Origin of the sequence: Aureimonas sp. Leaf324 (assembly GCF_001423245.1) — a bacterium.
In the GTDB taxonomy this organism is placed as follows: domain Bacteria; phylum Pseudomonadota; class Alphaproteobacteria; order Rhizobiales; family Rhizobiaceae; genus Aureimonas.
The window spans coordinates 225,805-280,775 of the sequence record NZ_LMOH01000026.1 but is presented as its reverse complement, the minus strand read 5'-3'; the positions used below and the strand labels follow the sequence as shown (position 1 = coordinate 280,775).

General features: G+C 70.0%; 55 protein-coding genes, 3 tRNA genes and 2 pseudogenes (2 of these 60 only partly in view). 31 read left to right on the top strand and 29 right to left on the bottom strand.

The features are described from left to right. A protein-coding gene (locus ASF65_RS16460) for a DUF3772 domain-containing protein (protein WP_055891448.1) crosses the window boundary here: on the bottom strand, positions 1-437 show its 5' portion. Its footprint begins 1,906 nt before the window's first position; 437 of the gene's 2,343 nt are visible here — the first part of the coding sequence; it begins with the start codon at positions 435-437; the stop codon falls past the left edge of the window. A gap of 196 nt (positions 438-633) precedes the next feature. Here ASF65_RS16460 and ASF65_RS21710 point away from each other — a divergent pair, with 196 nt between their 5' ends. Then, complete coding sequence (locus ASF65_RS21710; RefSeq protein WP_055891445.1) at positions 634-867, top strand: hypothetical protein; 234 nt, start codon at positions 634-636, stop codon at positions 865-867. A 12-nt stretch (positions 868-879) separates the two neighbouring features. Here the strand turns inward: ASF65_RS21710 and nikR are convergent, their stop codons facing one another. Next, the gene (nikR, locus tag ASF65_RS16450) at positions 880-1,323 is read right to left on the bottom strand and encodes a nickel-responsive transcriptional regulator NikR (RefSeq protein WP_055891442.1); all 444 of its coding nucleotides are present in this window, start codon (positions 1,321-1,323) and stop codon (positions 880-882) included. A 159-nt stretch (positions 1,324-1,482) separates the two neighbouring features. On the opposite strand from nikR, the gene ASF65_RS16445 reads away from it, so the two are divergent. Genes ASF65_RS16445 through ASF65_RS16425 form a run of 5 tightly spaced genes read left to right on the top strand, consistent with a single transcriptional unit; the run spans position 1,483 to position 6,223 of the window. Beyond that, positions 1,483-3,048: an ABC transporter substrate-binding protein gene (locus ASF65_RS16445; protein WP_244486757.1), complete on the top strand. Its 1,566-nt coding sequence runs from the start codon at positions 1,483-1,485 to the stop codon at positions 3,046-3,048. Continuing rightward, positions 3,039-4,016, top strand: a complete 978-nt coding sequence (locus ASF65_RS16440; protein ID WP_244486755.1) for an ABC transporter permease — start codon at positions 3,039-3,041, stop codon at positions 4,014-4,016. The genes ASF65_RS16445 and ASF65_RS16440 overlap by 10 nt, the downstream gene beginning before the upstream one ends. A 38-nt stretch (positions 4,017-4,054) precedes the next feature. Then, positions 4,055-4,861, top strand: coding sequence for an ABC transporter permease (locus ASF65_RS16435; protein ID WP_055891725.1), 807 nt, complete (start codon positions 4,055-4,057; stop codon positions 4,859-4,861). Beyond that, positions 4,858-5,634 (top strand): ATP-binding cassette domain-containing protein, encoded by a 777-nt coding sequence (locus ASF65_RS16430; protein WP_156369349.1) that lies wholly within the window; start codon positions 4,858-4,860, stop codon positions 5,632-5,634. Before ASF65_RS16435 ends, ASF65_RS16430 begins: the two co-directional genes overlap by 4 nt. After that, positions 5,627-6,223, top strand: a complete 597-nt coding sequence (locus ASF65_RS16425) for an ATP-binding cassette domain-containing protein (RefSeq protein ID WP_055891439.1) — start codon at positions 5,627-5,629, stop codon at positions 6,221-6,223. Before ASF65_RS16430 ends, ASF65_RS16425 begins: the two co-directional genes overlap by 8 nt. A 5-nt stretch (positions 6,224-6,228) precedes the next feature. On the opposite strand, the gene ASF65_RS16420 is transcribed toward ASF65_RS16425, so the two are convergent. Beyond that, positions 6,229-7,845, bottom strand: coding sequence for a DUF882 domain-containing protein (locus ASF65_RS16420; protein WP_055891434.1), 1,617 nt, complete (start codon positions 7,843-7,845; stop codon positions 6,229-6,231). A gap of 360 nt (positions 7,846-8,205) precedes the next feature. Further along, on the bottom strand, positions 8,206-8,733 hold the full coding sequence (locus ASF65_RS16415) for a hypothetical protein (protein ID WP_156369348.1): 528 nt from the start codon (positions 8,731-8,733) through the stop codon (positions 8,206-8,208). Positions 8,734-8,859: 126 nt separating this feature from the next. Between ASF65_RS16415 and ASF65_RS16410 the strand changes: the two genes are divergently transcribed. Then, positions 8,860-9,090 carry a hypothetical protein gene (locus tag ASF65_RS16410; RefSeq protein WP_055891428.1) on the top strand — a complete coding sequence of 77 codons (231 nt, stop codon included), beginning with the start codon at positions 8,860-8,862 and terminating at the stop codon, positions 9,088-9,090. A 45-nt stretch (positions 9,091-9,135) separates the two neighbouring features. Here ASF65_RS16410 and ASF65_RS16405 read toward each other — a convergent pair whose 3' ends face one another. The 8 genes from ASF65_RS16405 to ASF65_RS16370 all read right to left on the bottom strand — a co-directional run bounded on the left by ASF65_RS16405 (position 9,136) and on the right by ASF65_RS16370 (position 14,379). Further along, on the bottom strand, positions 9,136-9,423 hold the full coding sequence (locus ASF65_RS16405) for a hypothetical protein (protein WP_055891426.1): 288 nt from the start codon (positions 9,421-9,423) through the stop codon (positions 9,136-9,138). 126 nt (positions 9,424-9,549) lie between these two features. Then, on the bottom strand, positions 9,550-10,431 hold the full coding sequence (locus ASF65_RS16400) for a manganese catalase family protein (RefSeq protein WP_055891419.1): 882 nt from the start codon (positions 10,429-10,431) through the stop codon (positions 9,550-9,552). Between the two features lie 35 nt (positions 10,432-10,466). Beyond that, positions 10,467-10,964, bottom strand: a complete 498-nt coding sequence (locus ASF65_RS16395) for a DUF892 family protein (protein WP_055891416.1) — start codon at positions 10,962-10,964, stop codon at positions 10,467-10,469. A gap of 79 nt (positions 10,965-11,043) precedes the next feature. Then, entirely contained in the window at positions 11,044-11,538 is a 495-nt protein-coding gene (locus ASF65_RS16390) for a DUF4142 domain-containing protein (protein ID WP_162239504.1), read from the bottom strand. A gap of 257 nt (positions 11,539-11,795) precedes the next feature. Then, entirely contained in the window at positions 11,796-12,005 is a 210-nt protein-coding gene (locus tag ASF65_RS16385; RefSeq protein ID WP_055891410.1) for a cold-shock protein, read from the bottom strand. A 302-nt stretch (positions 12,006-12,307) separates the two neighbouring features. Next, the gene (locus ASF65_RS16380) at positions 12,308-13,519 is read right to left on the bottom strand and encodes an acyltransferase (RefSeq protein WP_055891406.1); all 1,212 of its coding nucleotides are present in this window, start codon (positions 13,517-13,519) and stop codon (positions 12,308-12,310) included. Between the two features lie 196 nt (positions 13,520-13,715). Beyond that, a tRNA-Ala gene (locus ASF65_RS16375) sits at positions 13,716-13,791 on the bottom strand. Between the two features lie 159 nt (positions 13,792-13,950). Further along, complete coding sequence (locus ASF65_RS16370) at positions 13,951-14,379, bottom strand: TIGR02300 family protein (RefSeq protein WP_055891402.1); 429 nt, start codon at positions 14,377-14,379, stop codon at positions 13,951-13,953. Between the two features lie 264 nt (positions 14,380-14,643). Between ASF65_RS16370 and aroA the strand changes: the two genes are divergently transcribed. From aroA to ASF65_RS16350, 4 genes are all read left to right on the top strand, one after another. Further along, positions 14,644-15,999, top strand: a complete 1,356-nt coding sequence (gene aroA / locus ASF65_RS16365; protein ID WP_055891398.1) for a 3-phosphoshikimate 1-carboxyvinyltransferase — start codon at positions 14,644-14,646, stop codon at positions 15,997-15,999. A 440-nt stretch (positions 16,000-16,439) separates the two neighbouring features. Further along, complete coding sequence (gene cmk, locus ASF65_RS16360) at positions 16,440-17,084, top strand: (d)CMP kinase (RefSeq protein WP_055891719.1); 645 nt, start codon at positions 16,440-16,442, stop codon at positions 17,082-17,084. Positions 17,085-17,349: 265 nt separating this feature from the next. Beyond that, complete coding sequence (rpsA, locus tag ASF65_RS16355; protein WP_055891395.1) at positions 17,350-19,050, top strand: 30S ribosomal protein S1; 1,701 nt, start codon at positions 17,350-17,352, stop codon at positions 19,048-19,050. A 156-nt stretch (positions 19,051-19,206) separates the two neighbouring features. Beyond that, on the top strand, positions 19,207-19,806 hold the full coding sequence (locus tag ASF65_RS16350; protein WP_055891393.1) for a GNAT family N-acetyltransferase: 600 nt from the start codon (positions 19,207-19,209) through the stop codon (positions 19,804-19,806). A 6-nt stretch (positions 19,807-19,812) separates the two neighbouring features. Here the strand turns inward: ASF65_RS16350 and ASF65_RS16345 are convergent, their stop codons facing one another. Further along, positions 19,813-20,829 carry an LLM class flavin-dependent oxidoreductase gene (locus tag ASF65_RS16345; protein ID WP_055891390.1) on the bottom strand — a complete coding sequence of 339 codons (1,017 nt, stop codon included), beginning with the start codon at positions 20,827-20,829 and terminating at the stop codon, positions 19,813-19,815. 219 nt (positions 20,830-21,048) lie between these two features. Between ASF65_RS16345 and ASF65_RS16340 the strand changes: the two genes are divergently transcribed. The 3 genes from ASF65_RS16340 (at position 21,049) to ASF65_RS16330 (ending at position 22,927) form a co-directional block, all read left to right on the top strand. Further along, on the top strand, positions 21,049-21,252 hold the full coding sequence (locus ASF65_RS16340) for a hypothetical protein (protein WP_055891387.1): 204 nt from the start codon (positions 21,049-21,051) through the stop codon (positions 21,250-21,252). Next, entirely contained in the window at positions 21,249-21,428 is a 180-nt protein-coding gene (locus ASF65_RS16335) for a hypothetical protein (protein ID WP_055891384.1), read from the top strand. The genes ASF65_RS16340 and ASF65_RS16335 overlap by 4 nt, the downstream gene beginning before the upstream one ends. 110 nt (positions 21,429-21,538) lie before the next feature. After that, positions 21,539-22,927, top strand: coding sequence for a diguanylate cyclase (locus tag ASF65_RS16330; RefSeq protein ID WP_055891381.1), 1,389 nt, complete (start codon positions 21,539-21,541; stop codon positions 22,925-22,927). A 34-nt stretch (positions 22,928-22,961) separates the two neighbouring features. Here ASF65_RS16330 and ASF65_RS16325 read toward each other — a convergent pair whose 3' ends face one another. Both ASF65_RS16325 and ASF65_RS16320 read right to left on the bottom strand, forming a co-directional pair. Next, positions 22,962-24,683 carry a methyl-accepting chemotaxis protein gene (locus ASF65_RS16325; RefSeq protein ID WP_055891379.1) on the bottom strand — a complete coding sequence of 574 codons (1,722 nt, stop codon included), beginning with the start codon at positions 24,681-24,683 and terminating at the stop codon, positions 22,962-22,964. 134 nt (positions 24,684-24,817) lie between these two features. Beyond that, positions 24,818-25,654: a lytic transglycosylase domain-containing protein gene (locus ASF65_RS16320; protein WP_055891376.1), complete on the bottom strand. Its 837-nt coding sequence runs from the start codon at positions 25,652-25,654 to the stop codon at positions 24,818-24,820. A 486-nt stretch (positions 25,655-26,140) separates the two neighbouring features. Here ASF65_RS16320 and ASF65_RS16310 point away from each other — a divergent pair, with 486 nt between their 5' ends. Together ASF65_RS16310 and ASF65_RS16305 are read left to right on the top strand one after the other, a co-directional pair. Next, on the top strand, positions 26,141-26,578 hold the full coding sequence (locus tag ASF65_RS16310; RefSeq protein ID WP_055891370.1) for a DUF2231 domain-containing protein: 438 nt from the start codon (positions 26,141-26,143) through the stop codon (positions 26,576-26,578). After that, positions 26,575-27,900 carry a sorbosone dehydrogenase family protein gene (locus tag ASF65_RS16305; RefSeq protein ID WP_055891367.1) on the top strand — a complete coding sequence of 442 codons (1,326 nt, stop codon included), beginning with the start codon at positions 26,575-26,577 and terminating at the stop codon, positions 27,898-27,900. The genes ASF65_RS16310 and ASF65_RS16305 overlap by 4 nt, the downstream gene beginning before the upstream one ends. Positions 27,901-27,915: 15 nt before the next feature. Here ASF65_RS16305 and ASF65_RS16300 read toward each other — a convergent pair whose 3' ends face one another. After that, positions 27,916-28,794 (bottom strand): aldose 1-epimerase family protein, encoded by an 879-nt coding sequence (locus ASF65_RS16300; protein WP_055891364.1) that lies wholly within the window; start codon positions 28,792-28,794, stop codon positions 27,916-27,918. A gap of 138 nt (positions 28,795-28,932) precedes the next feature. Here ASF65_RS16300 and ASF65_RS16295 point away from each other — a divergent pair, with 138 nt between their 5' ends. From ASF65_RS16295 to ASF65_RS16255, 10 genes and pseudogenes are all read left to right on the top strand, one after another. Continuing rightward, positions 28,933-29,976 (top strand): tartrate dehydrogenase, encoded by a 1,044-nt coding sequence (locus ASF65_RS16295; RefSeq protein ID WP_055891362.1) that lies wholly within the window; start codon positions 28,933-28,935, stop codon positions 29,974-29,976. Between the two features lie 176 nt (positions 29,977-30,152). Next, positions 30,153-32,486, top strand: coding sequence for a penicillin acylase family protein (locus ASF65_RS16290; RefSeq protein ID WP_244486787.1), 2,334 nt, complete (start codon positions 30,153-30,155; stop codon positions 32,484-32,486). 103 nt (positions 32,487-32,589) lie between these two features. Further along, on the top strand, positions 32,590-34,095 hold the full coding sequence (locus ASF65_RS16285; RefSeq protein ID WP_055891355.1) for an argininosuccinate lyase: 1,506 nt from the start codon (positions 32,590-32,592) through the stop codon (positions 34,093-34,095). Between the two features lie 75 nt (positions 34,096-34,170). Continuing rightward, positions 34,171-34,923 (top strand): annotated as a pseudogene (locus ASF65_RS16280) (SDR family oxidoreductase); the annotation flags it as partial. A gap of 37 nt (positions 34,924-34,960) precedes the next feature. Further along, positions 34,961-35,080, top strand: a 120-nt coding sequence (locus tag ASF65_RS21535; protein ID WP_156369359.1) for an SDR family oxidoreductase, incomplete at its 5' end; no start/stop codon positions are given. Positions 35,081-35,211: 131 nt separating this feature from the next. Further along, positions 35,212-35,973: a transporter substrate-binding domain-containing protein gene (locus tag ASF65_RS16275; RefSeq protein ID WP_244486782.1), complete on the top strand. Its 762-nt coding sequence runs from the start codon at positions 35,212-35,214 to the stop codon at positions 35,971-35,973. Between the two features lie 60 nt (positions 35,974-36,033). Next, positions 36,034-36,738 (top strand): amino acid ABC transporter permease, encoded by a 705-nt coding sequence (locus tag ASF65_RS16270; protein ID WP_055891347.1) that lies wholly within the window; start codon positions 36,034-36,036, stop codon positions 36,736-36,738. Then, complete coding sequence (locus ASF65_RS16265; protein ID WP_055891344.1) at positions 36,735-37,382, top strand: amino acid ABC transporter permease; 648 nt, start codon at positions 36,735-36,737, stop codon at positions 37,380-37,382. Before ASF65_RS16270 ends, ASF65_RS16265 begins: the two co-directional genes overlap by 4 nt. Then, positions 37,375-38,106, top strand: coding sequence for an amino acid ABC transporter ATP-binding protein (locus ASF65_RS16260; RefSeq protein WP_055891342.1), 732 nt, complete (start codon positions 37,375-37,377; stop codon positions 38,104-38,106). Before ASF65_RS16265 ends, ASF65_RS16260 begins: the two co-directional genes overlap by 8 nt. A 6-nt stretch (positions 38,107-38,112) precedes the next feature. Continuing rightward, on the top strand, positions 38,113-39,048 hold the full coding sequence (locus ASF65_RS16255) for a 2-hydroxyacid dehydrogenase (RefSeq protein WP_055891340.1): 936 nt from the start codon (positions 38,113-38,115) through the stop codon (positions 39,046-39,048). Between the two features lie 1,204 nt (positions 39,049-40,252). Here the strand turns inward: ASF65_RS16255 and ASF65_RS22145 are convergent. Next, positions 40,253-40,375, bottom strand: a pseudogene (locus ASF65_RS22145) (IS5/IS1182 family transposase); the annotation flags it as partial. Between the two features lie 301 nt (positions 40,376-40,676). Between ASF65_RS22145 and ASF65_RS21530 the strand changes: the two are divergent. After that, on the top strand, positions 40,677-40,955 hold the full coding sequence (locus ASF65_RS21530) for a hypothetical protein (RefSeq protein WP_156369346.1): 279 nt from the start codon (positions 40,677-40,679) through the stop codon (positions 40,953-40,955). 246 nt (positions 40,956-41,201) lie between these two features. Here ASF65_RS21530 and ASF65_RS16250 read toward each other — a convergent pair. The 5 genes from ASF65_RS16250 to ASF65_RS16230 all read right to left on the bottom strand — a co-directional run bounded on the left by ASF65_RS16250 (position 41,202) and on the right by ASF65_RS16230 (position 45,018). Further along, positions 41,202-41,278: transfer RNA gene (locus tag ASF65_RS16250), tRNA-Arg, on the bottom strand. A gap of 165 nt (positions 41,279-41,443) precedes the next feature. Next, positions 41,444-41,830 (bottom strand): septal ring lytic transglycosylase RlpA family protein, encoded by a 387-nt coding sequence (locus ASF65_RS16245; RefSeq protein WP_055891336.1) that lies wholly within the window; start codon positions 41,828-41,830, stop codon positions 41,444-41,446. Positions 41,831-41,989: 159 nt separating this feature from the next. Beyond that, positions 41,990-42,907, bottom strand: coding sequence for an SDR family oxidoreductase (locus ASF65_RS16240; protein ID WP_055891333.1), 918 nt, complete (start codon positions 42,905-42,907; stop codon positions 41,990-41,992). 168 nt (positions 42,908-43,075) lie between these two features. Beyond that, positions 43,076-44,248: a tRNA epoxyqueuosine(34) reductase QueG gene (gene queG / locus ASF65_RS16235; RefSeq protein WP_055891329.1), complete on the bottom strand. Its 1,173-nt coding sequence runs from the start codon at positions 44,246-44,248 to the stop codon at positions 43,076-43,078. A gap of 77 nt (positions 44,249-44,325) precedes the next feature. Next, on the bottom strand, positions 44,326-45,018 hold the full coding sequence (locus ASF65_RS16230) for a glutathione S-transferase family protein (protein ID WP_055891326.1): 693 nt from the start codon (positions 45,016-45,018) through the stop codon (positions 44,326-44,328). Between the two features lie 290 nt (positions 45,019-45,308). Here ASF65_RS16230 and ASF65_RS16225 point away from each other — a divergent pair, with 290 nt between their 5' ends. After that, positions 45,309-46,115, top strand: coding sequence for an undecaprenyl-diphosphate phosphatase (locus ASF65_RS16225; RefSeq protein WP_055891322.1), 807 nt, complete (start codon positions 45,309-45,311; stop codon positions 46,113-46,115). Positions 46,116-46,208: 93 nt separating this feature from the next. Here the strand turns inward: ASF65_RS16225 and ASF65_RS16220 are convergent, their stop codons facing one another. Further along, positions 46,209-47,234, bottom strand: coding sequence for a complex I NDUFA9 subunit family protein (locus ASF65_RS16220; protein WP_055891319.1), 1,026 nt, complete (start codon positions 47,232-47,234; stop codon positions 46,209-46,211). 195 nt (positions 47,235-47,429) lie between these two features. Here ASF65_RS16220 and ASF65_RS16215 point away from each other — a divergent pair. Beyond that, positions 47,430-47,514 (top strand) — tRNA-Leu (locus ASF65_RS16215). Positions 47,515-47,957: 443 nt separating this feature from the next. Beyond that, the gene (locus ASF65_RS16210) at positions 47,958-48,242 is read left to right on the top strand and encodes a hypothetical protein (protein ID WP_055891314.1); all 285 of its coding nucleotides are present in this window, start codon (positions 47,958-47,960) and stop codon (positions 48,240-48,242) included. Between the two features lie 386 nt (positions 48,243-48,628). On the opposite strand, the gene ASF65_RS16205 is transcribed toward ASF65_RS16210, so the two are convergent. The 6 genes from ASF65_RS16205 to ASF65_RS16180 all read right to left on the bottom strand — a co-directional run bounded on the left by ASF65_RS16205 (position 48,629) and on the right by ASF65_RS16180 (position 54,183). Next, positions 48,629-50,083 (bottom strand): GDSL-type esterase/lipase family protein, encoded by a 1,455-nt coding sequence (locus ASF65_RS16205; protein ID WP_055891311.1) that lies wholly within the window; start codon positions 50,081-50,083, stop codon positions 48,629-48,631. Further along, complete coding sequence (locus ASF65_RS16200; protein ID WP_055891308.1) at positions 50,083-50,355, bottom strand: hypothetical protein; 273 nt, start codon at positions 50,353-50,355, stop codon at positions 50,083-50,085. Before ASF65_RS16200 ends, ASF65_RS16205 begins: the two co-directional genes overlap by 1 nt. A gap of 155 nt (positions 50,356-50,510) precedes the next feature. Further along, positions 50,511-51,374 (bottom strand): glycosyltransferase family A protein, encoded by an 864-nt coding sequence (locus ASF65_RS16195; protein WP_055891303.1) that lies wholly within the window; start codon positions 51,372-51,374, stop codon positions 50,511-50,513. 99 nt (positions 51,375-51,473) lie between these two features. Further along, positions 51,474-52,151, bottom strand: coding sequence for an SGNH/GDSL hydrolase family protein (locus ASF65_RS16190; protein WP_055891300.1), 678 nt, complete (start codon positions 52,149-52,151; stop codon positions 51,474-51,476). Between the two features lie 65 nt (positions 52,152-52,216). Further along, positions 52,217-53,599: a UDP-glucose/GDP-mannose dehydrogenase family protein gene (locus ASF65_RS16185; protein WP_082505745.1), complete on the bottom strand. Its 1,383-nt coding sequence runs from the start codon at positions 53,597-53,599 to the stop codon at positions 52,217-52,219. A 230-nt stretch (positions 53,600-53,829) separates the two neighbouring features. Then, positions 53,830-54,183, bottom strand: coding sequence for a hypothetical protein (locus ASF65_RS16180; RefSeq protein ID WP_156369344.1), 354 nt, complete (start codon positions 54,181-54,183; stop codon positions 53,830-53,832). A gap of 185 nt (positions 54,184-54,368) precedes the next feature. Between ASF65_RS16180 and ASF65_RS16175 the strand changes: the two genes are divergently transcribed. Further along, on the top strand, positions 54,369-54,971 hold the 5' portion of the coding sequence (locus tag ASF65_RS16175; RefSeq protein ID WP_055891297.1) for an NAD(P)-dependent oxidoreductase. It continues 369 nt past the right edge of the window; 603 of the gene's 972 nt are visible here — the first part of the coding sequence; it begins with the start codon at positions 54,369-54,371; its stop codon lies beyond the right edge, outside the window.

Genomic DNA, 54,971 nt, shown 5'->3' with positions numbered 1-54,971 from the left:
ATCATCCGGTCGATCGTTTCCTTGGCGTCGGCGCCGACGAGGCGTCCGCGCTTGATCGCCGAATCGATGTCGCCGCGCTGGGCGGCCAGCTGGTCGCGCTGCGCCTTGACGTCGGGCGCCTCGGTCTCGTTCGCCTCGCCGAGCTCCGCGATCCGTGCGTCGATCGCGGCGAGCTGCGGCTCGAGCAGGCCGACCGCCTCGTTGGCCGCCGAGCCCACCGCCATGGCGCGGTCGCGAAGCTCCGCCTTCTGGTCGACCGTGGTGTCGCCGTCGGCCGCCTGGCGGATCGCGGCGAGATCGTTCGCTTGGCTGTCGACGGCGGCGATCGTCTCCTGCGCGGCGCCCGCGTCCTGCGCGAGGGCGACCGGCATGCCGGCGCCGGCGAGCCAGAACAGAAGGGCAAGGCCGGCCAGGAGCCTCTGGGTCGATCGGATCATGGTCGTGTCGCATCGGCGCAAGGCGCGCCGTCCCCTCGAAGTCCGGTTCACGGGCGGCCGCTCCATCCCCTTGGCGCCGCCGCTCGGCAAGAGGCGGGTTCTGATCCGATCCGATGGGCTGAAATGTGGCTGCCTTCGATGATTTGGCCGTGCGCGGCCGCTCGACAAACCTCCGCCTCGCGCCACTTGGCCCCTCATGAACCGCGACAAGGACATTCTTTTGCTGCGCGACGAACTGACCCGCCGCTTCGATCTGGTTCTTCGGCCCTCCGCCGAAGAGATCGAGCGCTTTCGCGAGGAGGTTGCGCGTCTGGCCGCCGTCGTCGGTGACCGCGAGGTCGCCGAGAGCGCGGCTGCGCGCCGGGTCTTCCTGATGCAGGTCGGCAGCGCCGACATGCAGCCGGCCGAGGGCCTTCGCAGCGCCGCCTGAGGCGGCCTTCGTTCAGTCGTGATCGTGGGGGTGCGGGGCGCCCTTCGCCGTCGAACCGCCGGCATCGGGGATCAGCACCAGCTCGCCGTGCCGGACCGAGCGCTCGGCGATCACGTGGTCCGCAAAGTGCCGCACCGCGCCGATCTCGCCTTTCAGCACCGACACCTCCATGCAGGTTCCCTGATCGAGATGGACGTGGAGGCTGGAGACTGACAGGTCGTGATGGTCGTGATGGGCGTGGGTGAGGCGGCGCGACAGGTCGCGTGCGGCGTGGTCGTAGACATAGACCAGCGCCGCGACGCAGCCGCCTTCGCCGGTGTCCGCGCGCGCGCGAGACAGTCCGGCACGGGCCAGGTCCCGGATCGCCTCCGAGCGGTTGGCATAGCCCCGCTCGGCCATCACCGCGTCGATGTCGGCCATGAGTTCGTCGTCCAGCGTCACCGTCACGCGCTGCATGAGAGGGCTCCCGTTCCGTCCATCGCTCGACGCGGCTTCTAGCGGGAACCGCGGCCGGATGCGACCGCCCACCTGCGAGTATGATGATTCCCGATAGACTGCATACCGGTGCTCCCCTAGTGTCGCGGCGATTCGAAGATCGCCTGTCCCGGAGTTCCCGTGTTCCCAATCGTCCTGCGCGCCGGCCTCGTGCTCCTGTACCTCGGGGCGCCCGCCCTTGGTGCGCCGAAGACCGACCTCGTGCTGGCGATCGGCGGCGAACCGGAGACCGGCTTCGACCCGCTGCTCGGCTGGGGCGCCTACGGCCATCCCCTGTTCCAGTCGACGCTTCTGACACGCGGTCCGGACCTTGAGACGCAAGCCGATCTCGCGACGGCGTGGACGCTCTCGGACGATCGCCGGACCTGGACCGTCACGATCCGGCCCGACGCGGTCTTCTCCGACGGCACGAAGCTCACCGCCCGCGACGTCGCCTTCACCTACCTGAAGGGCCGCGACACGGCCGGCGCGCTCGACCTTTCGGTGCTAGACGGGGCCGAGGCGCTGGACGATACGACCGTCCGCCTGCGCCTCAAGAAGCCCTGGATCACCTTCACCGAGACCTTCTTCTCGCTCGGCATCGTGCCCGCCGCCTCCTATGGATCAGACTACGGGCGCCGCCCCGTCGGCTCGGGTCCCTACCGCTTCCTGTCCTGGCAGCCGGGCGAGCAGCTGATCGTCGAGCGCAACCCGAACTACTACGGCCGAGCGCCCGCCTTCGGGCGCGTCACCTTCCTGTTCACCGGCGACGACGCGGGGCTGGCGGCCGCGCGCGGCGGCGCGGTCGACATGGTGTCGGTGCCCGCGCCGCTCGCCGATGCGCTGCCGGAAGGCTTTCGCGCCCTTCCCGTTCGCACCGTCGACAATCGCGGCCTCAGCCTGCCCTTCCCGCCGGACGAGGGGCGCACCGCGCCGGACGGCGGTCGGATCGGCAACGCGGTCACCGCCGACCCCGCGATCCGCCATGCGATCAATCTCGGGCTCGACCGGCAGGCGGTGGTGGACGTCGCCCTGAACGGCCACGGCACGCCGGCCTTCGGCCCGGCCGACGGGCTGCCCTGGGCGGGCGAGGACGAGACCGTCGCCACCGATCTCGACGGCGCGCGGCGCCTACTCGATGCGGCGGGCTGGGTGCCCGGCGCGGACGGCATCCGCGCGAAGAACGGCGTGCGCGCCGCGTTCCCGATCAACTACCCGGCCGCCGACGCGACGCGGCAGGCGCTGGCCGAGACGGTGGCCGCGCTGCTCAGTCCGCTCGGGATCGAGGCGACTCCGAAGGGCTCGTCCTGGGACGCGATCGGGCGCGTGATGCATGCCGAGCCGGTGATCTTCGGCTTCGGCAGCCATTCGCCCTACCAGCTCTACAGCCTCTACCAGTCGACGCTGGCGGGTGTGGAGTACCAGAACCCGACCTTCTACGGGAACGCCCGCGTCGATGCCCTGTTTGCCGAGGCGCAGGGCGCGCCGAGCCTCGAGGCCTCCTATCCCTTCTGGTCGAAGGCCGCCTTCGACGGGCAGACGGGCTACGGCACCCGAGGCGACGCGGCCTGGGCCTGGCTCGTCAATCTCGACCACGTCTACTTCGTGAACCGCTGCCTCGACGTCGGCCGTCCACAGATCGAGCCGCACGGCCACGGCTGGCCGATCACCGCCTCGATCGCGAGCTGGACCTGGACGTGCGACTGATCCTCCCGGCGACCCTGCGGCTCGCGGCGCTGCTCCTCCTCGTCGCATGTATCGCCTTCGCGCTCGTGCGCCTGTCGCCGGTGGACCCGGTCGCCGCCTATCTCGGCCCCGGCATCGCGCGCCTCCAGCCGGAGCAGCGCGAGAGGATCGAGGCGGCGTGGGGCCTCGACCAGCCGGCGCCCGTGCAGTTCGGCCGGTGGCTCGGGCACGTGCTTGCGGGCGATCTCGGCTGGAGCACCAGCCACAACGCGCCGGTCGCCGCGGTGATCGCCGAGCGTGGCGCGGCGACCCTGCGCCTCGCCCTGCCGGCGCTCTTGGCTTCCGGCGTCCTCGGCTTCGCGCTCGGCACCCTCGCCGGCACGCGCGAAGGCTCGCGGCTGGATCGCGCGGTGCGCCTCTACGCCTATCTCCTGGCGGCGACGCCGACCTTCTGGCTGGCGATCGTGGCGTTGACCGTCTTCTCCGTCCAGCTCGGCTGGGCGCCACTCTGCTGTTCCGGCCCGATCGGCGTGACGCCGGACCGGGTGACGCTGGCCGAGACGCTCGCCCACCTCGCCCTGCCGCTCGGTGTCCTCACGCTCTTCGGCGTCGCGCCGGTGGCGCTCCACACCCGCGAGGCGGTCGCCGCCGCCATGCGCTCCGACCACGCGCTCTTTGCGTTTGCGCAAGGGGCGAGCCGCCGCGACGTCGCCTGGCGCCATGCGGCGCGCGCAGCGCTCCTGCCGGCGCTCACCATCGTCTGCGCCTCGCTTGGCGAAATCCTCGGCGGGGCGGTGCTCGCCGAACAGGTCTTCGCCTATCCCGGCCTCGGCCGCGCCACCGTCCAGGCCGGCACGCAGGGCGACGTGCCGCTGCTTCTCGCGCTGACGCTTATGGCCGCCGCGCTGGTCGCCACCGGAAACCTCGTGGCGGACCGGCTCTACGCCCGCATCGACCCGCGCCTGCGCGCGCCGGGCCCGATCGCTTGAGCGCCCTGCCGCTCGACCGGCCGGCCGACGTGGCGCCCATGGCATCCACGCGGCGCCGGCCGCTCCTTGCGCTGGCGATCCTTGCGGTCGCCCTGACGGCGCTGGCGCCGCTCGTGCTCGGCGACCGGGGGCTCGTTCCCGATCTCGCCGCCCGGCTCCGGCCGCCGGAATTCCTGCACCCCTTCGGCACCGACGCGCTCGGGCGCGACATGCTGGCCCGCACCCTGCAGGGCCTGTCGGTGAGCCTGCGGATCGGGTGTCTCGCCGCCACCGCCTCTGCCGCGATCGCGCTTCTCCTCGCCCTCGTCTCGACGCTGAGCCGAGCCTCTGACGCCGCCGTCTCGCTACTGATCGACGCCGCGCTCAGCCTGCCCCATCTCGTCGCCCTGATCCTGATCGCCTTTTCGCTCGGCGGCGGCGCGGAGGCCGTGGCGATCGCCGTCGCGCTCACCCACTGGCCGCGCCTCGCCCGCATCCTGCGCGCCGAACTCCTCGGCGTCCTCGCCAGCGACTATGTCGCGGCCTCGCGCGGCTTCGGGCGCTCGCGCCTCTTCGTCGCGCGCGCGCATGTCCTGCCCCATCTCCTGCCGCAGCTCGGCGTCGGCCTCGTGCTCCTCTTCCCGCATGCGATCCTGCACGAAGCGGCGCTGACCTTTCTCGGCTTCGGCCTCGAGCCTTCCAAGCCTGCGATCGGCGTGCTGCTGGCCGATGCGATGCGGACCTTGAGCGCCGGGCGCTGGTGGCTCGCCCTGTTTCCGGGCCTCGCGCTCCTCGCGCTCGCCCTGTCCTTCGAGGCGATCGGGAGTGCGGCCCGCCGCCGGCTCGATCCGCGGGCGGCGCGGTGAGCGCGCTCCTGTCGATCCGCGACCTGTCGGTGCGTTTTGCCTCGCAAGGGTCGGCCGCGATGGACGCGGTGCTCCGCCATCTGTCGCTCGATCTCGACCGCGGCGAGATCGTCGCCCTCGTCGGCGCGTCGGGGGCGGGCAAGAGCCTCCTCGCCCATGCGATCCTCGGTCTCCTGCCGCCGGGCGCCGAGGTCCGCGGCGAGGTCCGGTTCGAGGATCGCGTGCTCGGGCCGGACACGCTGCCCCGGCTTCGCGGCCGGCGGATCGCGCTCCTGCCGCAGTCCGTCACCCATCTCGATCCGCTGATGCCGGTCGGGCGGCAGGTGGCGCTGGCCGCGCGCCGCGCCGGCGCCCGCGATCCCGGCGCGGAGGGGTTCCGCCGCTTCGGGCTCGACCCGGCGGTGCGCCGAGCCCATCCGCACGAGCTGTCCGGCGGCATGGCGCGCCGCGTGCTGGCGCTGGCGAGCCTTGCGGGCGGGCCCGACCTCGTGGTCGCCGACGAGCCGACCGACCATCTCGACCCGGACAGCGCCGCCGTCGTTCTCGCGGCGCTGGCGGGTGTCGCCCGGCGCGGCGGCGCGGTGCTTCTCGTCACCCACGATCTGCCGGCGGCGCTGCCCTTCGCCAACCGCGTCGCGCTGATGCGCGGCGGGCGGATCGAGGCGGTCGAGCCGACTGCGGGTTTCTCGGGGGCGGGCGAGGGTATTGCCAGCGCTTACGGCCGGGCGCTCTGGCGGGCCCTGCCGCAGAACGGGTTCGGCGTCGATGCTTGAGGCGACCGGCCTGTCCTATGCCTATGCGCCCGGCCGCCCGGCGCTCGCCCCGGTGACGCTTGCGATCGCGCCGGGCGAGATCGTCGGCCTCTTCGGGCGATCCGGGATCGGCAAGACGACGCTCGCCAAGCTTCTCGCCGGCCGGCTGCCGCTGCAGGCGGGCGCGCTGCGGCTCGACGGGGCGCCCCTGCCGTCCGCCGGCCTGCGCCCGGTCCAGTATCTCGCCCAGCATCCGGTGCTCGACATGAACCCGCGCTGGCGCATCGGGCGGATCGTCGCCGAGGCCGGCCCGCCCGATCCGGCCCTGGCGGCGCGTCTCGGCGTCGAGCCGGCGTGGCAGCGGCGCTTCGCGCACGAGCTCTCGGGCGGCCAGTTGCAGCGCGTGTCGCTCCTGCGCGCGCTACGGCCGGGCGTCCGGGTTCTCGTCGCGGACGAGATCTCCGCCCCGCTCGATGCGATCGCGCAGGCCGAGATCTGGCGGGTGCTCATGGCTCTTGCGGCCGAGCGCGGTCTCGGGATCCTCGCGATCAGCCACGACCGCGCGCTTCTCGCGCGCGTCGCGACGCGCGCGGTGTCGCTGACGGCCTGAGGCCGTCAGTCGATGTGGCGCACCGGCAGGAAGTTGACGGCGCGGCCCGAGAAATGCGCCGCGCTGCCGGGCTTGGCGCCGGTCGGTGCGAAGCCGAGCGCGAGGACGTCGTGCGGACGCTCGGCCACCAGCTTGTCGGCGCTCGGCAGGGAGGGCGCCTGTTCCAGCGCCCGGCGCTCGGGGTCGGCGAGAAGGGCGGCGATCGCAGTCTGCGAGCCCGACGGACGCGCCTGATGCGCCCGCTTCTCGGGACGCGCGGCCCCGGCGACGCGGCCGCCGCGCACCTTGGCGGCAAGGCTGGAGGCGGGCGCAACAGCGGCAGGCACCGCGGCGCGGCGATCGAGCGACGCTTCTAGGATCGGCGGGCGGGCGTGCGGCATCGGCGCGCGTGCGAGACTGGCCGACGTGTCGGGCGCATAGGCGGCCGCCAACAGCGCGGGTGCGGCGGCGGGCGCAGCCGGCGTCGCGGCCGCGATCTCCTGTGCGATCTCGGACGCCGCGCCCGACAGGGCGGGCCGCTCGTGCGGCATCGGAATGCCGTGCGGCAGCGCGGAGCCGACGTCCGTTTCCTCGGCGAGCGCCGCCACCAGGACGGCGTCGATCGGGCTCGGCGCCTCCGGCTCGGGGGCGCGCGCCGGGGCGTGGGTCGGCAGCGGCACGCGCTCGGGCGTCACGAGGGCCGCGACCGCGACCTCGGCACTCTTCGTCGGGGCGGAGGCGTCGAACGCGCCGGCATCGGCCATGGCGACGCCCGGCGGCAGTTCGGGTGGCTTAGGCTTGGCCGGCGCCGCGGCGGGAACGGGCTGGGGCGCAGGGGCCGGCGGCGCGGCCTTCTTGGCCAGCAGCGGGGCATCGCCGGCCTCCGCCTCGTCCTCGGCCTCGTCGCGCCCGCCGCCGAACAGCGTCGCGAGGAACGAGCGGCGCGGCGCGGTGGAGCCGGCATCGGCCACCATCAGCTCGGACGCGCCCTTGCGCTGCTTGTAGGACGCCATCGCCGCCGCATAGCCCGGCAGCGGCTTGCCGTCGGCGGGCAGGTGGATCGTCTTCCCGTCGGGGAAGATGCGCGTCAGCTCCTGCCGGCTCATGCGCGGCCAGTAGCGCCCCGATCCGACGTCGAAATGGACGAAGGGCGCGCCGGAGCGCGGGTAGAAGCCGACGCCGCCGATCTGCATCTTGAGGCCGATCTCGCGCAGCTTGGCAAGCGGCACGTCGGGGATGAAGAAGTCGACCGCCTTGCCGAGCATGTGCTGCGAGTGCTCGGCAACGCCCGTGTGGGCCGAGCGCGAGCGAAGCATCTTGTTGGTCTCGGGCGCCCGGAAGCCGCCGATCACGTGGATCGGCATGTGCGAGCCGCTCTTCTGGTAGGCTTCCCAGAGGAGGTCGAGGAGCCGCGGGTCCATCGTGGTCGGCTGGTTGCGGCGCCAGTCGCGCAACGCCCAGTTCGCCTTCTTCAAGCCGTCCGGCAGGTACTTGCCGTCACGCTTGAAGGTGATCTCCGAGCTCTCGTGCAGGTTGATGTGGTAGATCCGCAGCGTTCGCGTCTCGGGACGCGCCGTGGCCGTCGTGCCGAGCGCGACGCCCATCAGTCCGGCAGTCAGCGCCGCCGCATGACGAAGGCGCACGCGCCGTCGAACCGATCCCCCAACGGCCATGCTTCACGCTCTGCTCTCGTTTCCGTGAGGCCAATATGACACACCGAATGCGTCGGCACGAGGGCATGCGTTGCGCGAGGCTGGATCGGCATTCGCGACCTGCGCGCCACGGAGAGTCGGAAGACCCCGATCGCGTGCCGCACCATACGGCCATGTCGCCGCGCTCGCACGACACGCGACGGTGGTGCCGGACGCGCCCCTCCTCCGCAGAGCATTGTCGATGGTCGCCTCGACAGGCGACGCCATCGAACGGCGAAGACTGCGCATGGCTGCGGATCGCCGCCAGCCTCCTGCGGGCGGGGCAACCGATCCCGTGCCGGGCGCCTGCGATCAGTCCGCCGGCTGCGGCGGGATGTAGGGCCGGGGGCCGCTGCCCGGCGCCGGCAAGGCACGTCCGCCGAAGGCGCGGCCGGCATTGATCTCCGGCTGGGCACCCGGCGCCGGGCGGACCAGCGCGGGGCCGGCCGGACCCGGGTTGTTGCGGGGGTCATAAGCGGGCGGCGCGACGCGCGGCGGGCGGCCGGGACGGTCGTAGCCGACGCGCTCGGGCCGGTCGTAGTCCCGCCGCGGCCGATCGTAGCCGGGGCGGTCGTAGCCGGGACGTCCATAATAAGGGCGGGGGTCCTCGCGGTAGCGCGGGCGGTCGTAGCGGCCGTAGCGGCGGTCGTCGCGCCAGTAGGGATCGCGGTCGCGATAGACCGGCCGCGGCCGGTAGCGGTCCTCGTAGACGATCACGGGCCGCGGATCGTAGATGCGCGGGCGCGGCTCGTAGACCGGATAGTCGTCGTAGACGGGGTATTCCGACACGCAGCCCGACAGTCCGAGAAGGGCGGCGCCCAGCACCAGAAGACGTTTCATCGAAGCCTCCCACACACGGGGAGAGAGATAGGCGGCGCGCATCCCAAGTCGATCGTGTCGCGCCGAAATGAATCGCCGGAACGGGATCGGCGGCGAAACGTCTCTTCCTCCGAAAGGAGAACCATCATGGCAGACGTGAAAGAGCGTGACGAACGGGACGAGGCCGGGCACGGCGGCGGCATCGGCGACGTTGGTCGCCAGCCGATCGACCAGACCTCGGAAAACCCCGGCAACGGCACCCCGCAGACGGGCCCCGGCGGCACCGGCGGCACGGGCCTGACGGTGGACGAGGATGCGACGCCCTCGGACGAGGACCCCGATCGCGACGCGGACGAGACCCTCGGCACCGTGGTCTGACAGGATACGCGCGGCCGGCGCCGACGCGGCGCCGGCCGGCTTCTCTCAGACGCGGGCTTCGTCGAGCTGCGCCTTCAAGGTCATCGCAAAGGCGTTGAGGGCGGCGCGCACGTCGGCGAGGTGCCGTTCGTGGCCCTCGAAATCCTCGGGGTCGGCCGGCAGCGACGCGCCGAGCCCCAGCACCTCTTCGGCCGCTTCCTGCGGGAAGGTGCCGCGCTGCAGGGCGCGCTCGGCGTAGAGGCCGCGCAGGAGAAGGTCCTGCGCCTGAAGCTGCGCCTGCAGCTTCATCACCGCGCCGGCCATCACGCGGATCGTGTCGTCGGAAATGGGCATGGGTCGAAGGTTCCCCGCAGATCGCGCCGGATCGCACCCGGCTTCGCGCCCACGTTTAAGCCGCGGCGCCCGATCGGCATAGGGTGTCCCGCGCCCGGCCGGTCGGGCCGGACGCGGGACGGATGGTCAGAGATGGCGCTCGATCGCGCCTTCCACCTTGCCGAGAAGGCCGGTCGTGCCGCTCTTCGAGCTTTGTTGGGCCTGCGCGCCGCCGTCCGGCCGGGCCGGAGCGAGCGAAGGTTTGTCGCCCATCGGCACCGACTTGACCGCCGTGAACTCGGCCCGGCCGTCCATCGACGGGCCGGCGCTCCAGCGTCCTTCCGGGATCGAGCCGTCCACCATGTGCCCGAAATAGGCGTAGGAATGCTCAGTTGCCTCCTGCGACTGCGGGAAGGAGTTCGGGATCGGCAGGTTCTCCACCGCCCCGCCCATGTCCTCGATCGCCGCCAGCCACTGCTGCTGGTGCATCGTGTCGCGGGCGATCAGGAAGCTCAGCATGTCCTTCATGCCGGGGTCGTCGGTCATGTTGTAGAGCCGCACGGCCAGCACCCGGCCGGAGCTTTCGGCCGTGACGTTGGCGTACATGTCCGCGGCCAGATTGCCCGACGCATAGACATGCGAGCAGTCGAACGGCACGCCGTTGGCGTCGGAGGGCAGGGCTGCCAGACCCGTCGACAGGATGTGGCGCATGTCCATGCCGTTCAGCACGGCGCCGCCCATCGCGTCGGCCGAGACCTCCTCCTGGAAGGAGAGTGGCGCGTTCTCGAGGTTGAGGGCGACGGCGGTCGAGAGCATCTCGATATGGCCGAGTTCCTCGGTCGCCGTGTTGAGGAGCATGTCGCGGTACTTGGCGGGGCCGCGCGCGCCGAAGGCCTGGAACATATACTGGAGGGCGACGCGGATCTCGCCTTCGACGCCGCCGATCGCCTGCTGGAGGGCGCGTGCGAAATGCGGGTTGGGGCGCTCGACGCGCACGGGATATTGCAGCTTGCCGTCGGTATAGAACATGGGATCGTCGCTTTTCGAATGGCAATCGGGGCGGCTCAGGCCGCTTTCGCGCGCTCTGCGGGCAGCGCTTCGGCCACCTCGTTCAGGAGCGCGTCGGTCTTCTTCTCCTCCTCCAGCGTCTGGCCGAGGAGATCGGCGGCCTCGTCGAGGCCGAGCTTGACGGCCCAGGCCTTCAGGAGGCCGTAGCGGGCGATCTCGTAGTGCTCGATCGCCTGCGCGCAGCCGATCAGGACGTCGTCGGCGGCCTCCGTGTCGCCGAAATCCTCGAGATCCTCCTCCATCTCGGCCGTGAGGCCCTGCATGGCCTCGCAGGTCTTGGCGCGCGCCGCCTTGCCGATGATCTCGAAGACGCGGGTCAGCCGCTCGACCTGGACCTCGCTTTCCTCGGCATGGGTCTGGAACGCCTGGCGCAACTCGTCGGCGCGCGCGGCCTTGGCCGATTTCTTCAGCGCCCGCACCGAGGCCTTTTCTGCGTAGTAGACGTCCTTCAGGGTCTCGTAGAACGCGTCGTTCAGGGTCTTCTCTTTGGCCATGGAATGATCCTCGCTGGAACGAAGGGGGCCGCGCTGGAGGAGATGCCGGCGGGCCGGGAGGGGAGCCGACGCTCGCCGGTCAGGCGATCTGGCGCTTGATGTTCTGGAGTAGGAAGAGGTGCGTCTCGATGCCGGTCACGCCGACGAGCGAGGCGCCGCGCGCCATCGGGTCGGAGCCGCCGCGCGCATAGCGGCGGTGGAGGTCGAGAAGCTCGCGGTGTCCCGCGATCTGGCCGTCGATGTACATCATGTCGAACATCGCGCCGTTCGCCGCCTCGAGCTTGGCGACGATCGCGGCCTGGTCGGGGCGCAGTCCGGCGCTGCCCGGGCGGGCGCCGAAGGCTTCGGCGACGGCCGCCTGTTCGGTGATCTCGAGCTTGGCGAACTCGCGCACGGCCGGATCGCGCGCCTTGCGAGCGGCGAGCTTGCTGGTGGCGGTCGAGAAATCGCCGCCCATCAGGATCGGCATCTTCATCCGGTCCGTGGGCGCCCGCCGCTGGGCCAGCGCAAGGCCCGGTGCTGCGCTAAGGACTGCAGCCCCGAGAAGGCTCCCGGCGACCTGTCGTCTGTTCATGTTCGTCATCCCTTTCCGACGGAGCGTCGTCGAAGGGGAAGGGACGGAGACAACTGTTGTTCCGAGACGGACCGTCTCGTTTTACTTGGTCAACGATCGAAATCGGAAGATATCGCCAGCTAATATTTCGGCAGGCAAGTATACCTTGCTAAGGGTTCGAGGGGCATGCGGCCACGAAAAAAGGCCGGGCATGGCCCGGCCTTCACATGATCCTCGATGGGCGCGGCCGTCCCGCCTGCGGCGGGGGGCGCTGCCGCTCAGAGAGCCTTGATGTTCTCGGCGGCGTTCTTGCCCGAGCGGCGGTCGGCGACGACTTCGAAGCTGACCTTCTGGCCCTCGGCCAGACCGCGCATGCCGGAGCGCTCGAGCGCCGAGGCGTGCACGAAGACGTCGTTGCCGCCCTCGTCCGGAGCGATGAAGCCGAAGCCCTTGGTGTCGTTGTAGAACTTGACGGTTCCGTTCGGCATGACAGTGTCCCTTTTCAGACAAAGTGGATTGCTCGCTGCGCCGAATGCACATCGATGCAGAAATCGACAGTGTAGAAGAGGATCGTTCAGTCAGCGTCACGCTGAAAAAAGGGATCGACCGACAAAGTTCGATGGGCAATCCTTACGGTTTTAGCCGTCCTTTGGCAACCGGCATCCGCATTATGTCGAATATTCGCGTCGGCAAGGCCGGTCCGGTCGCGGAACGACAAACACTTCGCGGTCAAGGGTCCCGCGCCCGACGCGGTCCTCCGGCGATCCTGATGGGCGGGTGGGAGCGTCCCTCAAGGGGCGACCTCCTCGCTCGCGCGCACGGGTCGACGTTCTCCGGCCAGCCGACGGCCCATGGCGATCGACGGCGCCTCGACAAGGCGGAAGCAGGCCAGCGCCAAGAGGCTCGTCGCTGCGGCCACGAGCGGCAGGCCGAGCCAGACCGCGGCATGGCCGAGCACCTCTCCCGGCACCAGGCGGAAGAAGGCGAACACGAAGAGCCCGTGGAAGAGATAGAGGCTGTAGCTCGCGTCGCCGAGCGCGACGGCCGGGCGCGAGGCGAGGACCCCGAACATCGTGTTGCCGGCCGCCACCGCGAGGAATGGTCCCCACAGGAGCAGAAAGGCGAGCGCCCCGAACGGATAGCCGGGAAGCGCCAGCATGACCCCGAGTGCGACCAGGCCAAGGATCGAGGCCGCCGCCCCGCGAAGGGCGCCCGCCAGCGGCGGCAGACGGAGCGCCTCGTAGGTCAGGGCCCCGTAGGCGAAGCCGGCCGCGATGTGCCACTGGAACCAGCCGAGCGGGGCGGCGGGGGCGAGGCTCATCAGCGCGCAGAGAATCACGAGGGCCGCGACGCGCGAACCGGCACCCGGCCGTAGCGCGAGGAGGGTCAGCCCGATGACGGGCAGGGCGGCGTAGAAGACCCATTCGTACTGGAGGGTCCAGATGACGCCGGCATTGATGAGATGCGCCTCCGGCGTGCCGCGAAAGCCGAGGTCGGGATCGAAGCCGAAGGTGAGCCAGGTCCAGAGGCTCTTCCAGGCCTGCGACGCCGGCAGCGCCGACACGGTGTCGGCCGCCAGCCAGGACAGGGCCGCGATCGCGGCGAGCGACAGGAGATAGGCGGGATAGATCCGGAACACGCGCGCGATCACGAAGCATCGCACGTCGAGGCGTCCCCCCGCGCCCACCAGCTTGCCCCAGAACAGGAAGCCGGTGATCATGAAGAACACGATCACGCCGGCCGGGCCGAGGTTCTTGAAGAGCGTTTCCGCCGGCAGTTCCCAGCGCCCCGTGAGGCGCCAGTTCCAGGCGATGCGGAAGTGATGCGCCATCACGGCCAGCGCGAGAAAGCCGCGCACGCCGTCGAGCGATCCGAGACGAGCCATCGCGGTCGCCGGGCCGGGCCGCCAGCGCGACAGCCCGTCGGCGACGCTGAGCGCCACAGGCCAGACGGCGAGGAGGGCAAGATAGCCCCAGGGCGCTGCTGCGCTCGACGAACCCAAGTCATCCCCCATTCGCCCCGAGGCGCCGACATCGCGCCCGCCGGCCGCCCCGGCCCTCGCACGGGCCGCGCCCTCATACGGCGAACCCGGCCGGCGGGAAAGCCGGCGTGCGAGGGGAAGCCCGAACGGCAGAAAGCCCGACGACGCAGGTCGCGGGCGATTCGTTCGGATCGGCGGTGAGGCGGTCGGAGAGAAGTGGTGGAGCCAAGCGGGATCGAACCGCTGACCTCTACAATGCCATTGTAGCGCTCTCCCAGCTGAGCTATGGCCCCATCGCCGCCTCGCGGCGGACATCGTGTCGGGACCCTTGGGCTGGCCCCGCGACCGGTGTGGCGGCTAGGTATGACAATGCTGACGGGAGCGCAAGCGAAAAAAGAAGGGGCGGGAGGATTTCCCTCGCCGCCCCCGCAGAACCGGAGTTCCCTGCCCGTTCAGGCGTCGTCCTCGTCGTCGCGACCGCCGCCGATGATGTCGGTCATGTCGTCGTCCTCGTCCTCGTCGTCGGCCAGGAACGTGTCGTCCTCGTCCGCATCGTCGTCGTCGTCGACGACGACGTCGTCATCCTCGTTGCCGTCGACGTTCGGCAGATCGCTGGACGAGCCTGCGTCCTCGTCCTCGGCGACGTCGGCGAGCGAAACCGTCTCCTCGTCGGTGTCGGCGACCTCGGTCACCTCGACCTCCTGCTCCTCCTCGTCCTGTTTGATGCGCGAGGCGCGCGGGGGCGCCTTGACGGTCTCGAAGAACGAGAGCGGATAGCTCTTGCCCGTGAAGGGCGAGACGATCGGGTCCTTGCCCAGATCGTAGAACTTGCGGCCCGTTTCCGGGTCGATACGTTTGGTGCCGAGTTCGGGTTTTGCCATGGCTTGGGCCTCGCGGACGGGGGAGGGGCGGGCCGTGGAAGCGGCCGTTCGAAGGTCGTTGGGAGAAACCGGGCGACGGCCGATCGTTCCCGTCGAAAAATCGGTGGTCCCTTAGCGTCCTGTGCCCCGGCTTGTCAAAGACTGCCGAACGCAGGCGCAAGCGTCGTGCGTGACGCACCGGGCGACGCATGTTAGGGCGTTGCGCTGAAGCCCCCGGCGCCCGCCGCCGCCTGCCAAAGCCTTCCGTCGCCTCCCGAGGATGCCATGACCGCCCACGCTTCCGAACCCCGCCCCCTGACCAGCCGGCGCGAAGGCGCCCTCCGGGGCCGCGTCCGGGTTCCCGGCGACAAGTCGATCTCGCACCGCGCCTTCCTGTTCGGCGGGCTGGCGTCGGGCCGCACCCGCGTCACCGGGCTGCTGGAGGGCGAGGACGTCCTGGCCACGGGCCGCGCGATGCGCCAGATGGGCGCGCGGATCGAGCGCGAGGGCGACGCCTGGGTGATCGACGGCACCGGCAACGGCGCCCTGCTCGAGCCCGACGGCGTCCTCGACTTCGGCAACGCGGGCACCGGCTCGCGCCTCACCATGGGCCTCGTCGGCCCTTACGAGTTCACCACGACCTTCGTCGGCGACGCGTCCCTGTCGCGCCGGCCGATGGGCCGCGTCCTCGACCCGCTCCGCGAGATGGGCGTCCAGGTGCTCGCCCGCTCAAAGGACCGCCTGCCCCTGTCGCTACGGGGCCCGCGCGTCGCCGCCCCGATCGAGTACCGCGTGCCGATGGCGTCGGCGCAGGTGAAGTCGGCGGTGCTCTTGGCCGGCCTCAACACGCCGGGCGTCACCACCGTGATCGAGCCGGTGATGACGCGCGACCACACCGAGAAGATGCTGGAAGGGTTCGGCGCGCGCGTGTCGGTGGAGACCGACGGCGCGGGCGTTCGCACCATCCGCCTCGAGGGCCAGGGCGAGCTCAAGGGCGTGCCGGACTTCGTGGTGCCGGGCGATCCGTCCTCGGCGGCCTTCCTCGTCGTCGCGGCGCTCCTCGTGCCGGGCTCGGACGTCGTGATCGAGAACGCGCTGATGAACCCGACCCGCACCGGCCTCGTCGAGACGCTGCGCGAGATGGGCGCCGACATCGAGATCCTCAATCCCCGCCAGTCCGGCGGCGAGGACGTCGCCGACCTTCACGTGCGCCATTCGGCGCTTCGCGGCGTCTCGGTGCCGGCCACGCGCGCGCCCTCGATGATCGACGAATATCCGGTGCTCGCCGTCGCCGCTGCCTTTGCGGACGGGGTGACGCGGATGGAGGGGCTGGAGGAGCTGCGCGTCAAGGAGTCCGATCGCCTTGCGGCCGTCGCCGCAGGGCTCGCCGCCAACGGCGTCGCCCATGAGGAGGGGCCGGACTGGCTCACCGTCACCGGGCGTCCGGACGGCCGCGGCCTCGGCGGTGGGACGGTCGAGACCCATCTTGACCACCGCATCGCCATGAGTTTTCTCGTCATGGGCCTTGCGTCGGAAAAGCCGGTGACGGTCGACGACGCGACCATGATCGCGACGAGCTTTCCCGAGTTCGAGGGGCTGGTGACGGGCCTCGGCGGCGTCCTGGAGCCGGCCGCCCGGTGAGCGGCTGGCTGGCCGGCCTTCTCGCGGTCCTCTTCTTCTCGCCGCTCGCCTTCATCTACGCGCGTTCGTTCGCCGGGCGCCTGCGGGCGCGGGCCGATGCCAGCGGTCGCTCGGTCGCGGGCGTTGCCGTGCCCAAGCTCGTCTGGCCGCTGGTCCTGGCGGCAGCCCTCGCTCTTCGCCTGTCGGGCTCGGACCTTGCCGAATGGCAGGCGGCGACGGGCAGCGGCACGCTGGCGGCCATGCTGTCGCTGGTCTGGTTCCTCGGGTCGATCGCCGCGATCCTGTTCTTCGTCATCATCCCCTTCGTGCTCGGCCGCCTTCTCGGCACCGCCTTCGCGCTGATGGGGAAATTCGCCGGGCAGCGCGACGATCCGTTGAGCTTCGGCGCCCGAGGCTTCACAACGGACGCCGGGACGGCGGATGAAGAGGGGCGCGGGCGCATGGGGTTCACGGTGGCGATCGACGGGCCCGCGGCGGCTGGCAAGGGCACGATCGCCAAGCGCCTCGCCGACCATTACGGCTTCGCCTATCTCGACACAGGCCTCCTTTACCGGGCGATCGGACGGGTGGCCGAGGAGCGCGGCCTCGATCTCGACGACGGCGAGGCGATGGGCGCCGTCGCGCGCGCGCTCGATCCCGCGATCCTCGACGACGGATCGCTGCGCGGCCGCGAAGCGGGCGAGCTTGCCTCGCGCGTCGCGGTGCACCCGGCCGTGCGATCGGCGCTCACCGAGTTCCAGCGCGGCTTCGCCCGCCGGCCGGGCGGCGCGGTCCTGGACGGGCGCGACATCGGAACGGTGATCTGCCCTCAGGCCGAGGTGAAGATCTTCGTCACCGCCTCGGCCGAGGTGCGCGCCCGCCGCCGCACCGCCGAGCTCGTCGCCAAGGGGCGCAGCGTCGACTACGCGACGATCCTCCAGGAGGTCCGGGCGCGCGACGAGCGCGATTCGGGCCGGGCCGCGGCGCCCCTGAAGGCTGCTCCCGACGCCGCCTTGCTGGACACGAGCGAACTCGATATAGAAGACGCGTTCCGGGCGGCTTGTCGGATCGTCGACGCGTCGCCACATCAACGGAACGGACCGTAGCGCCGAGCCGTCCAACGCCGAACCCTCCAAGGGCCGGTGCCGGGCGGCGCGCATGCGTTCCGGAATATGAGAATTCACCGCCGGCCGCCGGTTCCTCGCGCCGAAACGGACCTGTCGCCTCTGAGGCGGCACGGCTCCGTGCCTCCAGCCCTTCCGCAAAGCGCGGGCGTGGCCGGGGGCGGAACCGGCCGGACGGCCCTGTAGCGACGAACCCCCGGCGCGATGCCCCGAGCCTTGGATAGAGGCGGGGTCGCAAGGAGAACGAATGTCCAACGCAGCAGTTTCGCGCGACGATTTCGCCGCGCTTCTCGAAGCGTCCTTCCATGAGAACGATGTCGCCGAAGGCGCCGTGGTCAAGGGAACGGTCGTCGCGATCGAGAAGGACATGGCCGTCATCGACGCCGGTCTGAAGGTCGAGGGCCGCGTCGCCCTCAAGGAATTCGGCCAGAAGGGCGGCGAGACCACCCTCAAGGTCGGCGACGTCGTCGACATCTACGTCGAGCGCATCGAGAACGCGCTGGGCGAAGCCGTCCTGTCGCGCGACAAGGCGCGCCGCGAGGAGAGCTGGGTCAAGCTCGAGGTCAAGTTCAACGCCGGCGAGAAGGTCGAAGGCCAGATCTTCAACCAGGTCAAGGGCGGCTTCACGGTCGACCTCGACGGCGCCGTGGCCTTCCTGCCGCGCAGCCAGGTCGACATCCGTCCGATCCGCGACGTCGGCCCGCTGATGAACACCCCGCAGCCGTTCCAGATCCTCAAGATGGACAAGCGCCGCGGCAACATCGTCGTGTCGCGCCGCACGGTCCTCGAGGAGAGCCGCGCCGAGCAGCGTTCGGAGATCGTCCAGAACCTCGAGGAAGGCCAGATCGTCGACGGCGTGGTCAAGAACATCACCGACTACGGTGCGTTCGTCGACCTCGGCGGCATCGACGGCCTGCTCCACGTGACGGACATGGCCTGGCGCCGCGTCAACCACCCGACCGAGATCCTCCAGATCGGCCAGTCGGTTAAGGTGCAGATCATCCGCATCAACCAGGAAACCCACCGCATCTCGCTCGGCATGAAGCAGCTCGAGGCGGATCCCTGGGAGGGCATCGGCGTCAAGTACCCGATGGGCGTGAAGGTCTCCGGTCGCGTGACCAACATCACCGACTACGGCGCCTTCGTCGAGCTGGAGCCGGGCATCGAAGGCCTGATCCACGTCTCCGAGATGAGCTGGACCAAGAAGAACGTCCATCCGGGCAAGATCCTCTCGACCTCCCAGGAAGTCGAAGTGGTGGTGCTCGAGGTCGATCCGGTCAAGCGCCGCATCTCGCTCGGCCTCAAGCAGACGCTCCAGAACCCCTGGGAAGCGTTCCGCGACCAGTTCCCGGTCGGCACGATCGTCGAGGGCGAGGTCAAGAACAAGACCGAGTTCGGCCTGTTCATCGGCCTCGAGGGCGACGTGGACGGCATGGTCCACCTGTCGGACCTCGACTGGTCGCGTCCGGGCGAGCAGGTCATCGACGAGTTCAACAAGGGTGACACCGTGCGCGCCCAGGTTCTCGACGTCGACGTCGAGAAGGAGCGCATCTCGCTCGGCATCAAGCAGGTCGGCGGCGACGCCGTCACCTCGGCCCCCGAGGCCGGCGACCTGCGCCGCGGCGCGATCGTCACCTGCGAGGTCACGTCGGTGAACGAGGGCGGCATCGAGGTCCAGATCCTGGACACCGAGTACTCCGCCTTCATCCGCCGCAACGATCTCGGCCGCGACCGCGACGACCAGCGCCCCGAGAAGTTCTCGGTCGGCCAGAAGGTCGACGCGCGCGTCACGCAGTTCGACAAGAAGGCCCGCCGCGTCGGCGTGTCGATCAAGGCGCTGCAGATCGCCGAGGAGAAGGAGGCCGTCGCGCAGTACGGCTCGACCGACTCCGGCGCTTCTCTCGGCGACATCCTCGCCGCCGCGATGAACAAGCGCGACGCCGAGTAAGCTTCGATCCGGGCGGCTCTCGCCGCCCGTTTCACGTGAGACAGAGAGACCCGCGCCGGGCGACCGGCGCGGGTCTTTTTTGTTCGGCCGTGCCTTGCCCGGCACCCGGCGGCGTGGCATCCGGCTCGCGATCACGGACGTTCCCGAGGACCCGCCATGAGCGAGACGCCCCGCTTCACCCCGATCGGCCGCGGCAAGATCGCGGCGATCGCCACCACGCTGGAAATGCGCGAGCCCGCCCCGCCCCGCCCGGTGCCGGCGGGTCTCGACGGCGAGGTCGTGTCGCTCGAAGGCATCCCGGCGGACGACTATCTCGACCTCTTCCGCCGCGTCGGGCAGGACTATCTCTGGCTCACCCGCCTGTTCATGGCGCGCGAGACGCTGGAAGCGCAACTCGCGAGCCCCGAGACGCAGGTCTTCGGCGAGCGCGTCGGCGGGCGCCTCGAAGGGCTTCTGGAGTTCGACTGGCGGGGCGGCGGGGGCGACTGCGAGATCAAGTATTTCGGCGTCACCGCCGCGCGCCAAGCGACCGGCGCCGCGCGGCGCCTGATGAACCACGCGATCGCCCACGCCTTCGCGTCCGGCGCGACGCGCCTCTGGCTCCACACCAACACCATGGACCACCCGCGCGCGCTCGCCTTCTACGCGCGATCGGGCTTCACGGCGGTCGGCCAGGAGGTCGAGATCAACGACGACCCGCGCCTTGCCGGCCTCTTGCCGCGGGACGCGGCGCCCCACGTCCCAATCTTCGAATAGCCGGGCTCAGCGCCAGCCGAGCGCCGGGGCGACGTGGGTGAGGATCGCCTCGATCACATGGGTGTTGTAGGCGACGCCGAGCTGGTTCGGCACGGTCAGGAGCAGCGTGTCGGCCTCCCCGATCGCCTCGTCGCGCCGCAACTCGTCCACGAGCCGGTCCGGCTCGGCCGCATAGGAGCGGCCGAACACGGCGCGCATGTTGTCGATGACGCCGACCTGGTCGTGCGACGCGTCGCCGCCGAAATAGGCCCGGTCGAGATCGCTCACGATCGCAAAGATCGAGCGTGACACGGAGACGCGCGGCCGCCGCTGGTGCCCGGCCGCCTCGAAGGCCGCGCGGTAGGCGCGGATCTGCCGGGCCTGCTGGACATGGAACGGCTCGCCGGTCTCGTCGGCCTTCAGCGTCGAGCTTTGAAGGTTCATGCCCTGCTGCGCCGCCCAGACCGCGGTCGCATCCGACGCCGAGCCCCACCAGATCCGCTCGCGCAAGCCTTCCGAATGCGGCTCGAGGCGCAAGCGTCCCGGCGGGTTGGGGAACATCGGACGCGGGTTCGGCTCAGCAAAGCCCTCGCCCCGCAGGAGATCGAGAAACGTCTCGGTATGCCGCCGGCCCATGTCGGCGTCGCTTTCGCCGGGGCGTGGCAGGTGGCCGAAATGGCGCCAGCCGTCGATCACCTGCTCGGGCGACCCGCGGCTGAGGCCGAGCTGCAGGCGACCGCCCGCGATGAGGTCGGCGGCGCCCGCGTCCTCCACCATGTAGTGCGGGTTCTCGTAGCGCATGTCGATGACGCCGGTGCCGATCTCGATGCGGCGCGTCCTCGCGCCGACCGCCGCCAGGAGCGGAAACGGCGAGGCGAGCTGGCGGGCGAAATGGTGGACGCGGAAATAGGCGCCGTTCGCGCCGAGCTCCTCCGCGGCGACTGCGAGATCGATCGACTGGAGAAGGACGTCGGCGGCCGAGCGCGTGGCCGAGCGGGCCGAGGGCGACCAATGGCCGAAGGACAGAAAACCGATGGACTTCATGGGGCATCTCCTGACGCCGGAACGGAGGGCGGCACGGAAGGCCGCACGATGGGCGACAGGTGCCCCCTCGGCTGTTCCCTGTCGAGACGCGCGCCGGTGACCTCATCGTCTCCAAAGTGAGCACCGGTCGGCGGCAGGGTCGCCAGCCGCGACGAAACAACCCGGCATCCAACCCGGCGCTTGGCGCGTTGGTCCTGCATCTCAGATGGAGTTGATCCGATGAACCATCCCAAGATCACGGACGGGGCGAACGACCGGCCCCGCGACGCGTCGATCGGACAGAGCGCCGGGGGCCTTCCCGACGACAGCGGTCGTCCGGTCGTGGTCGACGAGGCCGAGGCGGAGCGCATCGCGGCTTCGCTCCAAGGCGAGGGCGAGGGCGAGGGCGAAGGCGAGGACGAGACCGAGGCGCACCCGTCATGACGACCCGCACGGTTTCTCTCGCCAGGGGCGCGCTTCTCGTCGCGGCCGCCCTGTCGCTCGCCGCCTGCAACCCGACCGCCGGCAAGCGGACGGGCAGCGGCGACGGCCCGACGGGCAGCGCGGGATCGTCGAACACGCCCGGCGTCGCCACCAACGGGGCCCCGGCCGCCGAATAGCGACCGATCTCGAAAGCAACGATTCACCAGGGCAGGGGAATTTCCCCTGCCGCTTACCGATTCTTCGGCAGGATCCGCCAGCTTAGGCGGAGAGACGCCGAAGGTCCGACATGATCGCCTCGCAAAAGGCATACACCCACCTCGTTCGACGCGTGCTGCTGCCGATGATCGGTCTGGTGGCGCTCCTCCTCGTCGGCCTTCTGGCGGCGGTGTGGGTCGTCGCCGCGCACCAGACGCGCGCGGCCGAGGGCGAGGAAATCCGGCTCGTGCGCAGCGCGCTCGCCATGCGCGGCGAGTACATGCGCAAGATCGCGCTCGATTACGGCACCTGGGACGAGGCCTACGAAAACCTCGTCGCCGAACCCGACGCCGCCTGGAGCGACGAGAACATCGGTTTCTGGTCGTCCAGCCACTACGGTTTCGACATGGCGCTGGTGGTCGGTCCGGACGGACGGGCTGACTACGCGGCCGATCACGGCGAACGCATCTCGGCGCCCGTGTCCGCGCTGCTGCCGGACGGAGCCGAGGCCATCGTGCGCGCGGCGGTCTCGCCGACGGGCGAGGGCGCCGCGTCCGGTCTTCTTCTCAGCAGCGCGGGCCCGGCGATCGCCGCCGCCGCGATCATCCGGCGCAGCGAGCACGACCAGCCGGCCGAGGCCGAGCGCCACGTCCTGATCCTCATCGACGCGCTCGACGACAAGACGCTCGCGCAGTTCGAGCGCGCCTATCCGCTGGCGCATCTGCGGCTGGAAGCGCCGTCGTTCGAGGCGGCGGCGAGCGAGACGATCGTCGACGCCGAGGGCCGCACGATCGCCCGGCTCGCCTGGGACGGCGAGCGGCCGGGCGACGACCTCCTGCGGGTCGCCATCCCGATCTGGCTTGCGGTCGCCGTCGCCTTCGGGCTCCTGATCTGGACCGGGACCGGACAGGTGCGGTCCTCCTCGCGGATCGTGGCCGCGAGCGTCCACCGCGCGACGCACGACGCGCTGACCGATCTTCCCAACCGCGTCCTCCTGTTCGAGCGGCTGGATGCCGCCGCGCGGGCGCTTGGCGAGGGCGGCGCGCCGTTCGCGGTCGCCTATCTCGATCTCGACGGGTTCAAGGCGGTCAACGACCGCCACGGCCATGCCGAAGGCGACAAGGTGCTGTGCACGGTGGCCACCCGGTTGCGCGAGCTCGTCGCCGAGCGCGACACGGTGGCCCGTCTCGGCGGCGACGAGTTCGCGCTTCTTCTGTTCTCGGGTCGCGGCGACCGCGGCCGGCTGGACGGCCTCGCGCGGCGCTTCATCGCGGCGATCGAGAAGCCGATCGCGCTCGGCGGCGGGGCGGAAGCCTCGGTCAGCGCGACGGTCGGCCTGTCGCTGGCGCCCGGCGACAGCACCGACCCGCTCGCGCTCCTGCGCCAGGCCGACGAGGCGCTCTATGCGGGCAAGCGGGCCGGCAAGCGCCGGGCCTTGTTCCACGACGCCGTGCAACGGGCGCTCGCGCCCGCCGCCTGACACGCCTTCGCGCCGCGACGGACGCGCGCGCTTCTCAGTGCCGGCCGCCGGCCGCGCGGCGCATGGGCGCGCGTTGGGCGGGCTGGGCGGCGTGCGAACTCTCGCGCTCGCCGTCGGTCCGGAACGTTCCGACCCGCTCCGACAGGCTCATCGTCTCGGCCATCAGCGTCTTGGTGGCGGCGGTCGTCTGTTCCACCATCGCCGCGTTCTGCTGGGTCACCTTGTCGACCTGATTGGCCGCGGTCGCGACCTCGGTCAGGCTGATCGACTGGTCCTGCGCCTTCTGGGCGATGGCGCTGACGAGGCGGCTCATCTCGCCGACCTGCGCGACGATCTCCTCGATGCTCTGGCCGGTCGCGGTGACGAGCTCGACCCCGGCCTCCACGTGCTGGCCGGACGCCTGGATGAGGTCCTTGATCTCCTTGGCGGCTTCGGCCGAGCGCTGGGCGAGCCCGCGCACCTCCTGCGCGACGACGGCAAAGCCCCGGCCGGCCTCCCCGGCGCGCGCGGCTTCCACACCCGCGTTCAGCGCCAGAAGGTTCGTCTGGAAGGCGATCTCGTCGATCACGCCGATGATCTTGCCCACCATGTCGGACGACTGCTTGATCGCGCCCATCGTCTTGACCGCGGAGGCGACGATCTCCTCGCCCTTCTGCGCGTTGCGGAGCGCGACGCTCGCGGTCTTCTGCGCCTGCGTCGCCTCGGTCGTCGTCTCGCGCACGCCCTGGCTGACCTGACCGATGGCGGCCGAGGTCTGTTCCAGGGCGGCGGCCTGCTGCTCGGTGCGCTGGGCGAGGTCGCCAGCGGCGACCGAGATCTCGGTCATCCCCTCGGCGATGCGGTTGGAGGCGTTCTGGACCTCGACGATCGTGTCGCGCAACGTCGTGCGCGCCCGGTTGTAGTCGAGCCGCAGCTGGTCGAGTTCGGGCGTGAGGGGCGCGGCGAGATGCTGGTCGAGCCGGCCTTCCGCGAGCGCGCCGAGCGCTCCGCCGATCTGGCTGACCGCCCGGATGCGCGGCGTCACGTCGGTGGCGAACTTCACGATCTTGGCGACCTGGCCCTTGCCGTCGAGGATCGGATTGTAGGAACCCTGGATCCAGACGGCCTCGCCGCCCTTGGCCACGCGCTTGAACTCGCCGCTCTGGAACTGGCCGGCGCGCAGGTCGTCCCAGAACCTCTGGTAGCCCTCGCCGGCGCGCTGCGTGCCGTCGAGGAACATCGCGTGGTTCTGCCCGGCGATCTCGGACAGCTGGTAGCCGAAGGCCTTGAGGAAGGCGGCGTTGGCGGTCAGCACCGTGCCGTCGGGACGGAACTCGATGACGACCTGCGAGCGGTTGATCGCGGCGATCTGGGCGGTGAAATCGATGTTGGCGAGCCGCTCCTTGGCGTCCGCCCATTCGACGCTGAACCCGAGGAGCCGCCCGTCGCGGCGCATCGGCGTCACCATCAGGTCGAAGCTCCAGTTGGCGACGCGGATCGTGGCGCTGTAGCGCGACTGCAGGGCGGCGAGGAGCTTGCGCTGGTGCGCCGGGGCCTTGTGGAAAATGTCGATGTTGCTGCCGATCAGCGTCGCCACCGAGAAGTTCGGCAGTTCCTTGCGAAGGTCGGCCTCGGCTTCCTTCAGGAGCTTCGTCAGCGCCTGGTTGACGAAGGTGATGCGCAGGTCCGCGTCGGCGAGCATGACGTTGGCGTTGAGGCCCTCGAGCGCCATCTGGGCGCCGGCGCCGTGTGCGCGGTGGAACAATCCGAAACCCATGCCTTCCCCCTTCGCACGCGCCTGCCGCGTCGGGGTTGCACCATGCCGAGGTAACATTGATGTGTGGTTAACGACCTGTCTCTCGAAGGACTTGGAGTTGTGGTGGCGGGGGAAGGTTTCCGTCGCCCGTCGCCTCAGTTGCGCACCGTCAGGCACGCCGCGCCGCCCGAGCGCATGCGCCGGCACAGGCGGTCGGCGGAGGCGCGGTCGTCGAACGCGACGCGGATGCGATAGTAGGACCGGGCGCCGCGCCCGCCGAGCCGCGTGGTGATCACGGTCGGCTGGTGCCCGGTGAGGAGCGCGCCGACCCGGCCCTGCAGGGCGCGGTAGTCGTCGAGCGCGCGCGCCTTGTTCGGCCCAGCGACGAGCTGGACGCCCCAGGGCGCGATCGCCTCCGCCAGTGCGCTGCGCGTCTCGCGCGGGTTCGACGCCTGGATCGCGGCGAGCGTCGCGAGGCAGTTGGCGCCGGTGTCGGCGTGCCGCCCGGCGTCGCCGTCCCGCGCGTCGGCCGTCAGGTTGGCGCCCGTGACGAAGCGCACATGGGCGCGCGTCTCGTCGGGCAGGCTCGCCTCGCCGCTCCGCCAGCGCGCGATCCGCCCCGGACCGGCATTGTAGGCGGCGGCCGCGAGATCGAGGCTGCCGAAGCTGCCGCGCAGTTCCGAGAGGTAGGAGGCGGAGGCGGGGATCGCGGCCTCCGGGTCGAACGGGTCGGTGAGGCCCCGCGCGCTGGCGGTGGCCGGCATGAACTGGGCGATGCCCCTGGCGCCGACCGGGCTGACCGCCTGCGGCCGGAAGCTGCTCTCGCGCCAGATCAGCCGGGTGAGGAACGAGGCGGGCAGCGAGTGGGTCGCCGCGGCGCGGTCGATCACCGCGCAGATCACGGCGCGCGAGGACTCCTCGGCGCGCGCCGCGCCGGCCGTCAGGCTAGCCGCCAGAAACGTCGCGGCGACGAGGATGGTCGATGGGCGCAAGCGATGATCTCTCCGGCCGGACCCCTCCGGCGGCCGGGACTATAGCCGCTCGACCTTAACCGACGCACCCATTCCTCAAGCCGGCCAGCTGCCGGCCGACCACCCGCCGTCGGCGGGCAGGTCTCCACCGACACGTTGCGGCGGATCCGCACGGACGACGATGGCTCGCGCGACAAGGACGAAGGACGAAGAGAGGGCGGTTGCGGCGAGGCGCGTTTCGCGCCCGCTTTCGACCGGCGCGGCGCAGGGCGACGCGCGCCACACCGGCCGGGACGCGGCAGCGTCGAGGCGGGGCATCGCGTGCATTGATGGACGCGGCTTCGACCGCGATCGGCATCCGGGTATCGATGTCTCGACCTGTGCAAATCGACTTCGAGCGGTACCTCCTCATCAACGCGGCCGACACGTTCCGGCTTTGCCGCGGCCCGGCTCCTCGTCGCGAAGGGCCGGCTCGTGCCAGCCGCGCGTTGAAGGAGTACCAGGCCCATGTCGACCCTCACCCAACCGCCCAGCTCCGCCGCGAGCGGGCTGCACGGGATCTTCCTCAGTTTTCCCGTCGCTCTCTTCTCGACGGCGCTGGCCGCGGACGCCGCCTATCTCGGCAGCGCCGAGATCCAGTGGACGAACTTCGCCAGCTGGGCGATCGCCGGGGCGCTGGTCTTCACGGGACTGACGGTCCTCTTCGCGCTGGCCGGCTGGCTGCGGCATATCCGCCAGCCGGGCGGCGTCCGGCGCCTCGTCTATCTCCTAGTGCTGGCCGCCCTGTTCGCGGTCGGGCTCGTCAACGCCTTCCATCACGCGCAGGACGGATGGAGCTCGGTCGGGACCACAGGCCTCGCGCTCTCCGCCGTGTCGACCCTTCTGGCGCTCGTCGCCGGCTGGATGTTCTTTTCCCAGGCGCAGGTGACGGAGATCGTGCGATGACCAAGGCTCTCTGGACCGCCCTTCTCGCCACGCTCGCCCTCTCGGGCTGCGAGGGCAGCGACCCCGCGCTGAACCAGACCGGCGCGCAGCCCGACCTGCCGGCGGTGCGCCAGACGCTGGTGCCGCCGATGAACATCGCGACGCCCACCGCCTGGAACGGCGAGGTGCCGACGGTGCCGCAGGGCTTCACGATCTCGGCCTTCGCGAGCGACCTGTCGATCCCCCGCCAGATGCTGATGCTGCCGAACGGCGACGTCCTGGTGGCCGAAGGGCGCGGCGGTCATGCGCCGGCGCTGCGTCCGAAGGACGTCATCGCCGGCGTCATCAAGAAGCGCGGCAATTCGAGCGGCAGCGGCGGCAACCGCATCACCCTCCTGCGCGACGCCGACAACAACGGCCAGCCCGAGGTCCGCACCGTCCTGATCGACGATCTCGACGCGCCCTACGGGCTCGCCCTGGTCGACGGGTTCCTCTATGTCGCCGAGCAGGGCGCCCTGACGCGCTTTCCCTACCAGGAAGGCCAGACCGAGATCACCGCGCCGGGCGAGCAGGTGACGAAGCTTCCCTCCGCCATCAACCACCATTGGACGAAGTCGCTCGCGGCGAGCGCCGACGGCTCCAGGCTCTATGTCGGCATCGGCTCCAACAGCAATGTCGGCGAGCGGGGGATGACGGTCGAGGAGGAGCGCGCGGTGGTCTGGGAGATCGACCGCGAGACCGGCGCCGCGCGCACCATCGCGCGCGGGATCCGCAACCCGACCGCGCTCGCGATCGAGCCGACGAGCAACGCGCTCTGGGCGGTGGTCAACGAGCGCGACGAGCTCGGGCCCCAGCTCGTGCCGGACTACCTCACCTCGGTGAAGGACGGCGCCTTCTACGGCTGGCCCTACAGCTACTGGGGCCAGAACCTTGATCCGCGCGTCCAGCCGCAGCGGCCCGACCTCGTGGAGACGGCGATCGCCCCGGACTACGCGCTCGGCTCGCATGTCGCCGCGCTCGGGCTCTCGTTCGCTCGCGACGGCGGCTTCGGCGGCCCGTTCGCGCAAGGCGCCTTCATCGGCGAGCACGGCAGCTGGAATCGCCAGGACCTGTCCGGCTACAAGGTCGCCTTCGTGCCCTTCGAGGGCGGGCGCCCGGCGGGCGAGCCGGTGGATTTCGCCACCGGCTTCCTGACCGCGGACGGACAGGCGCGCGGGCGGCCGGTCGGCGTCGCCTTCGATCCCCAGAAGCGCGTGCTCCTGATCGCGGACGACCTGTCCAACACGATCTGGCGCGTCTCGCAGTCCGAGCCCGCGCAGGCGTCGCTCACGCCGGCGCGGTAAGCCACGGAGGCCTCGTCAGACCGTGACGCGCCACGTCATGGTCCGGCTTTCGCCGGGCGCAAGGCTCACCACGCCCGGCTTTTCGGTGAACTCGCCGTCCCAGCCGACGGGGCTCGCCATCGACAGCCACGGCTCGATGCACAGGAACGGCGCGCCGGTCGGCTTCGACCAGAGGCCGAGGTCGGGGTAGCCCTCCCACGAGAAGGCGAGCGCGCGCGCCTCGCTCCCGTCGGGCTTGAGCGCGGCATAGCGCACCGAACGGCTCCGGACGTCCGGCAGCACCAGCGCGTCGTCGGCAAAGAGCGCTTCGGACAGCGGCAGGGTCCGCCCATCGAGCGGGATCGGGCGCGGGGGGCCGAGAAGCCCGCCGACCACCGACAGCGCCTCGGGCGCCTCGTCGGCGTCGAACACGACGACATGGTCCGCCTTGGGCACGTCGTCCACCAGCGGCCAGCGGAAGCCGGGATGGGCGCCGAGCCCGAAGGGCAGGGTGCCCGGGCCGGGGTTCTCGACACGAGCGATGACGGTGAGCGTCGAACCCTCGACCGCGTGAACGAGTTCGAGCGAGAAGGGGAACGGGTAGATCGCGCGGCTCGCCGCGTCGTCGGAGAGACGCATCACGACGCGCGCGGGGCTCGCCTCCACCACGCGGAACTCACGGTCGCGCGCAAAACCGTGCTGTGTCATCGTATAGGCTTGGCCCTTGTGGCGCAGCGTGTCGCCGGTGAGGCGTCCGACGATCGGAAACAGGACCGGCGCCCGGCGCGTCCAGGCCGTGCCGCCCTGCCAGAGGAGTTCCACCCCGTCGCGTCCGCGGATGCTGGAGAGTTCCGCGCCGAGGGGATCGACGGCGACCGTCAGCGTGTCGGTGCGGATGATGATCGGGTCGCTCATGGCGGACGGCTCTCCTCGTGATGCGCCCCGGCTTACGATATCGGGCGCTCCCGTGACAGGGGCGGTTTTCCCGCCTCGCAACCCCGGCGATCTGCGGCTAGGAAGGAACCCCCGCCGACCGTTCGCACGAGGACGCCCATGACGACATATCGCATCGCGCTCATTCCCGGCGACGGGATCGGCGTGCCCATGGTGGATGCGGCCTGGACGGTGCTGGAGCGCGCGGGCGCGCGTCATGGCTTCCAGCTTTCGGCGACGCGCTTTCCCTGGTCCTGCGACTTCTACCGAGAGACCGGCGCGATGATGCCGGCGGACGGCATCGAGACGCTCCGCCCCTTCGACGCGATCCTGCTCGGCGCCGTTGGCTGGCCGGCCGCCGTGCCCGACGCCGTCTCGCTGCACGGCCTCCTCCTGCCGATCCGCAAGGCCTTCCGGCAATACGCCAACATCCGCCCGCACCGCCTCCTGCCCGGCGTCGAAGGGCCCTTGCGCAAGGAGGGCTTCGACATCCTCTGCATCCGCGAGAACACGGAAGGCGAGTATTCCGGCGCCGGCGGACGGGTGCATGTCGGCACGCCCGACGAGGTGGCGGTCGAGACGGCGATCTTCACGCGGGTCGGCGTCGAGCGGATCCTGCGCTTCGGCTTCGAACAGGCACGGGCGCGCCGCGGCAAGCTCGCCTCGGTGACGAAGTCCAACGCCCAGAAGCACACGATGGTGTTCTGGGACGAGATGACGACGGCGATCGCGGCCGACTACCCGGATGTCGAGGTGACGCCCTACCACATCGACGCGATGGCGGCGCGCATGGTCATGGCGCCGGAGACGCTCGACGTCGTGGTCGCGTCCAACCTCTTCGGCGACATCCTGACCGACCTTGGTGCGGCCATCCAGGGCGGGCTCGGCTTTGCCGCCTCGGCCAACATCAACCCCGACCGCACCGCGCCCTCGATGTTCGAGCCGGTGCACGGCTCGGCGCCCGACATCGCGCATTTGGGCATCGCCAACCCGATCGCGACGATCTGGTCGGGCGCCATGATGCTGGAGCACCTCGGCGAGCAGGGCGCCGCCGCGGACGTGATGCGCGCGGTTGAAGCGGCGACCGCCCGCGGCATCGGCACGCGGCCCGGACAGGACCGGACGGACGCGATCGCCAATGCGGTGCTCCAAGCGCTCGGCTGAGGGCCATAAGGGCGGCGGTCGGCCGCCCGTCAAATTCCTATGATTTGCTTATCATCGTGACGGGCGGCTAGACTTGCGATCGGCATTGGGAGGTGCCGATCATGACCAAGCGCATCATCACAGCGGCGCTGCTGCTGGGAACCGTGAGCGCGTTCGCGCCGCTCGCCCATGCCGACATGGCCGGTTCGGTCGAGACCGAGACGCGCCGCGTGCCGGGCCTCGAACGCCCGGCCGAGATCGTCGTCGACTTCTGGGGCATCCCCCACATCTACGCCGCCAACGAGCGCGACGCCTTCTTCCTGCAGGGCTACAACGCGGCGCGCGACCGGCTCTGGCAGATCGACCTCTGGCGCAAGCGCGGCCTCGGCCGCCTGTCGGAGAGCTTCGGGCCCGCCTATGTCGAGCAGGACCGGGCGGCCCGCCTGTTCCTGTTCAAGGGCGACATGGACAAGGAATGGGCCGCCTACGGGCCGAAGGCCAAGGGCTATACGCAGGCCTTCGTCGAGGGCATCAACGCCTATGTCGACCAGGTCGCGGACGGCACGCTCGAACTGCCGATCCAGTTCCGGGCGAGCAACAGCCGACCGGAGCGCTGGTCGCCCGAAGACGTCGTGCGGATCCGCAGCCACGGACTGACGCGCAACGCGACCTCGGAGGTCGAGCGGGCGCGCGTCGCCTGCCTCGCCGGGCTGCGGGCCGACGCCCTGCGCGCCAAGCTCGAGCCGGCCTGGACGACGAAGGTGCCCGACGGGCTGGACCCTTGCCTCGTGCCGGAGGACGTTCTCAAGGACTACGACCTCGCGACCAAGGGCGTGAGCTTCTCGCCCGAGACGCAGCGCGACGCCGCGCTCGACGCGCGTTCGTTCCTGGCGGCCTCGCGCGGGAAGCGCGACACGATCGGCTCCAACAACTGGGTCGTCGCACCGGAGCGCACCGAAACCGGGCGCCCGATCCTCGCCAACGACCCGCACCGGGCGCATGGCGTTCCCTCGCTGCGCTACATCGTCCACCTCAATGCGCCGGGCCTTTCGGTGATCGGCGCGGGCGAGCCGTCGCTGCCGGGCATCTCGATCGGCCACAACGGCACGATCGCCTTCGGCCTGACGATCTTCGCGATCGACCAGGAGGACCTCTACGTCTACGAGACCAACCCCGCCAATCCGAACCAGTACCGCTACGGCGACGGGTGGGAGGACATGCGGGTGGAGAAGGAGACCGTCGCCGTGAAGGGCGGCGCGCCGCAGGAGGTCGAGCTGCACTACACCCGGCACGGCGCGGTGCTGCGCAGCGATCCGGCCGGCAACCGCGCCTTCGCGCTGCGCACGGTCTGGCTGGAGCCGGGCACCTCGGCTTATTTCGGCTCCTCCGACTACATGACCGCCCGCAACTGGGACGAGTTCAAGTCGGCGATGGACCGGTTCGCCACCCCGTCCGAAAACCAGGTCTATGCCGACACCGGCGGCAATATCGGCTGGATCGCGGCCGGCATGACGCCCCGGCGCACCAACTGGGACGGGCTCCTGCCGGTGCCGGGCGACGGGCGCTACGAATGGGGCTTCTTCACGCGCGACGACCTGCCCTCCGTCTACAATCCCGTCGACGGCTGGTTCGCGACCGCCAACCAGATGAACCTGCCGGCCGACCATCCCGCCGCCGAGAAGCCGATCGGCTTCGAATGGGCCAATCCCTCGCGCTACCAGCGCATCGCCGAGGTCCTGTCGGCCGACGACCGCGTGTCGCTGAACGACGCCATGCGGCTGCAAAATGACGACGGCAGCATGGTCGGGCGGCGCATCGCCAGGCTCTTCGCCGAGCAGCCCGCGCCGGCCGACGCCCTGGAGCGCCAAGCCTTCGACGGCCTGCGCAACTGGGACGGGCAGGTGCGGGCGGACAGCGCGGCGGCCGCGGTCGCCGAGATCATGGTGGCCGGGCCGCTCGGGCGCGAGACCGTCAAGCTCGCGGTGCCCGAGCCCGCGCGCGCGATCGTCGACGACGGCGACATCGGCGCGGTGCTCGATCTTCTGGAGGCGCCGGACGACCGGCTCGGCACCGACCCGCGTGGGGCGCGCGAGCGCATCCTGTCCGCCGCGCTCACCACGGCGGTCGCCAAGGCGAAGGACCTGATGGGCGACGATCCGTCCGACTGGCGCTGGGGCGCCATCCACCGGGCGATGTTCGTGCCCGACGTCGCACCGCTGCTGTCGGCCAGCGACAAGGCGCAGATGAGCGTCGGGCCGCTGGCGATCGGCGGCTCCGCCACCACCCCGCGCGCCACGAGCTATGGGCCGGACTTCGGCGTGCGCGCGGGCGCCTCGTTCCGCATGGTGCTCGACGTCGGCAACTGGGACGCCAGCCGGACCATCAACACGCCCGGCCAGTCGGGCGACCCGATGAGCCCGCACTACCGCGACCTCGCGCCGCTCTGGGCGGCCGGCGCCTACGTGCCGCTCCTCTATTCGCGCGGGGCGGTCGAGACCAGCGCAGCCGAGGTGCTGAAGCTCACTCCCTGAGACAGGAAGGGCGGCTCCGGCCGCCCCGATGTCCCCGTTCCTCCTGGTGAAGGCGCGTGCCGGGGCGCTCCGGCGTCCCGCGCGCACAAAAAGGAAATCCGCCATGACCGCCATTTCCCTCCGGGCCGCAGGGCTCGCCCTCGGCCTCGTCGCCCTCGTGCCCGGTTTCGCGCGAGCCGATGATGCCGGGCGCGACGAGTTCTTCTGGCTCGGCGAGATGAACAAGGCGACCGCCGTCATCAACAGCGAGGCCGGGCTGCTTCCCAGGGACAAGGTGCCGGGCATCACTGCCGCGATTACCAAGGTGCTGGCCGACGGAGCCGAGCCAGGCGCCAAGCGCCCCTCCACCGTGATCAGCTTCGAGCCCCTCCTGATCAAGGCGGGCGGTGTCGAGGTGACGCTGCTGCATGCCGGCCGCTCCAGCCAGGACATGCACGCGACCTACCGGGCCGCGATCCTGCGCGACGATCTCCTGTCGCTGGCCGGGCAACTCGAGGCGACGACGCGCACGCTGTTCGACCTTGCCGACCGACACCGCGAGACCATCGTGCCGAACTACACCAACGGCGTCGCGGCCCAGCCGAACAGCTACGCGCACTACCTTCTCGGACACGCCGCCGGCTTCGGGCGCGACGCCGAGCGCATCCGCGAGGCCTATGCGCGCGTCGACCGCTCGGCGATGGGCACTACGGTCTTGAACGGCACCGGCTGGCCGCTCGACCGCGACCGGATGGCCAGCTATCTCGGCTTTGCCGGCATCGTCGACAACGCCTACGACGCCTCGCAGATCTCCTCGATGGAGAATCCGGTGGAGGCCGGGTCGATCGTCACCTCGATCGCCCTCCACACCGGGCACTTCATCGAGGACGTGATGACGCAATATGCGCAGACGCGGCCCTGGATCCTCCTCGAGGAGGGCGGCGGCAACACCTATGTGTCGTCCGCCATGCCGCAGAAGCGCAATCCCGGCCTCCTCAACTCGACGCGCAGCGACGCCTCTGCCGCGATCGCGCTGGCGCTAGGCCCGATCCTCCAGGCCCACAACATCACGCCCGGCATGAACGACCCGAAGGACGTCGAGGCGAACTCCGCCGTGGTGGCGGCGGGCGTCGAGACGCTGGCCGGCCTCGACAAGGTGCTGAAGGGCCTCGTGATCAGCCCGGAGCGGGCGCTGGAGGAGCTGAACGGCGACTGGACCGCCTCGCAGGAGATCGCCGACATCCTGATGCGCGACCACGGGCTGCCGTTCCGCGAGGGCCATCACGTCGCCTCGGAGATCGTGACCTATGCGCGGGCGAACGGCATCAAGCCGCTCGATTTCCCGTTCGCGGACGCGCAGCGGATCTATGCCGAGACGGTGAAGGGCACGGCGTTCCCGCCGGCGCTGCCGATGACGGAGGCCGAATTCCGCGCCGCGCTCGACCCGGCGGCAATCGTGCGCAACCGCACGACCCGTGGGGGCCCGCAGCCGGCCGAACTCGAGCGGATGATCGTCGCCGCCCGGCAGAGCCTCGATGCGCAAGGCGCCTGGATCGGCGACCGCCGCGCCCATATCGACGCGTCGCTGGCGCGGCTCGACAAGGATTTTGCCTCCCTGTCGCCGCAGTGACCCGACGACACGTCCGGGCGGCGGTGCGCGCCGCCCGGCCGCCCGTCGCCCTCCTTCGCGAGGGCGGCGAAACCGTTCGATCTCACGGGCCGCACGGCCCTCGTCACGGGCTCCGGCCAGGGCATCGGCTTGGCTCTTGCCGAAGGGCTCGGTCGGGCCGGCGCGCGCGTGGTGCTGAACGGGCGCGACGAGGCCAAGCTCGATGCCGCGGCCGAGCGGCTGCGCGGGGAGGGGATCGCGGTGGAGACCGCCGTCTTCGACGTGACCGACCACGCCGCCGTCAGGGCCGGCGTCGACCGCATCGAGGCGGAGATCGGCGCGATCGACATTCTCGTCAACAACGCCGGCATCCAGCGCCGCGCGCCGCTTGAGGACTATCCGGCCGAGACGTGGGCGGAAATCATGCGTGCCAATGTCGATTCGGTGTTCTTCGTCGGTCAGGCCGTCGCCCGTCACATGATCGGGCGCCGGCGCGGCAAGATCGTCAACATCGCRAGCCTCCAGGCGCAGGCCGCGCGCTATTCGATCGCCCCCTACACCGCCACCAAGGGCGCGGTGCTGAACCTCACCAAGGGCATGTGCACCGACTGGGCCCGTCACGGGCTGCAGGTCAACGCGATCGGCCCCGGCTATTTCGAGACGCCGCTGAACCAGGCGCTGGTGGACGATCCGAAGTTCACCGAATGGCTGACCGTGCGCACGCCGACCGGGCGCTGGGGCAAGGTGGAGGAACTGCAGGGCGCCTGCATCTTCCTCGCCTCCGACGCCTCCGCCTTCGTCAACGGGCAGATCGTCTATGTCGACGGGGGCGTGCTGGCGACGCTCTGAGGCGCCGTTCGGCCGGCGCCCGGCCGCGTGGATTCGNGGGCGCTGGGGCAAGGTGGAGGAACTGCAGGGCGCCTGCATCTTCCTCGCCTCCGACGCCTCCGCCTTCGTCAACGGGCAGATCGTCTATGTCGACGGCGGGGTGCTCGCCACGCTCTGACGCCACGCGCGCCCGGCGGCTGGGAGGCCGCCCGCGCTCATCATCTTCACGACACGCCATTGGGAGGCAAGGGCATGACACACACGACACGACGCGCCGTTATGAAGGCAGCGTTCCTGGGATCGCTGGCGATGGCCACCGTCATGGCGGCGTTGCCGACCACGGCCGGTGCCGTCACCCTGACGGACATCCAGGGCCGCGGCACCGTCCGCATCGGCGTCCTGACCGGCGCTCCGCCGATGGGCATGATCGACGAACGGGGCAATCCGAGCGGCTACGACGTGGACGTGGCCAACCAGATCGGCCAGTACATGGGTCTGCCGGTCGAACTCGTGCCGCTGACGCCCCCGGCACGCATCCCGGCGCTCCAGACGGGGCAGGTGGATTTCCTCGTCGCGACCCTCGCGCCGACCGGCGAGCGGGCGAAATCCGTCATGTTCACCTCGCCCTATTCGGCCTTCAACATGGTGATCGTTTCCGGGGCAGCTGAGAAGTTCGAGAACCTCGACCAACTGAAGGGCAAGCGCGTCGCCGTCAACCGCGGCTCCTCGCAGGAAACGGCGCTCCGGCGCGCCAATGTGGAAGGCCTGGAGATCGTCGTCTTCGAGGACGATTCCACCTCGGCCCAGGCGCTGGTCGCCGGTCAGGTCGACGCCACGGCCTTGCCCTCCACCGTGGCGCAGGCGCTGATTACGCAGGCCCCGCAGGCCGGGCTGCAGGTCGGTTTCACCTTCTTCCGCCAGGGCAATTCCATGGCAGTACAGCCGGGCGACTTCGAGCTCCTGCAGTATCTGAACACCTCGATCTACCTGATGAAGGTGTCGGGCGAACTCGACAAGATCGCGACGAAGTGGACGGGCGACCCGCTGCCGCCGACGCTGCCGTCCTTCTGACCCGCCCGGACGCCGGCCGGTCGTGGCCGGCGTCCCCCTTCCCAGCGCGGGGGTTTTTCCATGAACTACACGTTCCAGTTCGGCGTGCTCGCCCAATACCAGGACCAGCTCCTGGCCGGGCTTTGGCTCACCGTCCAGATTTCCGTCTTCGCGATCGTTTGCGGCACCGCCTTCGGCATCCTCTTCGCCGCGCTCCGCTCGGTCGCCGGACGGCCCGTTCGCTTCCTGATCGACGCCTATGTCGAGCTGATCCGCAACACGCCCTTCCTGGTGCAGCTCTTCATCATCTATTTTGGCCTGCCGGCCGGCGGGGTGCGCGTCAGCGCCATCACGGCGGCACTGATCGGTGTGACGATCAACCTTGCGGCCTATTCCACCGAGATCATCCGGGCCGGCATCGAGGCGATCCACAAGAGCCAGATCGAAGCGGGCGAGGCGCTCGGCTTCACCCGCACCCAGATCTTCCGATACGTGATCCTCGTGCCGGCGTTGCAGAAGGTCTATCCGGCGCTCTCCTCGCAGTTCGTCCTGATGATGCTGGCGACCTCGATCTGCTCGGCGATCTCCGTCAACGAGCTGACGGCCGCCGCCTCCTTCGTCCAGTCGCAGAGCTACCGCTCCTTCGAGGTCTATCTCGCGGTCACCGGTCTCTACCTCGTCCTCGCGCTCGCCTTGCGCGGCATTCTCGCGCTCGTCGGCCTCTGGCTGTTCGGACGGCGCACGGCGCGCCGGGCGCTCAAACCCGTCGTGGAGGCGTCGGCATGATCTTCCGCTCCTTCGGCACCTCCGAATTCCTGTTCCTCGTCGAATCTCTTCAATGGACGCTGATCCTCACCGTGCTCGCGCTCGGCGGCGGCGGCATCGTCGGCTTCTTCCTGGCGCTGGCCCGGGCCTCGCAGATCAAGGCGCTGCGCATCCTCGCCGGCACCTACATCCAGATCATCCAGGGCATCCCGGTCCTGATGATCCTGTTTCTGTCCTTCTACGGCCTCGCGCTTCTCGGCTACCGCCTGCCGCCGCTGGTGGCCGCCGGCATTTCCATGACCATCTACGCCTCGGCTTATCTCGGCGAGATCTGGCGCGGCTCGATTCAGTCGGTGCCGAAACAGCAATGGGAGGCCTCGGAGTCGCTCGCCATGACGCGGGCACAGCAATACCGCTACGTCATCCTGCCCCAGGCCGTGCGGCTGTCCCTGCCGTCCACCGTGGGCTTCGCCGTGCAGGTGGTGAAGAACACTTCGATCGCCTCGCTGATCGGCTTCGTCGAACTCGCCCGCGCCGGACAGCTCGTCAACAACGCCACGTTCCAGCCCTTCCGGGTCTTTCTCGTGGTGGCCGCCCTTTACTTCGTCGTCTGCTACCCGCTGTCGCTCCTGTCCCGGCGGCTGGAAAGGAGGTTCCATGCCTGAGGTCGCCATTCGGGACGTGCGCAAGAGCTTCGGCGCCGTCGAGGTTTTGAAGGGCATCACCATGTCGGTGGAGCGCGGCGAGGTGACGGCGCTGATCGGACGCTCGGGCTCGGGCAAGTCGACGCTTCTTCGCTGCGTCAACGGACTGGAGGAGATCAATGCCGGCTCGATCGAGATCGCCGGCCACACGGTCGGCACGGACAAGGCGAGCCTTCGGGCGCTCAGGCGCGACGTCGGCATCGTGTTCCAGAGCTACAACCTCTTCCCGCACCTGTCGGTCGGCGAGAACATCATGCTCGCGCCCCGCATCGTGAAGGACGTGGCCAAGGCCGACAGCCGGGCCACCGCCCAGGAGGTGCTCGCCCTTGTCGGCCTGTCGGAGAAGTTCGACGCCTACCCGGACGAATTGTCGGGCGGCCAGCAACAGCGCGTCGCCATCGCCCGCTCGCTCGCCATGCGCCCCAAGGTCATGCTCTTCGACGAGGTGACCTCGGCGCTCGATCCCGAACTGACGGGCGAGGTGCTGGCCGTCATGGAACAGCTCGCCCAGGGCGGCATGACGATGCTTCTCGTCACGCACGAGATGGGCTTTGCCCGGCGCGTCGCCAACACGACCGTCTTCATGCACCAGGGCCGCATCCACGAGGCCGGCCCATCGCGCGAGCTTTTCGAGAACCCCAAGACCCCCGAGCTTGCGCAGTTCGTGCGCTCCGACGTCAAGTAGGCCCCCATGTCCCCAGAAGTCCTGCAGCTCTGCCCGCTCATGCCCGCCTTGGAAAAGGCGCTCGCCGAGCGGTTCACCGTTCATCGCTTCTTCGAATTGGCCGACGCCGACGCGTTCCTTGCCGAGAACGCATCCCGCCTACGCGGCGTCGTCACCGGCGGGCATATCGGCATTCCGGCGGAACTTGCCGCGCGCCTGCCGGCGCTCGAGATCGTCGCGATCAACGGCGTCGGCTTCGACAAGGTCGATCTCGCCGAGGCGAAGCGGCGCGGGGTACGCGTGTCCAACACGCCCGACGTCCTGACCGAGGATGTCGCGGATCTCGCGATCGGCCTGATCGTCTCTGTGCTCCGCCAGATTCCGCTTGGCGACGCGCATGTGCGTGCGGGTCGCTGGCCGTCGGGCGACTTGGCCTTGGGGTCCAAGGTGTCCCGCCGCCGCTACGGGATCTTCGGTTTCGGGCGGATCGGGCAGGCCATCGCGCGCCGGCTCGAAGGGTTCGGCGCCGAACTCGCCTATGCCAGCCGTTCGCCGGTCGAGACTCCCGTGCGCGCCGTCGGGAGCCTTATCGAACTCGCGGCCTGGAGCGACGTCCTCGTCATCGCGGCCTCGGCTTCCCCCGAGACGCGCAACGTCGTGGACGCCGGTGTCCTCGATGCGCTGGGCCCGCACGGCGTCCTCGTCAACGTCGCGCGCGGCTCGCTGGTGGACGAGGCGGCGCTTCTCGACGCCCTGGAGGCCGGGCGCATCGCCGGCGCCGCGCTCGACGTCTTCGCCGACGAGCCGCATGTGCCCGAGCGCTTCTTCTCCTTGCACAACGTCGTCCTCACCCCGCACATGGCGAGCGCCACGCACGAGACACGCCAGGCGATGGCGGATCTCGTGCTCGCCAATCTCGACGCCCATTTTGCGGGGCGCGAGATGCCGACCCCGCTCGTATGAGTAAGGCGGCTCGCGAGGCAGCGAAGGCCTTGGCCCTCGATCCCGTGCCCGTTGTCGTCGTCATGGGCGCGTCCGGTTCTGGTAAGACCACCCTGGGTCAGGCGCTGGCGGCTAGGATGGCTATCGCTTCTTCGATGCCGACGATTTCCATCCGCCTCGGAACGTCGCGAAGACGCGCGCGGGCCTGTCGCTAGACGACGTCGACCGGGCGCCCTGGCTCGAGTGGCTGGCCGGGCTTCCCGCCTCAGTGGACGCGCCGGCGGCGCTGGCCTGTTCCGCGCTGAAGGCGCGCTACCGGGAAACGTTGGCGTCGCGATGCCCGCAGGCGCTCTTCGTGCATCTCGCCGGCTCGCGGGAACTGATCCAGGCGCGCCTTTCGGCCCGCACCGACCCCTATATGCGCTTCTGGAGAGCCGGATGACCGTATCACAAGCGCCATGCGAGAATGGCGCAACCATGACCCTCCGTTGCGACCAGCCCATCGACCGCTTGTGCGCTGCCGTTACATCACCCCTTGCAGTTCGCCGCGAAGCTTCACCGCCGAGCGATTCCTTCGTGGCGGATTCTGCCTGGTAGGAAGAAGGCGCGACGTCTGCGCAAGGCCTACGGGTGCCGGCATCGCGCGTCACGGAAGGTTCGGAAGCAGCTTCCACACGGGGGCCAGCTCGGCCGATGCTTCGGCGGCAAGATGGCATGGTGTCGGTCTTCGATCTCCGCTCGATGCGCCCGTCGCCGTGGGCTTCCGCCCCTGCGCATCCTCCTCGTCGAAGACAACTCCACCTCACCACCTGGCTCAGCCGCGGTCCCGCGCAGCGCGGCTCCGTGATGGAAGGGGAGGGGACGCACGGCTTGCGAAGTTGCGGCTGAACACGGAGCGCTTCGATGCGCTCGTTCTCGACCCCGATCTGCCCTTCCTCGACTGCGGTGTCGCTCCTCAGGCGCCTGCGCGCGGAGGACGACGCGACGCTGACCCTGACTGCCTGCGACGATCGGGGGAAGCGGGTGAAACTTCCCGATGCCAAGGCGGACGACATTATCTCCAGGCCCTTCGCCATATAGGCGCTTGTGGCCCGCCTATTCGCCCTGCTCCGGCGCAGCCACGTTCGGGCGAAGGCGTCTATACGATTGGTCCAGCTCCTACCGTTGCTGCTGCCTATGGCGCGCATAGAGGGACCATTTGTTTTAAACGATGGCTTAGGGCCTGTTAGTGCTTGAGCCAACCGAACGCGACCGCGAAGCAGAGGACGCCGAGAAAACTGGCGGCAGTCTTCTGATACCCGATGCCGACGGCGCGCCATTCCTCCAGCCGAGCCCATAGACGCCCGACCCCACGGCGTGTGGCGGATCATGAACCTAACCCAACTCCAAGCTCGAGGCGGAAGGCGACATCACCTTGTGTTATTGGTCGCCGCATAGACCTTGGCGCCGTAAGCCGCCATGAGATCAGTGATGCGCAGAGCAGCCTTCTCGCTCGCCTGCAGCCCCCCTTTTCGAATGGCGCCCTGCCACCCTCCATGGCGCACATCGCTTCGTACCGGCACGTCTCGTAGAGGCAAGCTTCACCGCTGTTACACCTAGTCGGCTTGCGCGCGGTCGGGCAAGGTCGCCTGCGAGGGGGAGCGATCCGTGTGGAGACGCTGGACCAGCCCATCGTCGATCATTTGTTCGAACGTCTGTTAACGACGGAACTCCCAGTCTCCAACGCCGGCAAACGCGTAGAAGTCGATGGGCAGATCATCGCTCTTCTGCGTGAGGCGACGGATGCCAAGAACCAGTTTAAGCGGCTCTACCGCATGGTCGAGGACGCATTGCCGAGATGGACGACATGTTTCGCTCACGGGTCACCCGTCTGCACCTCGACCGCGAGCGTGCGCAGGCGGCGCCCAACCGTGTGCGTGCTCGGCTAGTGCCGAGCCCAATGATCCCGCAGGGGATCGTCGTGCGGTTTGGTCAGGTGAGCCGGGAGTAAATTCGCTCGAGCGTCATGCCGTGCCGCAAGGCGATCCGCGGTCAGTCATCGGCCGGGTTGAGGTCGATGACGCGAGCGTGCGCATCGTCGGCGATAACGCCCCGCTGGAACAGGCGATTGCAGGGCACACGACGGCTAACGTGCGCCCGACAGGACCTTTGGTGTTCGCAGATCTGTAGGGAAATGGCGCACCCGACAGGATTCGAACCTGTGACCTCTGCCTTCGGAGGGCAGCGCTCTATCCAGCTGAGCTACGGGTGCGGACCGCTTGGGAGCGGTGGGCGGGATGGCTGGCATTCCGTCCGGTTTCGTCACTACAGGATCGCGTCGGGCGAGGCAAGGCGAGGGCGGGTTCGCGGGACGGCAAGACAGCGCACGAAGACGCTTTGCCCTCCGGCGAACCCGGCGTTCAAGGATGGGAGAAGGTCAGGCGCAGCTGTCGGCGCCCGAGCCGTCGGCCGGCTCGATCTGGACGCGCGTGTGACCGGAATCGATGAAGCCGAGACGCTGGGCCGCGCCCTTCGACAGGTCGATCAGGCGGCCCTTGATGAACGGGCCCCGGTCGTTGATCCGCACCACGACGGAGCGTTGGTTGCGCAGGTTGGTCACCTTGACCTTGCTACCGAGCGGCAGGGTCTTGTGGGCGGCCGTCATCGCCATCGGGTTCATGCGCTCGCCGGAGGCGGTGCGCGAGGTGAGGGCGTACCATGAGGCGCCGCCGCAGGTGGTCTTGCCGCCAGCCGCCTCGGCGGGAACCGAGGCCAGCAGAGCGGCGCCCACAAGGGCAACCGCCGTCAGGGATTTTGCGATCAATCGTCCGGTCCTTCTACCGTTTCATACGGACGCGGACCGAGATCTCTGATTTCGTTAATGAAATCCCCTCGTGGCCCCCGCCGTTCGATGCCGGAGAGGTGCGGGCGGGAAACGGCCAAAACGTGGCGGTTCCATCACGAAACGTAAATTGGTGAAATCTTATTTAGAAATTCCGTGAGGTGGATGGGCGTTCTGCCGCTTGAGGCAATCCGCCAGACCCTCGCGAAACGTCGGGAAACGCAGGGCATAGCCGGCGCGCTTGAGCGCCATGTTCGCGACCCGCTTGTTCTCGCCGTAAAACGATCGTGCCATCGGCGTGAGGTCGGCGGTGGCGAAGTCGATCTCCGGAGGGCAGGCGTATCCGCCAATGTCGGCGGCGTGGGCCACGACATCCTGGGGCGGCGCCGGTTCGTCGTCGGTGACGTTGAAGATGCCGCTCGTGCAGGCTGAGGCCAGGTGGGCGAGGGCGCCCGCGATATCGTCGACGTGGATGCGGTTGAACACCTGGCCCGGCTTGACGAGTCGGCGCGCCGTCCCGGCGCGAAGCTTTTCGAACGGGCTCCGGCCGGGGCCGTAGATGCCTGAAAGCCGCAGGATGGCGAGCGGACGATCCAGATCGTCCGCCAGTGCCGCCCAGGCCCGTTCGGCCTCCAGCCGCTCGCGCGAGCGTTTCGACGTCGGCGCCGGGGGCGTCGCTTCGTCGACCCAGGCGCCGCCGTGGTCGCCGTAGACGCCGACCGTCGAGAGATAGCCGATCCAGCGCAACGACGGCGCATGGCGGCGAAGGTCCTCGCCGTGCCGACGAAGGACGGGATCGCCATCCTCGCCGGGGGCGATCGACACGACGAGGTGGGTGGTGCGGGCGAGGGCCTCGGCGATGCCCGCGCCGGGCGCGCCGCCGTCGAACAGGAAGGGCGGCCAGCCCAAGGCGCGCAACTGCGCCGCCTTCCCGGCCGAACGCGTGGTGGCGCCGACGATCTCTTCGGGCACACGCGTGCGCAGGAAGGCGCCGGCCGAATATCCGCAGCCGAAGACGAAGTAGCGCTTTGGGTCGCCGGCCTCGGGGCGCGTCACCATGGCCGGCGCTCCCGCAGAGGGCGGCGGCCGGCGGCGGAAGTCTTGCACGCGGCGATACCCCGCGCCGGCGCACCGGACGCTGCCGTCCCGCGGACGGCCGTTCCGCGGGCGGTCGCGGGCGCCGCGCTGTCTGCCCCTTGCCGGAGTCGATCCAAACGGGTCGCTTCGTCAATCATCATTCGGCGGCCCTTCCTCGATCGCATGCCATTCCGTCCTCACCTCATCGTCGGTCTCCCGCGCCAACGCCTCGCTCCGTGCCGAAAGGGCTCGGTCCGGGGCGAGGCGCCTGAGCGCCCAGACCGCCATCGCGCGCACCCCCGACGCCGCGTCGCCGAGCCTTGCTTCGACGGCCGGCAGCAGCGCCGGCCGTCCCGAATTGCCGGCGGCGATCAGGCAGTTGGCGACGAACTTGTCGCGCCCGATCCGCTTCACCGGCGAGCCGGAGAACAGGGCGCGAAAGGCAGCGTCGTCGAGTTCGAGAAGGTCCTCGAGCCTTGGCGCCCGCAGGTCCTCGCGCGCGCGCAGCTTCGCCTCTCGCGCGGTCTGCGCGAACTTGTTCCAGGGGCAGACCGCGAGGCAGTCGTCGCAACCGTAGATCCGGTTTCCCATCAAGGGGCGGAGCGCGCGGGGCACGGGCGCGCGCGTCTCGATGGTGAGGTACGAGATGCAGCGCCGCGCGTCGATCCGATAGGGCGCCGGAAAGGCGTCCGTCGGGCAGGCGTCCTGGCAAGCGCGGCAGGAGCCGCAGAGATCGCGCGCTGGCGTGTCCGGCTCGAGCGCGATCGTGGTCGCGATCGAGCCGAGGAAGAGCCAGGAGCCGAACTCGCGGCTGACGAGGTTGGTGTGCTTGCCCTGCCAGCCGAGGCCGCCCGCCTGCCCCAGCGGCTTTTCCATCAGCGGAGCGGTGTCGACGAAGACCTTGGCGTCGTGCGGGCGTCCGTCGCCGCGCGTCCCCGCGCGCGCCACCAGCCGTCCGGCGAGTTCCTTGAGCTTGCCCTTGACGACGTCGTGGTAGTCGCGGTGCCGCGCATAGACCGAGATCGCACCCCGGTCCGTCCGCGAGTTGATGGCGAGCGGGTCCTCGTCCGGCCCGTAGTTGAGGCCGAGGACGACGACCGAACGGGCCTCGTCCCAGAGCGCCGCGACGGAGCGCCGGCGCTCGGCGGTCTCCGGCAGCCACGCCATCGTGCCGTGATGGCCGGCCGCCAGGAACTGGTCGAGGCGCTCGCCCACGAGGGCATCGGGCGCGGGCCGCGCGACGCCGATCGCGTCGAAGCCGAGACGGCGCGCGTCGGCCTCGAGGAAACGGCGAAGGGCAGGAGGGGACAAGGCGTCGGCCATGGCCGATCCTTAGCAGAGGCCGCAACGCCCGGCGACAGGAGCCGCGTCGGCCGGAGCCGCCGAGGCCGTCGTGCGTGTCAGAAATCCAGTTCGGCGTAGTGGGCGGCAGGCGGCACGCCGCGCACACGCTCCACCAGGAAGGGGCGGAACGAGGGGCGGGACTTGATGCGCATGTACCAGTCCTTGGCGGCCGGCTCCTCTTCCCAGGCGACCTCGCCGAGATAGTCGAGGATCGACACCGCGGCGGCGGCCGAGAGGTCGGCATAGGACAGGCGCGATCCCGACAGCCAGTTCCGGCTTTCGGCGAGCCAGCCGATGTAGCGCATGTGGTTCTTGAGATTGGCGCGCGCGGCGCGGATCGCCGAGGCGTCGGGCGCGCCGCCGCCCTCGTTCGAGCGCATCTCGCGCTTGAAGACGCGCTCGCGCACGAGATAGCGCGTCACCTCGGCGTCCATCTTGCCGAGGAACCATTCCACGAGGCGGCGGATCTCGGCGCGCTCGATCGGCTTTTCGGCCAGAAGCCGCTTTTCGCGCTGGAAGGCGCCGCGCGTCTCGTCGAGATATTCGGCGACCACGGTCCCGCCGATGATTGGCACGCTGCGGTCATCGGTGAGGACGGGTAGCGTCGCCGCGGGATTGAGCGCCAGGAATTCGGGCCGCCGCTCCCAGGGGCGCTCCTCCACCAGTTCGGCCCGCTCGCCGTATTCCCCGAGGACCAGCCGCACGAAACGGGAGGCGGCGGACATGGGATGGTGGTGCAGGATGAGCATGGAGGCGGGAAACTTGTACTCTCGATGACGCGGCCGGTGGCGGTCGCGAAAAGGGTTGCCGTGACCTTAAGACCAGATGGTTGGCGGATCGTGAACGCCCGCAGGCGCTCCGGTTCCCCACGCGCCACATAAGCCGATCCTCACCAACAGCAAGCTTTTTCGCAGCCCGGCCGATGTGGGGGCGGGCCGGGGAAAGCTCTGTCGTCCATACTGCAGTGCGGCGAAGGCCTTGACCCTCGGCGGGTCGCCACGGCATTCCCCGGACGCCAAGCCAACTTGCGGGACCCGCGATGGACACCCTTCAACTCTTCGACGCCTTCGTCCTCGGTCTGATCGAAGGGCTGACGGAATTCATCCCGGTCTCCTCGACCGGCCATCTGATCCTGGCCGGCCAGCTTCTCGGCTTCCACTCCACAGGCAACACGTTCGAGGTGCTGATCCAGCTCGGCGCGGTGCTGGCGGTGCTGTCGGTCTATTTCGGCAAGCTCTGGCATCTTTTCGTCACCCTGCCGTCCGATCCGAAAAGCCGGCGCTTCGTCGGCGGCATCCTGCTCGCCTTCCTGCCGGCGGCGGTGATCGGGGCGATCGCCCACGACTTCATCAAGGGCGTCCTGTTCGAGACCCCGATGGTGATCTGCGTCGCGCTTCTCGTCGGCGGCTTCATTCTTCTCGCGATCGACCGGATGCCGCTCAACCCGCGCTACCGCGACATCGAGGAGTATCCGCTCTCGCTCTGCTTCAAGATCGGCCTGATCCAGTGCCTGGCGATGATCCCCGGGACCTCGCGCTCGGGCGCCACGATCGCCGGCGCGCTGCTGCTCGGCACCGACAAGCGGTCGGCGGCGGAGTTCTCGTTCTTCCTCGCCATGCCGACGATGGCGGGCGCCTTCGCCTACGACCTCTACAAGAACTGGTCGCTCCTGTCGGTGGACGACGCGGCGACGATCGGCATCGGCTTCGTGATGGCCTTCCTCTCGGCCCTCGTCGTGGTGCGCTCGCTTCTCGGCTTCGTCTCCAAGTACGGCTTCGCCCCCTTCGCTTGGTGGCGCATCGCCGTCGGGGCGATCGGCATCGGCGTCATTCTCGCCTACCGCTGACCACCGCGGTCGGCCGGCCACGAAAAAGGGCGCCCGCGAGGGCGCCCTTTTTTCGTCGTTGCATGCCGGCGCCGCGGGTGCGGCGCACGGCGTTCAGGCCTTGGCGACCCCGTCGTCGCCCGGCAGGCTGTCGTCCTCGGCCGGGCGGTCGTCGTGCGGCTGGGGCTTGGTGAACTGGCCCTGCGGGCGGAAGCGCACGAGATAGGTCGGCAGGACGGCCGCGAGCGTGCGCGGCGTGATGCCGAAGGCCTCGAACGTGCGCCCGTCCGCCTTCGCGGCGTCCGACACCACGTTGTCGATCTGCAGCTGGACCACCTGGTCCGGCGTCAGCGGCGCGCCCGGCAGCGCCTTCATCCAGCCGGCCATCGAGGCGGCCAGCCCGAACGGGATCGACACGAAGCGGCGGCGCCGCTCGATCACCCGGAGCATCTCCTCCATCATGGCGCGGAAGCTCATCGCCTCCGGGCCGCCGAGCTCGTAGACGCGCCCGCCCGCGACCTCGCCGTCGACGGCCTTCGCCACCGCGAGCGCGACGTCGTTGACGAAGACCGGCTGGAAGCGCGTGTGCCCGCCGCCGAGAAGCGGCAGGGCCGGCGACAACCGCGCCATGTTGGCGAAGCGGTTGAAGAACTGGTCCTCCGCGCCGAACACGATCGAGGGGCGCAGCACGACGGCGCCGGGCACCGCCGACAGGACGCGGGCCTCACCCTCCGCCTTGGTGCGCGCGTAGCTCGACGGCGAGTGGGCGTCCGCGCCGATCGCCGACATCTGGACGAGGCCGATCCCGGCTTTGGCGGCCGCGGTCGCGACATGGCCGGCGCCTTCCGCCTGGAGGGCCGCGAAGGTCTGCTGCCCGCCCTCGTTCAGGATACCGACGAGGTTGACCGCATGGTCCGAGCCTTCCAGCGCCCGCTCCACCGACCAGGGGTGGCGCAGGTTCGCCTGGATCGCCTGGATCTGTCCCAGGCGCCCGGCGATCTGCAGGTGATAGGCAAGGTCGGGCCGCCGGCAGGCGACGCGGATGCGGTGGCCGCGCTGGGCCAAGGCGTGAACGACGTAGCGGCCGAGGAAGCCCGACCCCCCGAACACCGTGATCTGCTTCCTGGTATCGACCGTCATCTGGCTCAATCCCTGTCCGGACGTCGCGCCGTCCCGGCGCGTGGTCCGCATGATGTGTCGCCCGTGGCTTTAGCGGCAATCGCGAGGGGCGAAAAGCCCGATCGGCGGCCGCTTTGCCGCAACGCACGCCTCGCTGCGCATTTTCTTCCCGAATCGATTGACAGCGCGCCACGACGAAACTAATCAACCGCCAGTGCCCAGGTGGCGGAATTGGTAGACGCGCACGGTTCAGGTCCGTGTGCCGCGAGGCGTGAAGGTTCGAGTCCTTTCCTGGGCACCAATTCCCCTGATTATTCAGGGAAGCCCGTTCGTCAAGCCGAATAGCTATTGCAGGCATCAGCCTCTTCGAGAGCGGCGTGCAACGCTGGCTGTTCGTTGTGTGACACGACAAGGGACCCCTCGGTTTTGGCGCCGCACGCTGGAACGGCCTCTTCCGGCTTTGGGCCACGGGGTTGCAACTGTTTCATCATCGGCGCCCACGTGGGGAATCGTTCCTACTTCGAGCCATTCGATCCAGTTTCCTCGATGCGCGTTCTCCTTGGGAAATGCCGCCCATCCGAAGAGCGCCTGCCCGTCGACAACCGAAGGCCTGAAACATGGTCCGGTCCGGGCGATCCGCTCGCCGAGCGGCTGGTCTTTGAACCCGTTCTGTGCGCTGATCCCTTTCGGCGCGCATCGTGACGGGGCTGCGGCGAACGAACTGACAGGGTGGGACGACCGCGGATGAGGACCTATGCCATTGCGGCCGATGTGGCGGGCGAGACGGACGAGGCGGCCAGCCGGCGGATCTTTCTGGCGGAGCGGATCCAGACCTTCTTTCCCGCCGCCTGCCGTCCGCTCGGCGTGCTGTGGATTGCAAAATCCGAACGTGGGCTGTCCGAAATCCGCGACAACCTCGCTCCCTATCTCAACGAGGGCGACAAGCTCCTCGTCCTGCCGATCGACGACGCCTGCGCCTGGAAGGGCCTCGAACCCGAGGTCGCGGTGTGGCTGCACGAACAGCTCTGACGCATCGGACTGGCTGGCCGAAGCTCGCCACCTGACGACCGGAAGAGGCCAGCATCAACTGAGAAGGAGGAGGGCACAGCCGCCGATTGGGTTCGGAGAGCGCTCGCCCCGACAGGTCTTCCGGTCGATCGATGGTCACATGGGGCGGCGGTGTCGAACCGGGGCGTGATCGCACCGTCGAGTCGATCGATCGGAGGCGATACGGCCTGACTTCGCCTCTCCGCCCGAAACCCGGTGAGGGCGAGCGTCGCCGGTCGAGGCTCCGGGGACGCCCGCCGGCTTCGACGGGATTTGCTCTGCGACGGCTCGTGCCGGCGTCGAAGGGCGGTCGGCCGCCGGCAACGCGAAGATCCCGCCCCGGACAGCTTCGCCGGGCGGGATCGGTGTCAGAGCGCCAGGGCGTTCTGCGCGGCGGCCGAGACGACGATCGCCTCGCCGCCCGTCAGGTTGGGGTGCTGCTGGGCACCGGGGCTGCCGGTGTCCGACGCGTATCCCGCCTTCCAGAGATGCGGGTCGCCGCCCTGCTGCGCCGGCAGCGCGAACTCGACGACAGCCGTCACCAGCGGCCCGAAGCCGCCGGCCCGCAGATCGGCGTTGAAGGCAAGGCGCCGGCCGTCCTGCATCGCCGCCGGGACGGTCTGGTTGCTGTCGGTGACGGGCGCCGTCGCCGTGGTCGAGGGCGTGATCGTCGACTGATAGATCCGCACCGCAGGCAGCGCCGCCTTGAAGGCGGTGAAGAGGGTCGTGAGGTGCCCCTTCAGTACCGTCGCCGAGGACGAGGAGGACATGTCGTTGACGCCGAGATCGCAGAGGATGTCGGTGGCGCTGAGCGCCTGCATCAGGGCGATGCGCCGGGCGTAGCTGGTCCGGTTCGCCTGGGCGGAGGCGCCGGCGCGTCCCAGATGCAGGACGCTTCCCGCGCGGGACTCGAGGACGAGGCCGGCGAGGATGCCGAGCGCGAGACCGGGCGCCGTTCCGTGCGAGTAGCCGCCGACCCCTTGCGAGAGGCTGTCGCCGGCCAGCGCGAAGAGGCGATGGGAGGCCGGCAGATCGCCGATCAGTCCGATCGCGCTCGCCGGCATCTGCTGCGAGGCGTTGCCGATCGAGCCGGACACGGCCTTGTCGGCGAGATCGACGCCTTCCTCCATGTGGCCGATATTGGCGCTGCGGAAGGCGTCGGTGTAGTGCCAGCGGCCGCCGGGCGGCACCCGGCCGTTCGTCCGGATCCAGAAGACGCCGGCCGGAACCGTGAAGCCCGCGGCCTTCTCGGATTTCGCCAGGATCGTGCCCGGCGCGACCGTGACCGGCGCCCCCATGTCGCGGATCGTGCCGTCCGGCAGTTCGATCGCGCTGTGGTAGGTCGCCTCGTTCGGATAGTCGTACTCGGCGCCCGAATTGTAGTGGAAGCCGGTATAGGCGACCTCCGGGTTCGGGATCGGCACGGGCGTGTAGAAGCGCTTGCGGACGTTGAACGTCGTCTTCGTGCCGTCGGACGGGCGGATCTGGTTGCCCTGGTCGCCGCCGAAGCCGGCGAGGCGCCGGACGGTGTTGCCGCCGGTCGCGCCGGCCTCCGCCGCCGCCACCCTGAGGCTCGCCGACGTGACCTCCGCGCGGGCCGCGATCCGTTGCCCGGCGACCGGCGCGGCCGCGAAGGCGAAGGTCCAGCGCCCCTCGGCCGAGGTCGTCGCGCTGCCGGCGGACGCCCCGTCGAGGAGGACGGTGACGGTGGCGCCAGGAGGAGCCCGGCCGCTCGCAGTCCGCGACGGCGGGTCGTAGGCCGGCCGCGACAGGGCGGATCCGCCGCGCGCGGCCAGAAGAAGACCGATGCCGAGGCCCGCCATCACGCCATGCCCACGATCTGGCCGGCGGTCGTGCCGGTGGCGAGGACGCGGGCGACGCGGATCGGCAGACCCGTCCCGTCGGCAAGGTTGCGGAACACCACGGCCTCGCCGCTCGACCGGTCCTGCACGGCGAGGTCGCCACCCTGGCCGACGAAGACGCCGGTGGTCACGAAGGCGAGGTCGAGACTGTCGCTCGGCACCACGGCGAAGATGCGGTTCGCCGGGCCGTCGGCGGTCGGGGCGTTGCTGGAATAGGGGTCTTGGGCTGCCATCGCGATCTCCTTGGAACGCCGGCAGGCTACGGGCGGGACAGGAGGGCGGGGAGAAACCGGGGAGGAGCGCCCCGGATCAGTGGGAGCCTCGCCACGTTTGAATGCGGCGTCGGCCGCGAGGGCACTTCGCCGCGCGCGGGCTGCCCGGCGGCCGATCAGGCCGAGGCGGTGCCGGGTCGCTTCCCGCGCATCTCACCCAGCGCTGCGCGCACGGCAGCAAGGAAGACCTGCGGCTTCAACTCGCCGCGCGCCGTCAGCGCCGAGCCGACGGCGAGCTTGCGCAGGAAGGCTCCGCGCAGGGCCGGAATGCGTCCGGAATGGCGCGCGATCACCAGCAGCCCGGACGGGTAGTACTTGGCGCGGATCGCCGTGTTGCGGTCGCGGTGGCCGATCGAGGCGAGCGGCATGAAGCGGGTCCGGCGGCAGGAGGCCAAGGCCCGCAGCGCGTAGTCGGTGTCCTCCGAGCCGTTCAGCCGGGCGCCGACGCCAAGCTCCGGGTCGAAGCCGCCGTTCTCGCGCACGATCACGGAGCGAAACACCATCGTGTTCGACGAGGCGCGCCGCAGGACGTCCTGCACCGAGGCGTCGCGCTCGAGAGCACCGTTCACCGGTACGGGGGCGGAGGCGTAGTCGCAGAACCAGAAGTCGAGGTCGGGCTGCCGGGCGAAGGCGTCGTGGATATGGCCGAGCACGCCGTCGGGATACCAGCAGTCGTCGTCCGGAAAGGCCACGACCTCGTCGCCCGCCATCCAGCCGAGACGGCGTCCCTCGACGAGAAGGGTGTTGCGCGCCGCCGATAGCGAGACGAGACCGGGTACGGCGAGAAGCGTCACGAGGCCGGCGTCCTCGGCCGGCACGAGGTCGCCGGGCGGCGTCGCGCAGCACTGCAGCAGGATCATCAGCCGCAGCTCGATGTCGGGCCGCGCCCGCGCGGCGGCCGAAACCGATGCGATCATCCGCGACAGGGCGTCGGACCGACCGGACGAAAGGTTGGCCGTGCTGAAGAGGTTGACGATCATGAACGGGTGGGCTCCTGGCGCGGATGGCGGACGGGCGAATGAAGGCTCAGGTGGAAGGATCGGTCGGCCGAGGGGCGCGTCCCGCGGCCGTCCCCGGCATCAGCTGTTCCGGTCGGTCCGGCAGGGCAGGACACCGTCGTCCACCAGCCGCTTCATGATGTTGGGCACGACGATCGAGGTGGCGCTACCGGGCGTCGGGTGGGCGCCGTCGACGATCGCCAGATAGAGGGCATCGGCACCCATCGCGTTCCAGGCCGGCCGGTGGTCGATATGGCGGGCGCCGAGCTCTTCGGCGAGCCGGCGATGGGCGTCCTCGTAGCGGTCGCGGAACGGGCGCGCCCACGACCGGCGGCCGCTGACGGGGTTCATCGCCATGACGTAGACGAGGATGCCGGGGTTCTGTCGGCGGAATGCGGCGACGATCGCACGCATGTTGGCCACGCTCTCGTCGACGCCGATCCACTTGTTGAGCGCGGCGTCGTTGACGGCAAATTCCAGGAACACGATGTCGGGCCGCGTGGCGGCGACCGCGTCCACCGCCCCGGCGCCCCAGTCCGACGCGGCCCCGGCGAGGCCGTCGTTCGTCACGTCGACCGGGGCGTGCGTGCAGGCCCCGATCGCAGCAGCGAGCGGCGCCTGCCATCCGCCGTTCGCCGTGAGGCTCGTGCCGAAGGTCGAAATCCGCAAGGTCCGCTCCTCGGCGCCCGCCGGATGCGCGAACGAGAGAGCCAGCGACAACGCCAGACCCCGGCCGAGCGCGCGGCAGACTGCAACCATCACGTCCGGCCTCCGGATCGGGGGGCCTGCCTGCCGCGACAGCAAGGCGCGCCCGTCTCGCCTCGTCAGGCCGAGCGCGCGAGGGGCTCGGCGGCGGGCGCCTGAACGCTGCCGCGGCCGATCGAGTGGTACTCGAAGCCGGCCTCCGCCATGGTCTCCAGCGAGAACACGTTGCGGAAGTCGACGAGGATCGGGTTGCGCAGGGCGGCGCGGTAGCTGTCCAGCGGGAAGCGCACGAACTCCTCCCATTCGGTGGCGAGAACGCAGAGGTCCGCCCCCTCGATCGCGTCCTGCATCGTCGGGCAGTACTCGATCGCATCGCCCAGCATCTCGCGGGCGTGGTCCATGCCCTTTGGATCGAAGGCGCGCACGATGGCGCCGCGCTGCGTCAACTGCTCGGCGACCAGCACCGCCACGCTGTCGCGCACGTCGTCGGTGTTCGGCTTGAAGGTCAGGCCGAGGAGGGCGATCGTGCGCCCCTCCACCGAGCCGCCGGCGGCCTGGATGACCTTGGCCACCATGCGGTGCGGGCGCGAGCGGTTGACGGTGATGACGGCCTCGACGATCGTCGCGGGGCTGAGCGCCTTCTCGCCGATATGGACCATGGCGAGCGTGTCCTTCGGGAAGCACGAGCCGCCGTAGCCGGGGCCGGGCTTCAGGAACTCGCGGCCGATGCGCTTGTCCGAGCCCATGCCGCGCGAGATCGCGCCGATGTCGCCGCCGACCTTCTCGCAGATGTCGGCCATCTCGTTGATGAAGGACACCTTGGTCGCCAGGAACGTGTTGGCCGCGTACTTGATGAGTTCTGACGAGATGATGTCGGTGGAGATCAGCTCGAAGCCCTGGTCGGTGAAGGGGCGATAGAGCGCCTCGAGACTTTCGCGAGCCCGCGCGCTGTCGGTGCCGATCACGATGCGGTCCGGCTTCATGAAGTCGGAGACCGCGTTGCCCTCGCGCAGGAACTCGGGGTTCGAGGCGACGTCGAAGTCGAGGTTCGGATTCTCGCGCTCGATGATCCGACGCACCTCGTTGCCGGTGCCGGCCGGCACGGTCGACTTGGTCACCACCACGGCGTAGTGGTCGAGGTTGCGGGCGATGTCGCGGCTCGCGGCATAGACGTATTGAAGGTCGGCGTTGCCGTCGAGCTTGCGGGTCGGCGTGCCGACCGCGATGATGACGATGGCGGCTTCGCGCAGCGCCTCGGCGATGTCGGTGGTGAAGATGAGGCGGCCGGCCTCGGCGTTGCGGACCACGACCTCGTCGAGGCCCGGTTCGTAGATCGGGATGATGCCGGCCTTCAGCTTCTCGATCTTGGCTTCCACCTGATCGACGCAGGCGACGCGCCAGCCCGATTCTGCCAGGCATGCGCCGGAGACGAGCCCGACATAGCCGGTTCCGATCACGGCAACCTGAGGCGCCGATCTTGCGGCATTCGACATATCGAGCATCGGACCGATCCATCACGTTCGAGCTGCAGAGCGCGCCGGAGTTCGCCGCCGGCCGATATGCAACTACAGGATAACGAACCCATGTTTCACGTCGTCCTTTGCAATGCAAGAAAAGGAACGTTACAAGGTTTCCGCCGGGTTCGGCATGAACCCGGCAGACTCTGCGCTATGCGATGAATGTGACGCTGCCATGTACGAGGCGCGGGGCCGAGGCCCCGGACGGTGGTCGATCAGACCGCGGTCTCCTCGCCGGCCTCGGGACGCACTGTCCGGTCCTGGCGCAGCGAGACCACCATGCCGGCCAGCGTGCGCAGCGGATCGGCGGCCGAGGCGGGCGCGGCGACCGGCGCCGCATCGTCCGCGTCTGCGACGAGGATCGTGTGGCGGTCGACGAGGGTCTGGGCCTGGTCGCGGATGGCCTGGAGGTCGCGCTGCAGGGCCGCGCGGCGAAAGGGGCCGCCCTTCAGGAGCCCGCTGAGGCGACCGAGCGCCTGAAGGCGCGCGTTCGCCGCTTCCAGGCGCTCCATTTGCGTCCAGAATTCAGCCTCGGCGGTTGGATCGATCCATGTCCGATTCTGAAGCATGCCCCAAGTCCCAGCGAATGCAATCCTTATAATGAGATGTAATTTGTCGGATCAAGCTTGTTCGGGCCTGTGAGGCGGGCGGGAGCCCCACCACGGGGTGTGCAGGGCGTTCCGAACTGCGAATTGGTTGATCCTTTTCATGTTGCACTGCATATGAACCGCAGGGATGCTGGACGGAGGTCGCGGTGAAGCAGGCGATGGTTGTGGGCGGGGCCGGGTTCATCGGAACCCACCTCTTGGCGCATCTGAAGGCGGAGGGGCGATACGACCGGCTGGTCAGCGTCGATATCCTGCCGCCGCAGCGGCCCGTCGCGGGCGTCACCTACGAGATCCACGACATCCGTGCCCCGTTCCCCGAGCGGCTCGACGGCGCCTTCGAGGCGATCTTCAACCTCGCCGCCGTCCACCGCACGCCGGGGCACGAGCCGCACGAATACTACGAGACCAATCTCGGCGGGGCGCTCAACGTCTGCGAGTTCGCCGCGCGCAACGGCATCGAGGCGATTCTCTTCACGAGCTCGATCGCGGTCTACGGCCCCGGCGAGGATTTGAAGACCGAACGCTCGGTGCCCGAACCGGTCTCCGACTACGGCCGCTCCAAGCTTCTCGCCGAGGGCATCCACCGCCAGTGGCTGGCGGGCGAGGCGGCGCGTCGCCTCGTGATCGCGCGGCCGGCCGTGATCTTCGGGCAGGGGGAGGGCGGCAACTTCACGCGCCTCGCCAAGGCGCTGCGCAAGGGGACGTTCGTCTATCCCGGCCGCAAGGACACGATCAAGTGCTGCGGCTAT

Bases quoted from the DNA above. Each gene is read 5' to 3' on its own strand.
- rpsA (WP_055891395.1), top strand. From the start codon at position 17,350: ATGTCCAACGCAGCAGTTTCGCGCGACGATTTCGCCGCGCTTCTCGAA.
- aroA (WP_055891398.1), top strand. From the start codon at position 14,644: ATGACCGCCCACGCTTCCGAACCCCGCCCCCTGACCAGCCGGCGCGAA.
- ASF65_RS16385 (WP_055891410.1), bottom strand. From the start codon at position 12,005: ATGCCGAACGGAACCGTCAAGTTCTACAACGACACCAAGGGCTTCGGC.
- ASF65_RS16275 (WP_244486782.1), top strand. From the start codon at position 35,212: ATGGCCACCGTCATGGCGGCGTTGCCGACCACGGCCGGTGCCGTCACC.
- ASF65_RS16370 (WP_055891402.1), bottom strand. From the start codon at position 14,379: ATGGCAAAACCCGAACTCGGCACCAAACGTATCGACCCGGAAACGGGC.
- ASF65_RS16335 (WP_055891384.1), top strand. From the start codon at position 21,249: ATGACGACCCGCACGGTTTCTCTCGCCAGGGGCGCGCTTCTCGTCGCG.
- ASF65_RS16185 (WP_082505745.1), bottom strand. From the start codon at position 53,599: ATGCTCGATATGTCGAATGCCGCAAGATCGGCGCCTCAGGTTGCCGTG.
- ASF65_RS16350 (WP_055891393.1), top strand. From the start codon at position 19,207: ATGAGCGAGACGCCCCGCTTCACCCCGATCGGCCGCGGCAAGATCGCG.
- ASF65_RS16255 (WP_055891340.1), top strand. From the start codon at position 38,113: ATGTCCCCAGAAGTCCTGCAGCTCTGCCCGCTCATGCCCGCCTTGGAA.
- ASF65_RS16260 (WP_055891342.1), top strand. From the start codon at position 37,375: ATGCCTGAGGTCGCCATTCGGGACGTGCGCAAGAGCTTCGGCGCCGTC.
- ASF65_RS16310 (WP_055891370.1), top strand. From the start codon at position 26,141: ATGTCGACCCTCACCCAACCGCCCAGCTCCGCCGCGAGCGGGCTGCAC.
- ASF65_RS16400 (WP_055891419.1), bottom strand. From the start codon at position 10,431: ATGTTCTATACCGACGGCAAGCTGCAATATCCCGTGCGCGTCGAGCGC.
- ASF65_RS21710 (WP_055891445.1), top strand. From the start codon at position 634: ATGAACCGCGACAAGGACATTCTTTTGCTGCGCGACGAACTGACCCGC.
- ASF65_RS16265 (WP_055891344.1), top strand. From the start codon at position 36,735: ATGATCTTCCGCTCCTTCGGCACCTCCGAATTCCTGTTCCTCGTCGAA.
- nikR (WP_055891442.1), bottom strand. From the start codon at position 1,323: ATGCAGCGCGTGACGGTGACGCTGGACGACGAACTCATGGCCGACATC.
- cmk (WP_055891719.1), top strand. From the start codon at position 16,440: ATGGGGTTCACGGTGGCGATCGACGGGCCCGCGGCGGCTGGCAAGGGC.
- ASF65_RS16240 (WP_055891333.1), bottom strand. From the start codon at position 42,907: ATGGTGACGCGCCCCGAGGCCGGCGACCCAAAGCGCTACTTCGTCTTC.
- ASF65_RS16195 (WP_055891303.1), bottom strand. From the start codon at position 51,374: ATGATCGTCAACCTCTTCAGCACGGCCAACCTTTCGTCCGGTCGGTCC.
- ASF65_RS16220 (WP_055891319.1), bottom strand. From the start codon at position 47,234: ATGACGGTCGATACCAGGAAGCAGATCACGGTGTTCGGGGGGTCGGGC.
- ASF65_RS16390 (WP_162239504.1), bottom strand. From the start codon at position 11,538: ATGAACAGACGACAGGTCGCCGGGAGCCTTCTCGGGGCTGCAGTCCTT.
- ASF65_RS16230 (WP_055891326.1), bottom strand. From the start codon at position 45,018: ATGCTCATCCTGCACCACCATCCCATGTCCGCCGCCTCCCGTTTCGTG.
- ASF65_RS16425 (WP_055891439.1), top strand. From the start codon at position 5,627: ATGCTTGAGGCGACCGGCCTGTCCTATGCCTATGCGCCCGGCCGCCCG.
- ASF65_RS16200 (WP_055891308.1), bottom strand. From the start codon at position 50,355: ATGGCAGCCCAAGACCCCTATTCCAGCAACGCCCCGACCGCCGACGGC.
- queG (WP_055891329.1), bottom strand. From the start codon at position 44,248: ATGGCCGACGCCTTGTCCCCTCCTGCCCTTCGCCGTTTCCTCGAGGCC.
- ASF65_RS16415 (WP_156369348.1), bottom strand. From the start codon at position 8,733: ATGAAACGTCTTCTGGTGCTGGGCGCCGCCCTTCTCGGACTGTCGGGC.
- ASF65_RS16205 (WP_055891311.1), bottom strand. From the start codon at position 50,083: ATGGCGGGCCTCGGCATCGGTCTTCTTCTGGCCGCGCGCGGCGGATCC.
- ASF65_RS16435 (WP_055891725.1), top strand. From the start codon at position 4,055: ATGGCATCCACGCGGCGCCGGCCGCTCCTTGCGCTGGCGATCCTTGCG.
- ASF65_RS16270 (WP_055891347.1), top strand. From the start codon at position 36,034: ATGAACTACACGTTCCAGTTCGGCGTGCTCGCCCAATACCAGGACCAG.
- ASF65_RS16285 (WP_055891355.1), top strand. From the start codon at position 32,590: ATGACCGCCATTTCCCTCCGGGCCGCAGGGCTCGCCCTCGGCCTCGTC.
- ASF65_RS16330 (WP_055891381.1), top strand. From the start codon at position 21,539: ATGATCGCCTCGCAAAAGGCATACACCCACCTCGTTCGACGCGTGCTG.
- ASF65_RS16340 (WP_055891387.1), top strand. From the start codon at position 21,049: ATGAACCATCCCAAGATCACGGACGGGGCGAACGACCGGCCCCGCGAC.
- ASF65_RS16210 (WP_055891314.1), top strand. From the start codon at position 47,958: ATGAGGACCTATGCCATTGCGGCCGATGTGGCGGGCGAGACGGACGAG.
- ASF65_RS16325 (WP_055891379.1), bottom strand. From the start codon at position 24,683: ATGGGTTTCGGATTGTTCCACCGCGCACACGGCGCCGGCGCCCAGATG.
- ASF65_RS16410 (WP_055891428.1), top strand. From the start codon at position 8,860: ATGGCAGACGTGAAAGAGCGTGACGAACGGGACGAGGCCGGGCACGGC.
- ASF65_RS16295 (WP_055891362.1), top strand. From the start codon at position 28,933: ATGACGACATATCGCATCGCGCTCATTCCCGGCGACGGGATCGGCGTG.
- ASF65_RS16290 (WP_244486787.1), top strand. From the start codon at position 30,153: ATGGCCGGTTCGGTCGAGACCGAGACGCGCCGCGTGCCGGGCCTCGAA.
- ASF65_RS16345 (WP_055891390.1), bottom strand. From the start codon at position 20,829: ATGAAGTCCATCGGTTTTCTGTCCTTCGGCCATTGGTCGCCCTCGGCC.
- ASF65_RS16225 (WP_055891322.1), top strand. From the start codon at position 45,309: ATGGACACCCTTCAACTCTTCGACGCCTTCGTCCTCGGTCTGATCGAA.
- ASF65_RS16405 (WP_055891426.1), bottom strand. From the start codon at position 9,423: ATGCCCATTTCCGACGACACGATCCGCGTGATGGCCGGCGCGGTGATG.
- ASF65_RS16180 (WP_156369344.1), bottom strand. From the start codon at position 54,183: ATGCTTCAGAATCGGACATGGATCGATCCAACCGCCGAGGCTGAATTC.
- ASF65_RS16395 (WP_055891416.1), bottom strand. From the start codon at position 10,964: ATGGCCAAAGAGAAGACCCTGAACGACGCGTTCTACGAGACCCTGAAG.
- ASF65_RS16300 (WP_055891364.1), bottom strand. From the start codon at position 28,794: ATGAGCGACCCGATCATCATCCGCACCGACACGCTGACGGTCGCCGTC.
- ASF65_RS16305 (WP_055891367.1), top strand. From the start codon at position 26,575: ATGACCAAGGCTCTCTGGACCGCCCTTCTCGCCACGCTCGCCCTCTCG.
- ASF65_RS16190 (WP_055891300.1), bottom strand. From the start codon at position 52,151: ATGGTTGCAGTCTGCCGCGCGCTCGGCCGGGGTCTGGCGTTGTCGCTG.